The organism is Gracilibacillus suaedae (assembly GCF_017599345.1).
Lineage (GTDB): Bacteria > Bacillota > Bacilli > Bacillales > Amphibacillaceae > Gracilibacillus > Gracilibacillus suaedae.
In genome coordinates this window covers 1-57,671 of the sequence record NZ_JAGFVL010000064.1, presented here as the reverse complement: position 1 = coordinate 57,671, position 57,671 = coordinate 1, and the positions used below count along the sequence as shown (strand labels likewise).

General features: G+C 36.0%; 58 protein-coding genes (1 of these 58 running past the window's edge). All 58 read right to left on the bottom strand.

Annotated features, from left to right (window positions below; translation table 11 throughout):
• A protein-coding gene (nusA, locus tag J5J03_RS21620; protein WP_208592563.1) for a transcription termination factor NusA crosses the window boundary here: on the bottom strand, nt 1–412 show its start. 737 nt of this gene lie to the left of the window's left edge; the window shows 412 of its 1,149 coding nt (coding positions 1–412); its start codon is at nt 410–412; its stop codon lies off the left edge, out of view.
• A 14-nt stretch (nt 413–426) separates the two neighbouring features.
• A complete protein-coding gene (gene rimP / locus J5J03_RS21615; RefSeq protein ID WP_208592561.1) occupies nt 427–900 on the bottom strand; it encodes a ribosome maturation factor RimP in 474 nt (157 codons plus the stop codon).
• A gap of 527 nt (nt 901–1,427) precedes the next feature.
• The gene (locus J5J03_RS21610) at nt 1,428–5,714 is read right to left on the bottom strand and encodes a PolC-type DNA polymerase III (RefSeq protein ID WP_208592559.1); all 4,287 of its coding nucleotides are present in this window, start codon (nt 5,712–5,714) and stop codon (nt 1,428–1,430) included.
• A 778-nt stretch (nt 5,715–6,492) separates the two neighbouring features.
• Nucleotides 6,493–8,193, bottom strand: coding sequence for a proline--tRNA ligase (locus J5J03_RS21605; protein ID WP_208592557.1), 1,701 nt, complete (start codon nt 8,191–8,193; stop codon nt 6,493–6,495).
• Between the two features lie 63 nt (nt 8,194–8,256).
• Nucleotides 8,257–9,513 (bottom strand): RIP metalloprotease RseP, encoded by a 1,257-nt coding sequence (gene rseP / locus J5J03_RS21600; protein ID WP_208592555.1) that lies wholly within the window; start codon nt 9,511–9,513, stop codon nt 8,257–8,259.
• Nucleotides 9,514–9,543: 30 nt separating this feature from the next.
• Nucleotides 9,544–10,686 (bottom strand): 1-deoxy-D-xylulose-5-phosphate reductoisomerase, encoded by a 1,143-nt coding sequence (dxr, locus tag J5J03_RS21595; RefSeq protein ID WP_208592553.1) that lies wholly within the window; start codon nt 10,684–10,686, stop codon nt 9,544–9,546.
• 25 nt (nt 10,687–10,711) lie between these two features.
• On the bottom strand, nt 10,712–11,494 hold the full coding sequence (locus tag J5J03_RS21590) for a phosphatidate cytidylyltransferase (RefSeq protein ID WP_208592551.1): 783 nt from the start codon (nt 11,492–11,494) through the stop codon (nt 10,712–10,714).
• 14 nt (nt 11,495–11,508) lie between these two features.
• A complete protein-coding gene (locus J5J03_RS21585; protein WP_208592549.1) occupies nt 11,509–12,276 on the bottom strand; it encodes an isoprenyl transferase in 768 nt (255 codons plus the stop codon).
• A 133-nt stretch (nt 12,277–12,409) separates the two neighbouring features.
• On the bottom strand, nt 12,410–12,967 hold the full coding sequence (frr, locus tag J5J03_RS21580) for a ribosome recycling factor (protein ID WP_208592547.1): 558 nt from the start codon (nt 12,965–12,967) through the stop codon (nt 12,410–12,412).
• Nucleotides 12,968–12,969: 2 nt separating this feature from the next.
• The gene (gene pyrH, locus J5J03_RS21575; RefSeq protein ID WP_018932642.1) at nt 12,970–13,692 is read right to left on the bottom strand and encodes a UMP kinase; all 723 of its coding nucleotides are present in this window, start codon (nt 13,690–13,692) and stop codon (nt 12,970–12,972) included.
• Nucleotides 13,693–13,843: 151 nt separating this feature from the next.
• Nucleotides 13,844–14,731, bottom strand: coding sequence for a translation elongation factor Ts (gene tsf, locus J5J03_RS21570; RefSeq protein ID WP_208592545.1), 888 nt, complete (start codon nt 14,729–14,731; stop codon nt 13,844–13,846).
• A gap of 79 nt (nt 14,732–14,810) precedes the next feature.
• Nucleotides 14,811–15,563: a 30S ribosomal protein S2 gene (gene rpsB / locus J5J03_RS21565; RefSeq protein ID WP_208592543.1), complete on the bottom strand. Its 753-nt coding sequence runs from the start codon at nt 15,561–15,563 to the stop codon at nt 14,811–14,813.
• Nucleotides 15,564–15,718: 155 nt separating this feature from the next.
• A complete protein-coding gene (locus J5J03_RS21560; RefSeq protein ID WP_208592541.1) occupies nt 15,719–16,195 on the bottom strand; it encodes a DUF6115 domain-containing protein in 477 nt (158 codons plus the stop codon).
• A gap of 10 nt (nt 16,196–16,205) precedes the next feature.
• Nucleotides 16,206–16,511, bottom strand: coding sequence for a hypothetical protein (locus J5J03_RS21555; protein WP_208592538.1), 306 nt, complete (start codon nt 16,509–16,511; stop codon nt 16,206–16,208).
• Between the two features lie 64 nt (nt 16,512–16,575).
• The gene (locus tag J5J03_RS21550; RefSeq protein ID WP_208592536.1) at nt 16,576–17,943 is read right to left on the bottom strand and encodes a DUF342 domain-containing protein; all 1,368 of its coding nucleotides are present in this window, start codon (nt 17,941–17,943) and stop codon (nt 16,576–16,578) included.
• Nucleotides 17,944–17,964: 21 nt separating this feature from the next.
• Nucleotides 17,965–18,729, bottom strand: coding sequence for a FliA/WhiG family RNA polymerase sigma factor (locus J5J03_RS21545; protein ID WP_208592534.1), 765 nt, complete (start codon nt 18,727–18,729; stop codon nt 17,965–17,967).
• A gap of 34 nt (nt 18,730–18,763) precedes the next feature.
• Complete coding sequence (locus J5J03_RS21540) at nt 18,764–19,255, bottom strand: chemotaxis protein CheD (protein ID WP_208592532.1); 492 nt, start codon at nt 19,253–19,255, stop codon at nt 18,764–18,766.
• Entirely contained in the window at nt 19,252–19,878 is a 627-nt protein-coding gene (locus tag J5J03_RS21535) for a chemotaxis protein CheC (RefSeq protein ID WP_208592530.1), read from the bottom strand. Before J5J03_RS21535 ends, J5J03_RS21540 begins: the two co-directional genes overlap by 4 nt.
• Nucleotides 19,879–19,882: 4 nt before the next feature.
• Nucleotides 19,883–20,353 (bottom strand): chemotaxis protein CheW, encoded by a 471-nt coding sequence (locus tag J5J03_RS21530; RefSeq protein ID WP_208592528.1) that lies wholly within the window; start codon nt 20,351–20,353, stop codon nt 19,883–19,885.
• Nucleotides 20,354–20,363: 10 nt separating this feature from the next.
• The gene (locus J5J03_RS21525; RefSeq protein ID WP_208592526.1) at nt 20,364–22,409 is read right to left on the bottom strand and encodes a chemotaxis protein CheA; all 2,046 of its coding nucleotides are present in this window, start codon (nt 22,407–22,409) and stop codon (nt 20,364–20,366) included.
• A 7-nt stretch (nt 22,410–22,416) separates the two neighbouring features.
• Entirely contained in the window at nt 22,417–23,466 is a 1,050-nt protein-coding gene (locus J5J03_RS21520) for a protein-glutamate methylesterase/protein-glutamine glutaminase (RefSeq protein ID WP_208592524.1), read from the bottom strand.
• Between the two features lie 6 nt (nt 23,467–23,472).
• Complete coding sequence (locus tag J5J03_RS21515) at nt 23,473–24,327, bottom strand: MinD/ParA family protein (protein ID WP_208592522.1); 855 nt, start codon at nt 24,325–24,327, stop codon at nt 23,473–23,475.
• Between the two features lies 1 nt (nt 24,328).
• Complete coding sequence (gene flhF, locus J5J03_RS21510) at nt 24,329–25,438, bottom strand: flagellar biosynthesis protein FlhF (protein ID WP_208592520.1); 1,110 nt, start codon at nt 25,436–25,438, stop codon at nt 24,329–24,331.
• Nucleotides 25,435–27,468, bottom strand: coding sequence for a flagellar biosynthesis protein FlhA (gene flhA / locus J5J03_RS21505; RefSeq protein ID WP_208592518.1), 2,034 nt, complete (start codon nt 27,466–27,468; stop codon nt 25,435–25,437). Before flhA ends, flhF begins: the two co-directional genes overlap by 4 nt.
• Before the next feature lie 38 nt (nt 27,469–27,506).
• Nucleotides 27,507–28,586, bottom strand: coding sequence for a flagellar biosynthesis protein FlhB (gene flhB / locus J5J03_RS21500; RefSeq protein ID WP_208592517.1), 1,080 nt, complete (start codon nt 28,584–28,586; stop codon nt 27,507–27,509).
• A 3-nt stretch (nt 28,587–28,589) separates the two neighbouring features.
• Nucleotides 28,590–29,360, bottom strand: coding sequence for a flagellar biosynthetic protein FliR (gene fliR, locus J5J03_RS21495; RefSeq protein ID WP_208592515.1), 771 nt, complete (start codon nt 29,358–29,360; stop codon nt 28,590–28,592).
• 3 nt (nt 29,361–29,363) lie between these two features.
• Nucleotides 29,364–29,633, bottom strand: a complete 270-nt coding sequence (fliQ, locus tag J5J03_RS21490; protein WP_208592513.1) for a flagellar biosynthesis protein FliQ — start codon at nt 29,631–29,633, stop codon at nt 29,364–29,366.
• 25 nt (nt 29,634–29,658) lie between these two features.
• Entirely contained in the window at nt 29,659–30,333 is a 675-nt protein-coding gene (gene fliP, locus J5J03_RS21485) for a flagellar type III secretion system pore protein FliP (RefSeq protein ID WP_208592656.1), read from the bottom strand.
• The gene (locus tag J5J03_RS21480) at nt 30,317–30,892 is read right to left on the bottom strand and encodes a flagellar biosynthetic protein FliO (protein WP_208592511.1); all 576 of its coding nucleotides are present in this window, start codon (nt 30,890–30,892) and stop codon (nt 30,317–30,319) included. The genes fliP and J5J03_RS21480 overlap by 17 nt, the downstream gene beginning before the upstream one ends.
• A gap of 91 nt (nt 30,893–30,983) precedes the next feature.
• A complete protein-coding gene (locus J5J03_RS21475; RefSeq protein WP_018932662.1) occupies nt 30,984–31,346 on the bottom strand; it encodes a response regulator in 363 nt (120 codons plus the stop codon).
• A 23-nt stretch (nt 31,347–31,369) separates the two neighbouring features.
• Nucleotides 31,370–32,548, bottom strand: a complete 1,179-nt coding sequence (gene fliY, locus J5J03_RS21470; protein WP_208592509.1) for a flagellar motor switch phosphatase FliY — start codon at nt 32,546–32,548, stop codon at nt 31,370–31,372.
• Nucleotides 32,538–33,539, bottom strand: coding sequence for a flagellar motor switch protein FliM (fliM, locus tag J5J03_RS21465; protein WP_208592507.1), 1,002 nt, complete (start codon nt 33,537–33,539; stop codon nt 32,538–32,540). Before fliM ends, fliY begins: the two co-directional genes overlap by 11 nt.
• A 25-nt stretch (nt 33,540–33,564) precedes the next feature.
• Complete coding sequence (locus tag J5J03_RS21460; protein WP_208592505.1) at nt 33,565–33,981, bottom strand: flagellar basal body-associated FliL family protein; 417 nt, start codon at nt 33,979–33,981, stop codon at nt 33,565–33,567.
• Nucleotides 33,971–34,195, bottom strand: coding sequence for a flagellar FlbD family protein (locus tag J5J03_RS21455; protein WP_208592503.1), 225 nt, complete (start codon nt 34,193–34,195; stop codon nt 33,971–33,973). Before J5J03_RS21455 ends, J5J03_RS21460 begins: the two co-directional genes overlap by 11 nt.
• 46 nt (nt 34,196–34,241) lie before the next feature.
• Nucleotides 34,242–35,099, bottom strand: a complete 858-nt coding sequence (gene flgG, locus J5J03_RS21450; RefSeq protein WP_208592501.1) for a flagellar basal body rod protein FlgG — start codon at nt 35,097–35,099, stop codon at nt 34,242–34,244.
• 77 nt (nt 35,100–35,176) lie between these two features.
• Nucleotides 35,177–35,536, bottom strand: a complete 360-nt coding sequence (locus J5J03_RS21445; RefSeq protein WP_208592499.1) for a TIGR02530 family flagellar biosynthesis protein — start codon at nt 35,534–35,536, stop codon at nt 35,177–35,179.
• 15 nt (nt 35,537–35,551) lie between these two features.
• Nucleotides 35,552–36,004 carry a flagellar hook assembly protein FlgD gene (gene flgD, locus J5J03_RS21440; RefSeq protein WP_208592497.1) on the bottom strand — a complete coding sequence of 151 codons (453 nt, stop codon included), beginning with the start codon at nt 36,002–36,004 and terminating at the stop codon, nt 35,552–35,554.
• 10 nt (nt 36,005–36,014) lie between these two features.
• Nucleotides 36,015–37,391 (bottom strand): flagellar hook-length control protein FliK, encoded by a 1,377-nt coding sequence (locus J5J03_RS21435; RefSeq protein ID WP_208592495.1) that lies wholly within the window; start codon nt 37,389–37,391, stop codon nt 36,015–36,017.
• A gap of 27 nt (nt 37,392–37,418) precedes the next feature.
• Nucleotides 37,419–38,003, bottom strand: coding sequence for a MotE family protein (locus J5J03_RS21430; RefSeq protein ID WP_208592494.1), 585 nt, complete (start codon nt 38,001–38,003; stop codon nt 37,419–37,421).
• A 14-nt stretch (nt 38,004–38,017) separates the two neighbouring features.
• Nucleotides 38,018–38,458 carry a flagellar export protein FliJ gene (gene fliJ / locus J5J03_RS21425; RefSeq protein WP_208592491.1) on the bottom strand — a complete coding sequence of 147 codons (441 nt, stop codon included), beginning with the start codon at nt 38,456–38,458 and terminating at the stop codon, nt 38,018–38,020.
• Complete coding sequence (gene fliI / locus J5J03_RS21420) at nt 38,458–39,774, bottom strand: flagellar protein export ATPase FliI (RefSeq protein WP_208592489.1); 1,317 nt, start codon at nt 39,772–39,774, stop codon at nt 38,458–38,460. The genes fliJ and fliI overlap by 1 nt, the downstream gene beginning before the upstream one ends.
• A complete protein-coding gene (gene fliH / locus J5J03_RS21415) occupies nt 39,749–40,516 on the bottom strand; it encodes a flagellar assembly protein FliH (RefSeq protein WP_208592487.1) in 768 nt (255 codons plus the stop codon). The genes fliI and fliH overlap by 26 nt, the downstream gene beginning before the upstream one ends.
• Nucleotides 40,509–41,519 carry a flagellar motor switch protein FliG gene (gene fliG, locus J5J03_RS21410; protein WP_208592485.1) on the bottom strand — a complete coding sequence of 337 codons (1,011 nt, stop codon included), beginning with the start codon at nt 41,517–41,519 and terminating at the stop codon, nt 40,509–40,511. The genes fliH and fliG overlap by 8 nt, the downstream gene beginning before the upstream one ends.
• Before the next feature lie 15 nt (nt 41,520–41,534).
• Nucleotides 41,535–43,133, bottom strand: coding sequence for a flagellar basal-body MS-ring/collar protein FliF (fliF, locus tag J5J03_RS21405; protein WP_208592483.1), 1,599 nt, complete (start codon nt 43,131–43,133; stop codon nt 41,535–41,537).
• 44 nt (nt 43,134–43,177) lie between these two features.
• A complete protein-coding gene (fliE, locus tag J5J03_RS21400; protein WP_208592481.1) occupies nt 43,178–43,477 on the bottom strand; it encodes a flagellar hook-basal body complex protein FliE in 300 nt (99 codons plus the stop codon).
• 23 nt (nt 43,478–43,500) lie between these two features.
• Nucleotides 43,501–43,956 (bottom strand): flagellar basal body rod protein FlgC, encoded by a 456-nt coding sequence (flgC, locus tag J5J03_RS21395; protein ID WP_208592479.1) that lies wholly within the window; start codon nt 43,954–43,956, stop codon nt 43,501–43,503.
• Between the two features lie 2 nt (nt 43,957–43,958).
• Entirely contained in the window at nt 43,959–44,351 is a 393-nt protein-coding gene (flgB, locus tag J5J03_RS21390; protein WP_208592477.1) for a flagellar basal body rod protein FlgB, read from the bottom strand.
• 522 nt (nt 44,352–44,873) lie between these two features.
• Entirely contained in the window at nt 44,874–45,650 is a 777-nt protein-coding gene (gene codY / locus J5J03_RS21385; protein WP_208592475.1) for a GTP-sensing pleiotropic transcriptional regulator CodY, read from the bottom strand.
• 17 nt (nt 45,651–45,667) lie between these two features.
• Entirely contained in the window at nt 45,668–47,077 is a 1,410-nt protein-coding gene (hslU, locus tag J5J03_RS21380; protein WP_231710876.1) for an HslU--HslV peptidase ATPase subunit, read from the bottom strand.
• Nucleotides 47,078–47,087: 10 nt separating this feature from the next.
• Nucleotides 47,088–47,630, bottom strand: a complete 543-nt coding sequence (gene hslV, locus J5J03_RS21375; protein ID WP_208592471.1) for an ATP-dependent protease subunit HslV — start codon at nt 47,628–47,630, stop codon at nt 47,088–47,090.
• Nucleotides 47,631–47,641: 11 nt separating this feature from the next.
• The gene (gene xerC / locus J5J03_RS21370) at nt 47,642–48,547 is read right to left on the bottom strand and encodes a tyrosine recombinase XerC (RefSeq protein WP_208592469.1); all 906 of its coding nucleotides are present in this window, start codon (nt 48,545–48,547) and stop codon (nt 47,642–47,644) included.
• A gap of 243 nt (nt 48,548–48,790) precedes the next feature.
• On the bottom strand, nt 48,791–50,869 hold the full coding sequence (gene topA / locus J5J03_RS21365; RefSeq protein WP_208592467.1) for a type I DNA topoisomerase: 2,079 nt from the start codon (nt 50,867–50,869) through the stop codon (nt 48,791–48,793).
• A 303-nt stretch (nt 50,870–51,172) separates the two neighbouring features.
• The gene (dprA, locus tag J5J03_RS21360) at nt 51,173–52,057 is read right to left on the bottom strand and encodes a DNA-processing protein DprA (protein ID WP_208592465.1); all 885 of its coding nucleotides are present in this window, start codon (nt 52,055–52,057) and stop codon (nt 51,173–51,175) included.
• Between the two features lie 64 nt (nt 52,058–52,121).
• A complete protein-coding gene (sucD, locus tag J5J03_RS21355; RefSeq protein ID WP_208592462.1) occupies nt 52,122–53,024 on the bottom strand; it encodes a succinate--CoA ligase subunit alpha in 903 nt (300 codons plus the stop codon).
• A 35-nt stretch (nt 53,025–53,059) separates the two neighbouring features.
• Nucleotides 53,060–54,226 (bottom strand): ADP-forming succinate--CoA ligase subunit beta, encoded by a 1,167-nt coding sequence (sucC, locus tag J5J03_RS21350; RefSeq protein WP_208592460.1) that lies wholly within the window; start codon nt 54,224–54,226, stop codon nt 53,060–53,062.
• A gap of 114 nt (nt 54,227–54,340) precedes the next feature.
• Complete coding sequence (locus tag J5J03_RS21345; protein ID WP_208592458.1) at nt 54,341–54,622, bottom strand: EscU/YscU/HrcU family type III secretion system export apparatus switch protein; 282 nt, start codon at nt 54,620–54,622, stop codon at nt 54,341–54,343.
• The gene (locus tag J5J03_RS21340; protein ID WP_208592456.1) at nt 54,619–56,688 is read right to left on the bottom strand and encodes a hypothetical protein; all 2,070 of its coding nucleotides are present in this window, start codon (nt 56,686–56,688) and stop codon (nt 54,619–54,621) included. The genes J5J03_RS21345 and J5J03_RS21340 overlap by 4 nt, the downstream gene beginning before the upstream one ends.
• Nucleotides 56,689–56,703: 15 nt before the next feature.
• Nucleotides 56,704–57,462, bottom strand: a complete 759-nt coding sequence (locus J5J03_RS21335; protein ID WP_208592454.1) for a ribonuclease HII — start codon at nt 57,460–57,462, stop codon at nt 56,704–56,706.
• Nucleotides 57,463–57,671: the final 209 nt, after the last annotated feature.

Genomic DNA, 57,671 nt, shown 5'->3' with positions numbered 1-57,671 from the left:
TGATGTCTTCTTCACGGTCAATATATTCACTGTAGATAATCCCTCGTTCTGCTTCTCGAACCCGCTGTGTTACCACCTGTTTGGCGGCTTGAGCTGCTATTCGACCAAAATCTCTTGGTGTTACTTCAATTTCTACTACATCACCAATCTCATATGCAGGATTAATGCTATGTGCTTCTTCAAGCGAGATCTGCTGATTATGATCTTCTACCTCTTCTACGATTTCTTTTTGAGCAAAAACACCCATCGTTCCCGCTTCCTCATTTAAATCCACTCTAACATTAGTTGCTGATTTAAAGTTCTTTTTATAAGCAGAAATTAAGGCAGCTTCTAAAGCTTCCATCAGAATCTCTTTGTTGATTCCTTTTTCCTTTTCTAAATAATTCATCGCATCGAACAATTCTCTGTTCACAAATGTCTCCCCCTTTAATCAAAAGTTACAGCTAGACGAGCTTTCGCAATTTTGGCAAATGGAATCTCCGCTTCTTTTTGCATCGTTTTTTCTTTATATTGAATAGTTGCGTAACCATCCTTGAAATCAATCAAATCTCCTGTAAACTCCTTCTCACCCGCAATCGGCTCATACAGCTTTACATATACATGTTTTCCGATATGCTGTTCAAAATCAGCCTCTTTTTTTAATGGGCGTTCTACACCTGGTGAAGAAACTTCTAGGAAATATGCTTCTGTGATAGGGTCTTTCTCATCTAACTCGCTACTTAGCCTTTCCGAAACTTTACCACACTCTTCAATATCTACACCGCCATCTTTATCGATATATACTCGTAAAAACCAATTTGGTCCTTCTTTTTCATAGACAATATCTACGAGTTCTAAAGAAAGCTCATCTAATATGGGTTGAACTAGTTCTTCTGTTTGCTGCACTATCTTGTTTGCCATTCTGATACCTCCTCTTCTGCGATTATGTTCTTTAAGATATATTTCCCATATTTATGAAACGATACACGCATAAAGTGAGACTTCCCTTGGTGAGGTCCGTTGTCCCTATCTGTGGATTAGCTCTCCTACTCACCATTTTAGGTTTCTTTGATTTGCTCAAACCTGGAAGTGGGATTTTTACGGACGATTAGCACCATGATAAATTTGGTACTAAGTTAATTGCTAGGTGTATTCTATTTTTTATTCATTTTCAAAATTCCAAGTTGATAAATAATTTATGTAACCCAACAAGTTTCATGGAACCCTTCACATTTAGCGAAGTCGGAATGATAAATCCCTTGCCAATAATGGCAAGGGATTTATCAAAACCCTATATCGCTCTTTGTTGATGGCTAAGAAGAAAGAGTGGGATGGCCCACTCTTTTCTGTCCGCATCAAATGAAATCTGTATAAAATATAGCATGAATGTTGGAATAATGCAAGGGGTTTACTGGAATTATCCAACAGAAGTTCTTTTACCCATCTTATTAAAACAGGGATAATTGATTTTTCTCTGCCATCCCATCTAAACAACCATGTTGATCCAAGTATTCCAATACAGTTTTAGAAATACGGCTACGTTCTCTTAAATCTTCTTTTGATAAGAATTCTCCGTCTTCTCGTGCTTTTTCAATATTGATTGCGGCGTTTGTTCCTAATCCATCCACAGCATTAAATGGAGGGATCAGGCTGTCACCATCTACTAAAAACTCCGTCGCGGAAGAACGATAAAGGTCTACTTTTTGAAAATGGAAGCCTCGTTCACTCATTTCCAATGCTAATTCTAAAACGGTAAGTAAACTTTTTTCTTTAGGTGGCGCATCATTACCTTTGTCCAGTATTTCTTTGATCCGTTTACGCATTGCTTCTGAACCTTTGATCATCGTATCTAATTCAAAGTCATCGGCTCTTACAGTAAAGTATGCTGCATAGAAATAAATCGGATGATGAACTTTAAAATAAGCTATTCGAATCGCCATTAGTACATACGCAGCAGCGTGTGCTTTCGGGAACATATATTTTATCTTTTTACAAGAGTCGATATACCAATCTGGTACATCATGTTTCTTCATTTCTTCGATCCATTCTGACTCTAGACCCTTCCCTTTACGCACAAACTCCATAATCTTAAAGGCAAGTGACGCATCTAAACCTTTATGCATTAAATACACCATGATATCGTCACGACATCCAATAACATCTGGCAATCCACAAATACCATTATTTATAAGTTCTTGCGCATTACCTAACCATACATCTGTGCCGTGACTTAGACCTGAGATGATAACTAACTCCGCAAAGGTTTTGGGCTTGGTATCTTCGAGCATTTGCCGAACGAATCTTGTACCGAATTCTGGTACGCCCAATGTTCCGGTCTTACACATAATTTGGTCTGGTGTCACACCTAACACTTCAGGACCGGAAAATATCTTCATTACCTCATCGTCATCAGTCGGTATTGTTTGTGGATCTATACCACTTAAATCTTGAAGCATGCGAATCATGGTCGGATCATCGTGTCCAAGGATATCAAGTTTCAACAAGTTATCATGGATCGAATGGAAATCAAAGTGGGTTGTCCGCCATTCCGAATTTCGATCATCTGCAGGGTATTGAATTGGGGTAAAATCATAAATTTCTTTGTCATCTGGTACAACAATGATACCTCCAGGGTGTTGTCCCGTTGTCCGTTTAGCACCGGTGCACCCTTTTACCAATCGGTCTACTTCTGCTTGTTTTAGTGTAAGTTCTTTGTCACTTGCATACCCTTTAACATATCCATAAGCTGTTTTTTCGGCTACCGTACCTATTGTTCCTGCTCGGTATACATTATCTTCGCCAAAAAGCACTTTCGTATAATTGTGGGCACGTGGCTGGTATTCACCGGAAAAGTTCAAGTCAATATCTGGAACCTTGTCCCCTTTGAAGCCCAAGAAAGTTTCAAACGGAATATCTTGTCCATCTTTCTTCAATTCTGCATTACATTTTGGACATTTCTTATCAGGCAAATCGAATCCACTACCAACTGACCCATCATTAAAAAATTCACTATACTTACATTCTGGACATACATAATGAGGTGGTAATGGATTAACTTCTGTAATCTCAGTAAAAGTCGCGATTAATGATGAACCGACAGATCCACGTGATCCTACTAAATAGCCATCATCTAATGATTTTTTTACTAGCTTTTGTGAAATTAAGTAAATAACCGCAAATCCATGACCAATAATACTTTTCAGTTCCTTTTCCACCCGTTTCTCCACAATTTCCGGAATTGGTTCACCATAGACTGATTTAGCAAAGTTATAACTTAATTCACGAATTTCTTCCTCTGCACCATCGATATTTGGTGTATAAAGATCTTCTTTTACTGGTTTGACCTCATCAATTTGATCGACAAGTGCGTTTGGATTGGTAATAACAATTTCTTTTGCTTTTTCTTGTCCCAAAAACGAAAATGCATCCATCATCTCGTTCGTTGTGCGAAAATACGTATTCGGTAATGTTTGTCTATTTAATGGATTACCACTTTGAGAAGCAATCAGTATTTGCCGGTAAACCATATCATTCTTTTCTAAATGATGGACATTTCCTGTAGCAACGCAAGGCTTATCTAGTTCTTGAGCAAGCTGAACAATATTGCGAATAATATCGAATAACTGTGCCTCGTTCTGAACTAATTCTCGATCATAAAGATGCACAAAATTCTCAGGAGGTTGAACCTCGATAAAATCATAGAACTGTGCAACTTTCTCAGCTTGTTCTTTTGATTTTTGCATCATCGTTTCGAATACTTCACCTTGGTCACAAGCCGTGCCTACTAAAATACCTTCGCGATATTGTTGTAATTTAGATCGAGGTATACGTGGAACACGGTAGAAATAATCAATATGGGCTAGTGAAACCAATTTATAAATATTTTTCAACCCTTCTTGATCAACAGCTAATAATGTAGCATGGAACGGACGAGAACGTTGATAAGCGTTTCCTTCTCCCATATGCTGATTAAATTGGTTATGATTCACAATACCTCGCTCAATTGATAGTTTAACAAACTTCCATAATAAATATCCCGTTGCTTCTGCATCATAAATCGCACGGTGGTGCTGGGTAAGCTCGATATCAAGCTTCTTACACAGCGTATTCAAACGGTGATTCTTTAATTCAGGGAACAGTAAACGAGCTAATTCCAATGTATCAATGACAGGATTATTTGCTTCTTCATAACCAATACGCTTAAACCCAGTATTCAAAAAGCCCATATCAAAATCAGCATTATGTGCTACTAAAATAGCATCTCCCATCCATTCATGAAATTCTTTTAATACTTCTTCTACTTCTGGCGCGTCTTTTACCATGTCATCTGTTATGCCAGTCAGGTTAGTAGTTGTTTCAGATAATGGGTGATGTGGGTTGGCAAAAGATTCATAACGATCAATTATTTCTCCATTATGAACTTTAACGGCAGCGAGCTCGATAATGGTATCATATATTGCCGACAATCCTGTCGTCTCGACGTCAAATACAACATACGTATCGTCTGCTAATATACGGTTTGATTCATTATAGGCAATCGGCACTCCGTCATCGACAATATTTGCTTCCACACCATAAACAACCTTCACACCGTGTTTTTGTCCAGCAGCATATGCTTCAGGATAAGCTTGAGCTACGGCATGATCTGTAATGGCAATTGCTTTATGTCCCCATTTACCAGCTTGTTCAATCAATTTCGAAGCGGACACAACGGAATCCATTTGGCTCATTAATGTATGTGCGTGCAATTCTACGCGTTTTTCGTCATCATAACCTTGATCTTCTCGTGTAATCGAAGCTACCTCTTGAATATCTTTGGCCATCATGGTTAATTCATTCGAGAAATTATCAGTCTGAACCATCCCTTTAGCTTTAATCCACATACCTTCTTTTAACTGTTTGAACTTCTCGGCATCTTGGTCACCTTTAGAGAACATCTTTATCTGAAAAGAGTCGGTGTAATCTGTTACTTTAAGTATTAATAAATGTCTACCAGAACGTAGTTCCCTAATTTCAGCATCAAAAACAAACCCTTGAAAGATAACGTTTTTTTCTTCTTCTACTACATCCTTCATGGGAATAGAATTTTCTTTGATAGGATAACCCAGTTGAACTGGACCTGATGGATTTTCTGGTTTCGCTTCTTTTGCACGCTTTTCTTGTTCTTTAAAAGCCTCTTCTACTTTCTTACGGTCTTCCATTGCCTTCGCCTGTTGGAATTTTTCAATTTCCTCTTGTTGTGCTGCTACTTCAAGTTGAATAAGTTGTTTCGGTAAACCAACTTTCATGCAGAACTGATCAAATTGTGATTGAATGGTTTTGTTCCACTGTGCTTCAATTTGATTACTCACAGTTAACATAATATTATTATCGTTAAATAGAGGTTTTTTATTTTCAAATGTACGATACTTGGGTGATTCTCTCATCAATTCTGATAAAAAGATTTGCCAATAACGGGATTGCTCCTGTTCGTCTAATGCATGTTGATCCACTCTAATCGTCCATGAAACTTTAGCAATGGATGAAAAAGCTTCGGTTAATTTCAAAATAAATGCTTGATATATATCAGCAGGGATCGTCTGTTCCAGATGAAAATAGAAGTGCCATAACGGATTGGACCGATAAACTTCCAGCTTTTCAATAGCACCATTTTGAAAGTATTTATTTTTCATATCATCAGCAATACCAATCTGTTTCATTAGTAGCTGAAATTTTTCCTGACTAGAGATACTCATCTTTGATCTCCTTTACCTATTAATCTTCCTATTATTTTATCATAAGACAAAACCACGCAAAACCAGTTCCATCTTCTCTCCTAAAAAACTTCGTAACAGATACAAACTGCGAAGTAGTGAAAATACTGTTTGTTCGTAACTAAATGTACAGTCACCTATGAAGTAATTTTGACATATATCGTGATGATAACAGCCACTTCGGCTGCCCACTTCCGTTCCGTGGGGTTTGCCCTTCAGCTAACTTTTTCGAGCAAAAACCGCTCGAAAAAGTGGATCTTCAGGTCAAACAGGTCCCACAGGAGTGGAAGTGGGCGGCCTTCGTTAAGATATGCCCTACAACACTAATCCGAAATCAACCAATCGATTTCTCCACCATATGTAGTTCCAGGAATGTCACATTTTTCCACAGCTTAGTATACTGTTCTGATCAAGTGACAAGAAATCCAAAGAGTTTAGTCCCATGAGTTCTTATCCTCTCTATAACCAGAGCACAACAATAGCGGAGGCAGAATACGGAGACTCCTGCGGGACTCACGAGAGCTGAAAATCCACTTTGCAAAGTGGTTTTCTTTGCAAAGTTAGCTAAAAACCGCCCACGGAAAGCGCAGTATTCTGCCGGAGCGTATGGCAGCACTCATCAAAATGCAGTATGGAAGAGAGCAAATCTATGTCCTCGTTACTGTGCAGTTTTTGTAAACTGTGACATGTTTATAGAATGGTTGTCTTTTTGTTAAATAGATAATTCCCTTGCCTGCGATGTTGAGACAAGGGAATGCGGTTATTTTAGTAATGAGTTGATTTTATCAATTAATTCTGACACGTGAAGATCTTCTTGCTCCCCGTTCTCTCTTAACTTGCACTCTACGTATCCTTCTGCAGCTTTTTTACCAACTGTTATTCTAACTGGCAATCCGATCAAATCACTATCAGCAAACTTAACTCCTGGTCGTTCTTTTCGATCATCAAATAATACGGAAATATTGTTTTCTTGCAGTTGTTGATAAATATTCTCTGCTAGATCCGTTTGCTCCTGATTTTTTGGGTTTACTGCAATGAGATGGACATGATATGGCGTAATTTCTTTTGGCCATTTAATACCATTATCATCATGATATTGTTCTACAATTGCAGCTAGAGTCCGAGACACTCCAATACCATAACAACCCATTGTCATCGTTTCTTGTTTACCTTGTTCGTTTAAATATTGTGCGCCTAATTTTTCTGCATAGAATTGCCCTAATTTGAATATATGGCCAACTTCAATTCCTTTAGCAAACTTAATCTTTCCTTGACCGTCTGGAGACGGATCCCCTTCTTGAATAAAACGAAGATCTTGATAAGAAGATACCTTAAAATCTCGAACTGGGTTTACATTTTGGTAATGCTTGTCATTCTTATTAGCACCGCAATAACCATTACGAATAACGGCAACGGCATGATCAGCCATAACTTCGATATCTTCAGGTACATCAACTGGTCCAATCGAGCCTACTTCTGCATTCAATAATTGTTTGGTTTCTTGCCCTGTTGCTAATTCTACATTCGTAGCCGCTAACGCATTCTTCAACTTAATATCATTGATTTCATGGTCACCACGGGATAAAACTAAAACAAATCGTTCATCTACTTTGAACAGTAAAGACTTGATTCCTTGTTCTAATGGTAGTCCTAAAAATTGAGAGACTTCCACCATAGTTTTATAGCCCGGTGTATCAACCATTTCTAAATCCAGTTCAGCTTCAACACTTTGTTCATATGTAACATGGACCGGTGCCATTTCAATATTAGCGGCAAAATCAGAAGTATCGGAATATGCGATCGTATCTTCACCGATCTCTGATAGTACCATAAATTCATGTGTATCTTTACCACCCATTGCACCAGAATCAGCAATAACTGCTCGGAAATTCAAGCCGCAACGAGTAAAAATGTTTGAATATGCTTGATACATTTTTCGATACGCTTCGTCAAGGCTCTCTTGATCAGTGTGGAACGTATAAGCATCTTTCATAATAAATTCTCGTCCTCTTAAAAGACCGAATCTAGGTCGTTTTTCGTCACGGAATTTCGTTTGAATTTGGTACACATATAGGGGTAGTTTTTTGTAACTTTTTACTTCATCACCAATAAGGCTTGTAACAACTTCCTCATGTGTCGCTCCAAGAGCAAACTCTCTTTCATGACGATCGTTTAATCGCATCAATTCTGGGCCCATCGTATACCATCTTCCTGTTTCTTTCCACAGATCAGATAGTTGCAGAGCGGGCATTAACATCTCGACAGCTCCTGCTTTTTCCATTTCTTCACGTACAATTTTTTCGACATTTTTTAATACTTTATTGCCCATTGGTAAAAAGCTGTATACACCTGAAGCTGTTTGTCTAATAAATCCTGCACGCACTAACAACTGATGACTTTTAATCTCAGCATCTGCAGGTGTTTCCTTTAATGTAGGAATTAAAGTTTGACTTTGTCTCATCTTCTCAACTCACCTCGATAATATCGATATTTCTCGCATTTTATGAATACATATTTCGCTTTTTTATAAAAATAGTCTCTGGATGTCATTCCATGTAACGATGATCATCAGTAACATCAATAATGCGAAGCCAATAAAATGAACGACACCCTCTTTTTGCGGATCGATCGGTTTACCTCGAACTGCTTCTAGCCCAACAAACAAGAGCCTTCCTCCATCTAATGCGGGTAACGGCAATAAATTAATAATTCCTAAATTAACACTTAATGCTGCTGTCCACATTAAAAAGTTTAAAAAGCCCGTTTTAATGACCTGATCTGTAGCATCATAAATTCCCACTGGTCCAGATAATACATCTATAGAAAATTGCCCAGTTATCAATTTTCCTAAATTGGTTAAGATCATCGTCGACCAACGATATGTTTCTTCTAAACTATAAGGAATGCTTCGTACAAACGATTTCTCTGTCGCTTGAATTACACCTACTTGTCCAAAATCTCCCTCAGGTGATTCGATTAATGCCGGAGTGACTTCAAGTGGAACTTGTTGTTCGCCACGTAAAACAATCATTTCCAACGTTTCATTCGGACTTTCTTGGACAATTTCTTGAAATTCTTCCCATTTGCTAATGCTTTGACCCTCAATCTCAATTACTTTATCATCAGCTTGAAAACCAGCTTCTTGGGCAGGGCTGTTATCTGCGACAGATCCAACTTGCATTTCTTTTACTGGAACACCCTGTAAATTGGCTAACACCAGAAAGATCACTATAGAAAGTACAAAGTTCATAAATGGCCCAGCAAACAATTGCAATCCTCTTTGACCAACTGTTTTGGAAGCAAATTGGCGATCGTAAGGAGCTATTTGAGTTGCCTTTTCATCCATAATAAAGGATGCTTTTCTATTGACACGGAAGGAATACTTTTCATCTCCATTAATTTCATAGCCTTGTATGGTTAAAGCATGATCTAAATCAATATGTTCTACTTCTATCACAAAAGCATCGGGATGTTTTTCTTTGTTGTTTACAATAATTTCTTTTACTTCACCATCATTATTAAAAGTTAACCCGATATGTTGACCGGGTTTAATATCAATGATTTCTGGGTCTTCTCCAGCAACTCGTACATATCCACCCATTGGTAATAATCTAATGGTATATAACGTTTCATTTTTTACAGTAGAGAATACTTTAGGTCCAAAACCAATTGCAAACTCTCGTACAAGCATCCCGGTCTTTTTAGCAACATAAAAGTGACCAAACTCATGAACGAATACAAGCAGTCCAAACATTAAAATAAAGGCAATAACAGTTGTCACTCTGAAGCACTCCTTCCCACTAACACTTCCTTAGTATTTTTCGTACGTTTTATTTCTTATTTCCTGATCGATCGCATTGATTGTTTCTAAATCAGGCTGTTCAATAAAACTATGATTCTCCATTGCATTCTCAATTACATCTTCAATCTCTAGAAATGTAATCTTTTCACGCAAAAATAAATCTACTGCAGCTTCATTTGCCGCATTTAACACAGTAGGCAATGAACCACCTTTATTGCCTGCATGATAAGCAAAAGCTAAACACGGAAATCGTTCCATGTCCATTATCGAAAAATGAAGTGCACTAATTTCTACAAAATCAAGGCTTTTAGATGATGACAGCGGCAACCTATCTGGATACGTGAGAGCATACTGAATAGGTCCACGCATGTCTGGTGTTCCCAATTGAGCGATAATACTTTTATCAGCATATTCAACCATTGAATGGATAATACTTTCTTTGTGCTGAATAACTTCTATTTTGTCATAAGGTACGTCAAATAGCCAATGCGCCTCAATGACTTCTAGTCCTTTGTTCATCATCGTAGCAGAATCGATTGTGATTTTAGCGCCCATACTCCAATTAGGGTGATTAAGAGCATCTGATACGGTGACACCTTTAAGCTGTTCCCTGGTTTTATCACGGAAACTACCACCTGATGCTGTTAATATGATTTTATTAATGTCTTGATATGATTCTCCATTTAACGCTTGGAAAATAGCAGAATGCTCACTATCTACAGGTAATAGGTCAACACCATATTTTTTCGCTTCTTCCATAACTAGATGACCAGCTGTCACTAATGTTTCTTTATTGGCTATCGCAATTTGCTTGTTGTGTTTGATCGCAGTTAAAGTTGCCCCTAGTCCAACACTACCCATTACAGCATTCACTAATACATCTGTTTCTGGATCAGCACTAACTTCTTCCATCCCTTCGCTACCAACTAATATCGTGATTTGATCAGTATTAACTAACAGCTCGTTGCGGATTTTTTCATCTTGAACTACAACTTTTTCAGGTTTGAATTCCGCTATAATTTCTTTAGCCTTGTCTACATTTTGACCAAAAGCGATCCCATATAACCGAAATTGATGAGGATGCTCCCTCACAACATCTAATGTTTGTAAACCTATAGAACCTGTTGCTCCTAATAAAGTGATGTTTTTCATAACTGATACTCCTATTAATAAATATCTATGATATAAAATGAATAAAATGTAATAAAGGAAAAACAAATAACCAACTATCGAAGCGGTCTAGTATCCCGCCATGACCAGGCAGTATTTTTCCAGAGTCCTTCACATCATAATGCCTTTTGATAGCAGACTCGACTAGATCACCTATCTGAGCAAATATAGAAGCGATAATTGTAACAATAACAACTAACAACATCGATTCATGCACTTGGAAAAAGTATTGAAAAATAATGGCTACTATACAAGCTACAAATATGCCACCAAGTGCTCCTTCGACTGTTTTCTTTGGACTAATTTGCGGCCAAAGTTTGTGCTTGCCGAATGCTCTTCCAAAGAAATAAGCTCCTGTATCAGTTGACAATATTACTAGAATAGCATAAAAAATATAAACTAGTCCATCTTCTACTTCCCTAGTTTGGATGAAATAGTGAAAGCCCAAACCGACGTAGATCGAAGCTAAAATTAAAAAACCGGCATCTTCAAAAGTGAATTTATTTTTAACTAACACTGTATACCCTAGTAAAACTAATACAAAAAACATGAGCAACTCTAAACGTGTAGAAAAAAATAAATATTCATCTTGAAATAACAAAGACCATAATAAAATAACACTTAGAACAGTGGGGATTGGATACTTTATCATCCTTCTCATATGTAAAAGTTCCAGAAAACCTATTGTGGCAATGATATACATGATTATTTGAAAGGGTAAACCACTTAAAAATATAAATGGGAAGAAAAGCAAAATTGCAATAATCGCAGTAATAATTCTTGTTTTCATATTATTTTCACACCTTATATTCCACCATAACGACGTTTTCGTTTCTGAAAATCGTTGATAGCTTTTTCAAATTCTGCTGTACTAAAATCAGGCCACAATGTATCTGTAAACCACAATTCTGTATAAGCGGATTGCCAAAGTAAAAAATTACTAAGTCTTAATTCACCACTCGTGCGGATTAATAGATCAGGATCTTTAATATGAGAAGTATATAAATGGCCACTTAACGTAGCTTCTGTAATCTCTTCAATTCCATACTTACCTTCTTGTACTTCTTGGCAAATCTCTTTGATCGAACGAATCATTTCAAACCTACTACCATAATTAATAGCAATATTTAATATTAATCCATTATTATCAGAGGTTTGATCTTTAGCTTTCTGAATCGCTGCTTTTGTATTTTTTGGTAAGTCATCGAATTCACCGATTGTTTGAATCCGAACATTTTCTTCAACTAATTCAGGTAAATAATGCTGTAAGAAATCGATAGGCAACTTCATAATATATTCTACCTCAGTTGATGGTCGTTTCCAATTCTCAGTTGAAAACGCATATAATGTTAATATTTCAACTTGTAATTGATTGGCTGCTTTTACAATTCGCTTGACATTATCCATTCCTTCTCGATGACCTGCAACACGTGGCAATCCTCTTTTTTGTGCCCATCTGCCATTCCCATCCATGATGATAGCAATGTGCTTAGGTATATTTTCAGACACTGTTTGTGATACTTCTACAGTATTGTCTTTACTATTCTTAAAAGGAAGTTTAAACAAACGCATAATTATCCTCCATCATTAAAAAAACCGTTCTATTCAATACTCCATAATATATATGGCTGTCATGTAAAGTGGAAAAACCCTCTTCTTATTAAGAGGGCTTCTACACTCATCATATATTCTACCTTTTTTTTGCTTAGACTTCCATAATTTCTTGTTCTTTTTCTTTCGTTAATTCATCAATTTTTTGAATGTGTGTGTCTGTTATGGATTGTACATCATCTTGGAAACCTCTCAATTCATCTTCTGTAAGGTCACCATTCTTTTCATCTTTCTTCAACTGATCATTAGTGTCACGGCGAATATTACGGATTTGCACTTTTGATTCTTCCGCATACTTACCAACTACTTTCACTAAATCTTTACGACGTTCTTCAGTTAGTGGAGGAATACTGATTCGAACTACATTTCCGTCATTTGATGGTGATAAACCTAGATCAGCTTTTTGAATAGCCTTCTCGATATCAGAAACGGTAGATTTATCAAATGGTGTTATAACTAATAACCGAGCTTCCGGCACAGAAATAGATGCCAATTGGTTTAATGGTGTTAATGCACCATAATACTCCACTTGTACACTATCTAATAAAGCTGGGTTTGCTCTTCCAGCTCTTACTGTTGCTAGGTTTTTAGAATATGCTTTTACCGCTTGGTCCATTTTCTCGCGAGTTTCTTTCATTAACTGTTCAGACATTTTTAGCTCCCCCTTATAATAGTTCCAATATTTTCGCCAATTACAGCTTTCTTAATATTTCCTTCCTCTGAAATGGAGAATACAAGTAAAGGTATGTTGTTATCCATACACAATGATGATGCGGTTGAGTCCATAACACCTAATCCTTCATTTAAAATTTCTAAATAAGATAGCTCATCGTATTTTTTAGCTTCTTTATTAACTTTTGGATCAGCAGTGTATACACCATCTACGTTATTTTTCGCCATTAAAATAACATCAGCTTCCACTTCTGCTGCTCTTAAAGCCGCAGTTGTATCAGTTGAGAAATACGGATTACCGGTTCCGGCAGCAAAAATAACCACACGCTTTTTCTCTAGATGTCGAATTGCTTTACGGCGAATATATGGTTCTGCTACCTGACGCATTTCAATGGAAGTTTGGACTCGTGTTGGAATACCTACATTTTCAAGACTATCCTGAAGAGCTAAGGAATTCATGACAGTAGCCAACATTCCCATATAGTCAGCATTTGCACGATCCATGCCCATTTCGCTTCCTACTTTACCACGCCAAATATTGCCACCACCAACAACAATTGCAACTTCTACACCTAATTCAACTATATCTTTTACTTGTTTTGCCACTGATTGAATGATAGATGGCTCAAGACCAAATCCTTGTTCACCACTCAGAGCTTCTCCACTTAATTTAAGAACAATCCTTCTGTAGTTAGCAGTAGCCATAATTACCTCCATATATGTAAATATTATAAAGAAAACGAAGATTTTAGCCAAGTAAAAGGGTAAGAATCTCCAATTTCTAAAATATAAATTGGTTTATTATCGTTACTTTTCAAAGAAAAGGGACACCAAGTGCCCCTCTTTTTCATCACTGTTATTTTTTGTTTACTTGACTCATTACTTCTTCAGCAAAGTTATCTTCACGCTTTTCAATTCCTTCACCAACTTCATAGCGAACGAAAGATTTAACTGTTGCGTTGTGATTCTTTGCAACTTGTTTTACTTTTTGATCAGGATCTTTTACAAAACTTTGCTCTAATAAGCAAATTTCTTCAAAGAATTTATTAAGACGACCTTCTACCATTTTTTCAACAATATGTTCTGGTTTACCTTCGTTTAATGCTTGTGTTTTAAGTACTTCGCGTTCTTTTTCAACATCTTCTGCTGAAACAGCATCACGAGATAAATATTTAGGATTTACAGCTGCTACGTGCATTGCAATGTCTTTGGCTACTTGTTCATCAGTAGTTCCTTCAAGAACTGTAACTACACCAATATTACCACCCATGTGGATATATGCTCCAAACGCATCATTATCTGTTTTGTTAAATAATGTAAAACGACGCAAAGAAATTTTCTCGCCGATTTTAGCAATATTGGAGTTGATAAATTCTTCTAGTGTTTCACCATCGCCATTAAGCGGCTGTTTTAGAGCATCTTCAACAGTTTCTGGTTTTTGAGAAAGAATATGTTTAGCAAGATCCTGTGCTAAAGTCTTAAACTGGTCGTTTTTGGTAACAAAGTCTGTTTCGCAGTTTAATTCTAATAACACTGCTTCGTTTCCAGAAACTTCTACATGAGCAGAACCTTCTGCAGCAATACGGTCCGCTTTTTTCGCAGCTTTAGAGATACCTTTTTCACGTAGATAATCAATAGCTTGCTCGATGTCACCATCAGTTTCTTGAAGTGCTTTTTTACAATCCATCATGCCTGCACCAGTTTTTTCTCTTAGTTCTTTTACTAATTTTGCTGTAATTGCCATTAGAATTTCCTCCTTTAATATCATATATTGCTGAAAAAAAGGTGATAAAAGGTCTCCCTCTTATCACCAAAACCTTTCATTACTCTTCTACAGATTCAACTTCTGCTTCTTCTGTAGCTTCTGCTTGCTCAGCAGCTTCTTCTGTTACTTCTCCTTGTTTCGCTTCTAAAATAGCATCTGCCATTTTACCTGTAAGAAGTTTCACAGCACGAATAGCATCATCATTCGCTGGGATTACGTAATCAATCTCATCTGGATCACAGTTTGTATCAACAATACCTACGATCGGAATGTTTAATTTATGTGCTTCTGCAACAGCAATACGCTCTTTCCTCGGATCAATAATAAATAAAGCATCAGGAATTTTATTCATTTCTTTAATACCACCTAAGAATTTCACTAGGCGTTCTTTTTCTTTAAGAAGACCTACAACTTCTTTCTTCGGTAATACATCGAAAGTTCCGTCTTCTTCCATTTTTTCGATATCTTTTAAGCGATTAATACGTTTGCGAATTGTTTCAAAGTTAGTTAATGTTCCACCTAACCAACGTTGGTTTACAAAGAACATTCCTGAACGGATTGCTTCTTCTTTTACGGATTCTTGTGCTTGTTTCTTTGTACCTACGAATAAAACAGTTCCATCATTTTCAGCGATTTCTTTTACGAAATTGTACGCTTCTTCTACCTTTTTCACTGTCTTTTGTAAGTCAATAATATAAATACCGTTACGCTCTGTGAAGATATATTTCTTCATCTTTGGGTTCCAACGGCGTGTTTGATGTCCAAAATGAACACCAGCTTCTAGTAGTTGTTTCATTGAAATAACTGCCATGAATTTTTTCCTCCTGTAAATTGGTTTTTATTCCTCCATTTGTTTCATACGATACAAGGACTAATAAAATAGCACCACTTGCACCTTCCACAAACGTGTGTATTTAACACCGAAAACAAATATACCATAATGTATAGTTGCAATCAAGCGATATTTCATTTTTTTTGTTGAAATTTCAATAATAGCTCAACTTCTGTTTTACCCTTGTCCAGTTCTTTTGCTATTTCATCTACTGTATAACCTTTTTCATTCAAATGTAACACAGAAGCTGTAGTTGAACGTTCAACAACATCTTCGACTTGTTCAACATGTGAAATGGCTTGATATTCTTTTGTTGTCTGTTTAGGTGTATTAACTTCTTCAACAGATTTTCTGACTTCATTTTGCATTTGATTATGACTATGCTGATCTGAGGTGTCACTATTAAACTGTCCCACTTGTTGTACAAATTTCTCGTTTTCTTCTTTTAATTCTATCAAATAAACAGCAAGAGTATCTTCAATATTTTTCACTTGCTGGTTAACATTATCTTCTACCCCAGCCAATGTATCTTGTTTTAATTTTAGTTGCCGGATGATAACAAAAGTTACAATATGAATAATAAAACTAAACAATAATAATATATATAACATAATCTACCTCTTAACCACTAAAATCCACTTTATTTCCTAAGTAAGGATGTTTGAATTGATGTTGGTGTTGTTTCTCTTTTTTCTTATCTTCTGATGCTTCTTTGAAGTTGTTATCCCTTTTTTGCTTGTTGTTCTTTAGTTGTTCACTTGCTTCTTGTTCTAAAACCTGTTTTCGTCTTCTCAAGTCTTCTTTAGCCATTGACTGTGCTAGTTGATTTTGATCAATCCTACCTTGTTGTTGCATCTGATCCTGAATTTTACCAGCATCTTGTGTTCTAGGTAACGCAACCTGCATTTCTACTGCTTTCCAACTCATGGGATACCTCCAATATATGAAATAAATATCCGCACTTTCATTTGTTTCCAGTATAACAGTTTAGCTATAAAGATTGAATCGTTATTTCTTTTTCTTCTAAAAAAGCTTGAAAGTATTGATGCTCTTGATATAAGACCCGTTTATATTTACCAAACATTAATTCAACATTTTCATGCGCTTTTCCTTTAACCATTAATTTCATACTAGCATAATTACCAATTTCTAATTGTAATTCACTTAATTCATCTTGAATTAACTGTAATTTTTCATTAATTTTATCAAACATATTACGCTGTTTTAATAACATAATTCTTTCTTTCGTTGGTAGCTCCCCTACAGCATCTTTCTTCTGCTTCAATTGGTCACCTAAAATTCGTAATTTCTGTTGGTTCTCTTTTAACTCTTTCTGGTTTCGTTTTAAATCGCTTACACGATCTAAGGTTTTTCTACTGATTCCAAACGCTAATTCCGTTTTTGAATTTGCCAAATTCCCTAAATTTTTTACTTCAATGATTTTTCCAGCCGAACAACTGCCTCCAATGATACTTCCGTTCGTACAGAAAATATTATGCTGCGCAACACAATTGGAATGCATAATCGATTTCTTTACCTTCAGATCTTTACCTGCAGTTACTTCTGCTTGATTGATATAACCTACTTCAATATCCGCACCAGCCATTACAATGGCTTTCTCCATACCTGCAATACCTTCTCTTATTAAGACATTACCACCTGCATGGATATATGAGGCTTCTACAATTCCATATACCGTTACATCACCGTTTGCTGTTACACTATAGCCAGTGGGAACATTACCTTTAATTGTTACAGAACCATTAAATTGTATATTACCAGTTTTAAGGGACAAGTCACCATTTACTTCATAGAGTGGATACACATTTATTACTTGATCACCAACGGATAATTGTCCATCTGAAGTAGCAATAAAAGTATATGTTGATTCATCAAAAGAAACATTTTCTCCCGACCTACACTTATAAGGCTTCCCCTTCTTTTGTTTAACCGGGTTATTATAGATATCAACCCCTTGTTCACCATCAGTTGGTGGTATTAATTGTGCTAAAATGTCATTTTTCTCAACCATTGGGATTCTAGTAATATCTCTAAAATTCGTTTTTTCTTCTTCGGCTAAAGAGCTGTCTGTCGATTGCTTTACTATTAATTTACCATCTGTACCGTTTTCCGGTTTTTTTCCTTCTGCGATGATAAATTCCTCATCCTCTATTAGTTTTTGTTTCCATTCTATCTCAGCTAGATTAATAACTCCAAATACGATGTCATAACTTTTGATTAACTCTTGAATATCTTCTTCTGTTATGTCTTCTGTTGCATCTGGATCTTTCACATACAGCGTTGCCACTAATCGATTTTTCGAGACATTAATATCAACTTTTTCCTTTATTTCATTCATGATCAAGCCCCGCCTATACTCTTATATTTTTTTATATAAATGACGAACTTTTACTATAGCTTGTTTATGAATTTGTGAGATCCTTGATGTTGTTAATCCTAATACTTTACCTATTTCTGTAAATGTTAATTCCTTATCGTAAAATAAACTTAATACCATTTGCTCATTTTCGTTTAATTGTTGGATGCATTTTGATAATTCTTGATAGTTTTCTTTTCGTACAATATTATCTTCAGGTAATGGTTCCCGATCATCTCGAATAAGATAGCCAATTCCTTCTTTTGATTCTTCAGTGTTGTTTTTACTTTTCTCCTCCATTGATAACAAGTTTGCAAAAAAACTATCCTTTAATGAATCCTCTACTTCTTCCACAGTCAAACCCAGATATTCAGCAACTTCTTCTGTTGTTACTTCTCGTTGAAGTGATTGTTCTAACGATTCCATTGCATGGTCTATTTTTTTTACTTTATCTCGTGTCGTTCGAGGTAGCCAATCTTCTTTTCTTAATCCGTCAATTATGGCTCCCTTGATCCGAAAAGAAGCATAGGTATCAAATTTTAAATCACGACTATTATCAAATTTTAATAATGCATCAAACAATCCAAATAACCCTAAACTTTTGATATCATCTTTGTTAACACTCTTAGGCAGATTAACAGCGATTCGTTGGACATGGTAATGTACAAGATACATATAGTTTTCTATTAATTCATTCGTATTTTCTTCACTTTTGTTGCTTAACCACTTATTCCACAGGCTTTTTTCCATTGACGTATCTTTGACCATCGAATCACCTCATCTCAAAAATAATGAACCGTAATTAAATTTGCATAATACCACTATTTACCTTTCTTACTTCGAGCATTCCTGTTTCGATATCGAATTCAATTGTTCTCCCTTTATTACCGCCAACATCCTGCGCAACCACCGGAATCTTATGTTCCTTTAATTTAGCAAGTACTGCTTCGACATTTCGTTCACCAATTTTCAACATATTGTTGTTTGACTGAAAAGAAAACATATGTGCTCCACCTGCTATTTTGGCTTTCAACCTAGATTTACTAACACCTTCCGTTAAGAGTTGCTCCAATAATAAATCAATCGATGTATCTGCATACTTCATTTCGTTTACTAGACTTTTCTTCGATGCAGTTGAATCTGGTAACATGACATGCGCGAGTCCTGCTATCTTCTGTTCATAGATGACAACACCTACACAAGATCCTAATCCAGATGTTTTTAAGGTGTTTGGTATTTGTGTTATTTTTAAATCTGCTATGCCAACTTTTACAACAGTTGTTATGATTGTCATTCCTGTTCGACCCCTAGTGCTTTGAAAATTTCATCAAATGAGTCAGGGTCTGGTAATAAAAAGAAATGGCCTTTCACCGACTCGTTTGACTGTTCTTCTTCCTCTATCATCGTATCAATGATGATGGCATAATCACTCTCTTGCGAAATCTCAAGAAGCCCTTGCATCAAAATAGCCGCTGCCATATCAATCGTTAAATTAGGTACGGTTGGTTGCATATTAATAGATGTAAAATCTGATAATGCAGATAAGTAAGATCCAGAAAGAATATTGCCAATTTCAGAAATAGCTGAAATCGCAAGATCATTTTCTTCAATATTATCCCCTGATGAACCTGTCAATTGTTCCACTAATGAACTTGACTCTTCTGGTGACAGTACAAAAAACATACTCCCAGGTGCTTCACCTTGTATTCTTAAAAATACACTTACAATGACTTGTTCTGGCCCACCCACATAATCCATTAATTCATTAAAATCAACAATCTTAATTGATGGAATAGACATTTCTATCTTTTTCCCTAATAAGCTCGAGAGTGCTGTAGCAGCGTTCCCGGCACCAATATTGCCTACTTCCTTTAATACGTCTAAATGATGTTGAGATAAATTTTCCATCTGAACCATGTATCTAACCTTCTTGTCCCAAAAATGCTGCCTGGTATGATTCTTTGGATAATACTTTTTCCAATTCTAAAAGCATAATCAACCTTTTGTCGACTTTTGCTACTCCACCTATATAATCTGCGTCAACCGTTCCAATTACCTGTGGAGCAGGTTCAATTGCATCTTCAGGAATATATAATACATCATAAGCAGCATCTACAATAAAACCAACATCATAATTCTCCATATGAATAATAATGATTCTTGTACTTTCTGTATGCTCTGCCTTTTCCATTCCGAATCGCTCACGCAAATCGATAATTGGTGTAACTACACCACGAAGATTTATAACACCTTTTACGAAATTAGCTGTCTTTGGTACTCTTGTAATATGTTGCATCCGTTCGATAGCTCCGACGACTTCTACAGGAATCGCATATTCTTCTTTATCCAATTCAATAATAATCGATTGATGATTGCTTGTAACTTCTTCCATGCTACCCCTCCTAGTTTATTAATGTGTTCGTATCAACAATTAACGCTACTTGTCCATCACCTAAAATAGTCGCACCTGATATTGCAAATACATCTCCTAAATAGTCCCCTAATGATTTTAAAACGATCTCCTGTTGACCAATGAATGTATCCACAACTAGACCTGCCATCTTGTCCCCTTTACGAATAATAACCACTGAATATAATTCATCGTCTTCTGTTTCAGATGGTACTTCGAATACATTTTTCAGGTCTATTAATGGGACTACTTTTCCTCGAAAATCTATTACTTCCTTGTTGTGAGCATTTAGAATGTCTGACCTGCTTATAATTGCTGTTTCAATAATAGATGATAACGGAATCGCGTATTTTTCTTTCTCTACTTCTACTAATAGAACAGATATAATAGATAGTGTTAATGGTAATTGAATAGAAAATAGCGAACCTTTTCCTTCTTCTGATTCAATCGTAATCGTTCCACCAAGTGACTCGATAGTATTTTTTACTACATCTAAACCTACACCACGACCTGAAACATCACTAATCTTATCAGCAGTAGAGAAGCCGCTAGACATAATCAGTTGGTATACTTCTTTATCTGTTAATTGTTTAGCTTCCTCTTCTGTAATAACGTGATTAGACACTGCTTTGTTTACCACTTTTTCTCTGTTAATTCCTGCTCCATCATCAGAGATTTCAATAAAGACATGATTTCCGCTATGATAAGCTTCTAATAATAAGTGTCCTTCTTCATTTTTTCCTGCTTCTTGTCGTTTCTCAGGTGTTTCAATTCCATGATCTAATGCATTGCGAATCAAGTGTACTAATGGATCACCAATTTCGTCGATAACTGTTCGGTCTAATTCCGTTTCTGCACCAACAATTTCAAGATTAATTTTTTTGCCTAAATCTTTTGAAAGCTGACGCACCATTCTTGGAAAACGATTAAACACTTGTTCAATTGGAACCATACGCATATTTAATATAATATTTTGTAAATCTCCCGAAATCCTCGACATGCGCTCTACAGTCTCTTGTAATTCTGCATGTTTAAGATTTGCTGAAATCTGCTCCAAGCGGCCTCTGTCGATTACTAATTCCTCAAACAAATTCATTAAGCCATCAAGACGATCGATATTAACCCTAATCGTCTTATTTGCAACACCTTTGCCAGCTTTTTTCTTGCTATCATCTGCAGTTTTATTCTTAGATGATTCCTTAACTTCATTTGATTGTTTTTCAACGTTGTCTTTCTCATCATTCTCTTCCTGTACGTTCTCACCCTGTTCAAATGTTGATACAATTACTTCCTCTATCTCAGACACTTTAAGAATTTTTTGTTTTACATCTTCAGCGCTATCTTTCGTTACTAGTAACACATGAAACTGCAGATCAAAATTTTCTTCTTCTAATTCTTGAACGGTCGGGTCGGCCTTAATTACTTCGCCAATTTGTTCTAAGACTTCGAACACCATATAAACGCGAGCAGCTTTTAATAAACAATTGTCATTTAATTTCACAGTAACTTCTAGGTTCTCGAAACCATTTTCTTTTGATTGATCTAATATTGCTAATTCAAATTGATCTAGTTGGTCAAAATGTGCTTGATCTCTTGTCACTACTTTTGTTACATTATCGGTTATCTTGGCAGTTGATTCATTTATCTTTTCAAAACCTTGATTACTTTCGATTGCTTGTAATGTATTCACAAGCTCTTGTACATCTGAGGAACCATCGCCACCTTCAGCGATATCTAAAACCATTCCCTCCAGTTGGTCAACCGCCTGAAATATCACATCAATGATCTCAGAAGTTATTTTCACTTGATCATTTCGGACTGCATCTAGGACATTTTCCATCTTATGGGTTAAATCTGCTAGGTCTTGAAAACCCATTGTCGCAGCCATACCTTTTAACGTGTGTGCAGACCGGAAGATTTCGCCTACTGTATCCATGTTTTCTGGTTCATTTTCTAAAATTAATAGTTGATCGTTCAAAGATTGAATATGTTCTTTACTTTCCTCAATAAATACTTCAAGATACTCGTTATTTTCCATCGGTATTTCACCTCTTCGTTTGGATTTTTTGCACTAATATGTCACTAATATTGTCCAAGTCTTCTACGTAATCTACTAAACTAGTTTTTACTGCTGCTTGAGGCATACCATATACTACACAGGTTTCTTCCGACTGAGATATAGCAATGGTTCTAGGATGTCTTTGTTTGAGGTGTAACAGGCCATTTGATCCATCATTCCCCATACCTGTCAGTATGACTGCAAGAGGGTGACAATTCTGTACATTGGCAATCGATTCAAACAGTACATCAACGGATGGCTGGTGTCCATTAACGGGCTGTTCTGTTTTAACTTCTGCATACACTCTGCTGTCGATTTCTTTTACTCTAAATTGCTTACCACCGGTCGCTAGATAAACTTTACCATTCTCTATTAAATCCCCATTTTCTACTTCTTTAACTGTGATATTGGATAATTTATTGAGACGCTCAGCCAATGATTTGGTAAATCCTTTTGGCATATGCTGAACAATAACAACTGGTGATGGAAAACCAGCTGGCAATTTGGTGATGACTTGTTGTAATGCTCTAGGTCCCCCTGTTGAAGAACCTATCGCGATAATTGGACGGTTACTTAAAATAGGTTTATAGCTTTTCTTTTTTATAGGGGAGGACGCATTTATGGGTAACTTGTAATTAGCACGTGACGCATGCTCTACTTTTTGCACTATTTCTGATTCAACGTCTTTAATATTTAAAGAAATTGACCCTGAAGGTTTTGCGATAAAGTCAACTGCCCCGTAAGACATTGCCTCTATTGTTTTATCTGCACCAGATTTTGTTAAACTGGAAAGCATAACAACAGGAGTAGGCATCTTTTTCATGATTTCTTTTAACGTTGATATACCGTCCATTAGTGGCATTTCTACATCTAAAGTAATAACATCAGGCTTTAATTCCATCACTTTCTTTAAAGCATCTTCACCATTTCTCGCTGTAGCAATCACTTCTAAATAGGCAGAGGAATGAATAATATCTGAAATCATTTTTCGCATAAATGCTGAATCATCAACGACTAATACAAGTTTTTTGTTCATAGATTTCTACCTTTCTGTAATTAATCTTCTGAGTTTGTTTAGAAATCCTGAGTCATCTGATTTTTCGGATGGTTCCCCTAGGTACTGATTAGTGACATGTTCGATTGCCACTGATACTTTTGATTTAGGGTTATGTATAAGAAAAGGTTGCTGTGCTAATACAGCGTCTGTAACAGCTGAATCATCAGGGATTGTTCCAAGCGGGATAACATCATGATGTAAGAAACGTTTCACAGCACTATTCATACGATTCATGATATCGATACCCTGCTTTTTATTTTTAGCTCGATTAATAATTAAATGAAACTTTATTGGTTGTTGTAATAACACATGCTTGATCATGGAATATGCATCTGTCATCGATGTTGGTTCTGGAGTTGTTACAAGAATACATTCATCAACAGCTAAAATATAATGGATCGTTTCTCGTGTAACACCTGCCCCCATATCAAAAATAATGTAGTCGTATTCTCTCATTAATAGTTCTAATTGCCCGATGAAATGTTGCAGTCTTTCCTCATCTAGATAGAAGATATGATCTTGTCCACTACCACCAGCAACATAAGACAGTGATTTTGGACCTATTTCTATAATATCATATATTGACAAATTATTCTCGAACAGATTTATAATAGAATAGTTAGAACTTTTCCCTAGTAATATGTCAATATTTCCCATACCCACATCCAGATCAAATAATAAAACTTTTTTTCCTTTATTAGCTAGAGATAAAGAAAAATTCAATGCAATATTTGACTTTCCTACTCCTCCTTTACCACTAACTATTGCTATCGTTTTTGCATGATAATGACTGTGTTCCCCTCTTAATTTTTGTCTTAGCTTTGCTGCTTGATCAGCCATTTTAATCACCAACTATTAATTTTGCAATTTGGTCTATCGAACTTTCTTCAATATCATCAGGTACATCCTGACCATTTGTTATATATGCAATACCAATTTGATATTTTAAGCATAAGTTTAATACAGGACCATAAGTGGTTGTTTCATCTTTCTTGGTTAAAATTAGTTGCTTCATTGGAATATTATTAAATTGTTGATATATCTCTTCTAGATCCTTTGCCCTAGTCGTTAATGAAAGGACTAAATAAGTATTAACCTCGTGGTTTAAATCCACTATTTTACCCAATTCTTTAATATATTTTTCATCTCTGAAATTTCTTCCAGCCGTATCAACGAAAACATAATCGTATTCTTGAAACTTTTGCTTCGCCTTTTGATAATCATCCAAATTATAAGCAATTTCTATTGGGACATCCAAAATTTTTGAATAAGTCTTTAGTTGCTCAATCGCTGCAATTCGATACGTATCTGTTGTTATAAATGCTACTTTTTTTTGGAGGTTTAACACACAATGTGCTGCTAATTTTGCGATAGTTGTCGTTTTTCCTACCCCTGTAGGTCCAACTAGATGAATGAATTGTTTATCAAATATTTCTCCACCAAAAGTCCCTTTGTTTGCGATACGGTGTTTTATCTCAAAAGATAACTGATCCCAAACTTTACTTTCTGCTACCTCCTCATTATCAAATCTTGTTTGAATAGATTCGATTAATTCGTAAGCGATTGTCTCATCTACTTCTTGCTTGATTAAATGATCGTAAACCACTTGATAAGGAAGCTTAAAGGTCATATCATTGGTAGCATTCTTCTGCATCCATTGTTTCATTTCCCGCAATTCTTTTAAAACCTCTTCTTGATTTGGACTTTTGACTGTAGGTTTAGCATCTAATTTAGGTTCTGCTGCATGTCTACTCACGTTATTCTTTCTGTTCGGCAGTTTTGTTTGATCCATTGCCGCTAAGACTTCGATTTTTCTCTTCTTGAAAAGCCCCAAAAATCCACCATCATATATCACCTTCGAATTTAAGATAACAGCATCTGACCCTAATTCTTTTCTGACGACTTGCATCACTTCTGGCATTGTTGCACCTTTAAATTTTTTTACTTTCATGCTACGTTCACCACCCCGATGCTCTGAATTTCTGCAGTTGGTTCAATTTCATTGTAAGACAGGACAATTACATGTGGATAAAAGCGATCCAATAATTGCTTGAAATACATCCGAATCGTCGGTGAACATAAGATGACTGGTGTCACCTCTTGTAAACTCATGTTCTCGACATTTTCCGACACAGAGTGAATTACTTGTTGCTGTGTATCAGGATCCATCGCTAAATAACTTCCATGCTCGGTTTGCTGTATATGCTCAGCAATTAGCTTTTCTACTTCTCCTGAAACAGTTATCACTTTTAATTGTTGCTTTCCTTGTACGATATCATTCGTGATTTGAACAGATAATGATTGTCTTACATATTCGGTCAATAAATCTGTATCAGTCGTCATTTTGGCAAAATCCGCTAATGTTTCAAAAATAACAGGTAAATTCTTAATAGAGACATTTTCACGTAACAACTTAGCTAATACTTTTTGAACATCCCCAACCGCTAATGGCTCTGGTGTTACTTCTTCTACCAAAATTGGATTGGACTCTTTTAAATGATCAATTAATTGTTGTGTTTCTTGACGACCAATTAATTGGTGTGCAAAACGTTTTATTAACTCTGTAATATGCGTAGAGACTACAGAAGGAGGATCTACAACGGTATAACCAGACATTTCTGCATCATCTTTAACATCTTCTGTAATCCATTTAGCAGGTAATCCAAATGCCGGTTCAACGGTATCAATTCCGTCTAATTCATCATCTTCAATACCTGGGCTCATCGCTAAATAATGATCAAGAAGTAGCTCTCCCCTAGCAATTTCATTACCTTTTATTTTAAGCCTATATTCATTAGGATTTAACTGAATATTGTCTCGAATTCTTACCACCGGAATAACTAAACCTAATTCAATTGCTAATTGCCGCCTAATCATCACAACACGATCTAATAAATCTCCACCTTGATTAGTATCGGCTAACGGAATTAGACCATACCCAAATTCGAATTCAATCGGATCCATATTAATCAGACCAACTACATTTTCTGGTGATTGCATTTCTGCCGACTCTGCCTCATCCACCTGTTCATCACTAGGTGCTTCATCAACTTGTGTTCTTCTTGATAACAGATAAGCACTAACAATTAATATTGCAGCGATCAACGTTGTCAGAAAAAAATTGATCGGTGTTAGACCTAAAAAGAAAATCGTACCACCCGCAACATAAAGCAGGATAGGATATCTCAGTAGCTGCTTGCTAACATCCGCACTCAGGTTACCATCTGAGGCAACTCTAGTAACAACGATACCGGTAGCTGTCGATATTAGTAAAGCTGGGATCTGACTAACTAATCCATCACCAACCGTTAAACGCATATATGTATCAATTGCTTCATTAAAACTTAATCCAAGCTGTGCTATACCAATTATTAACCCAAAGATAATATTAATAAGTACAATGATGATACCTGCAATTGCATCACCTTTTACGAATTTACTGGCACCATCCATTGCGCCATAAAAATCAGCTTCGTGCTCAATTTTTTCTCGTCGCTCTTTTGCTTGCTGTTCATTAATCATTCCTGCATTTAAATCAGCATCGATACTCATTTGCTTACCTGGCATTGCATCTAATGTAAAGCGAGCTGCTACTTCTGATACACGCTCACTACCCTTGGTAATAACTAAAAATTGAATAATAACTAAAATAACGAACACAACAAAACCTACCAAAGGATTATCACCGATAACGAAAGTACCAAATGTTTCCACTACGCCACCTGCATCTGCCTCTGATAAAATAGATCGGGTAGTAGATACATTCAAACCTAACCGAAATAATGTCAGTAGCAATAGTAAAGAAGGGAAAACAGAGAACTGCAAAGCCTCTGTTGTATTCATGGAGACTAAAATCACGATTAATGCTAGAGATATATTGGTTAAAATTAATATACTTAATAACCACCCTGGAAGAGGAATAACTAACATAATAATAATAGATATAACACCAAATAAAACGGAAAAATCTCTAGCTTTCATCTTCTTACAACTCCTTTACGTAAAACACACAAACGTTCTTAAATCTTCTTTTGAATTCGATAAACATAAGCTAAAATTTCTGCTACAGCTTGGAAGAATTCTTCACTTATGATTTCATCAATCTCGACTTGATCGTATAATGCTCTTGCTAAAGGTCGATTTTCTACCATCACCACATCATGATTTCGAGCAATATCTTTGATTCGCATCGCAACAAAATCGACACCTTTGGCAACAACATATGGCGCATCTGCCTTTCGTTCATCATATTTAATCGCAATTGCATAATGAGTTGGATTAGTGATCACAACATCTGCATTAGGTACTTCACTCATCATCCTTTGCATCGCCATCTGTCTTTGCTTTTCTTTTATTTTTGATCTGATCAATGGATCTCCTTCAATATTTTTATGCTCATCTTTAACATCATTTTTAGACATTCTGTTTTGTTTTTCAAAATCATATTTTTGATAAGCATAATCAATCACCGAAATAATTAGCAGGCCGATTGCTGCTGCAACTCCCATTTGAATCGTCATCTGTCCAAAGAAAGCTAATGCACCATGAACCTCTTTATCCGCTAACATCATCATTTCATCTCGATTGATCCATATGATAGAGAATGTAATCACACCTACAACGACAATTTTTAGTAAAGATTTTACTAACTCCACTAGTGCTCTGGCGGAAAATATCCTCTTCGCACCTTGAATGGGATCAATTTTATTTAACTTCATTTTCAACGGTTCAGTTGTAAACAAAAAGCCTATTTGCATAAAATTCGAAGCAAGCCCAGCAACAATTGCTATAAGCATAATGGGTGCGATAGCTATACTTATTTGGGACAAAACATCTAAGAACATGCTGAATAGTTCTTCTTCTGTTACATCATGATGGATATATTCCGTGAATGATTTGCTAAACATGTCTGACATCGTGCTTTTCAGGTTATCACCTGTCACTAACAAAATAATAAACACAAAAAATAGTAAAATCGCTGTATTTACATCTTGACTCTTGGCAACTTGGCCTTTTTTACGAGCGTCTTGTCTTTTCTTCGGAGTGGCTTTTTCTGTTTTTTCGCCTGCAAAAAATTGAAGATCAAGCCGTAATTCCATCTATTAAGCACCTCCGAACATTTGAATAAGACTTTGCATCGTTTCTAAAGTATATTGAAAAAGTTGCTGCACAATCATCATAAAAAAAGGTACAAACATAAATAGTACAGCAAAAGAAACAAGAATTTTCAATGGGAGTCCCACGACAAAAACATTGAGCTGTGGCACGGTTCTGGCAATAATACCTAATGCTACGTCCACTAAAAATAAACAACCAACTATTGGAAGAGCTAATTGAAATGCCATTAAAAACATTTGACTGAACGTTTGTAGAATCAAATCTAGATTATTAAATTGAAATAACTGATCTAACGGCAATTCTTCAAAACTATACATCATCCCATTAAGCAACAGGTGATGACCATCAACCGATAGCAAAAATAGTATAGCGATTGTATAAAAGTATTGTCCTATTAACGGACTTTGAGCTCCTGTTTGTGGGTCAACAACATTTGCAATCGCAAAACCCATTTGAAAATCGATGAAGCCACCTGCAATCTGAATAGCTGATAAAATTACATAAGCAATTAATCCTAATAACAATCCGATGACTGCCTCTTTCATAATGAGTAAGATATACATGCCATCAAATGCAAGCTCTGGAATCTCCAGTGTATAAAACATAATCCATGCTATAAAAACACCAATACCAATTTTTAATTGTGTTGGTATATTACGATAAGAAAAGATCGGTACGGTGGCAAAAAATGATATTACTCTGACTAAAATTAAAATAAATGCTGGAAAACGATTAATATCAATTAACTCAAACATAATCTATCTCACAAACTGATTCATATTCTGAAATAAATTTGTTGCATATTCTACCATTGTCGCTAACATCCATGGGCCAAAGATAACAATACCTAATAAAACAGCAACAATCTTCGGTATAAATGCAAGTGTTTGTTCTTGAATTTGGGTAGTAGCCTGAAAAATACTTACTAATAAACCTACTACTAGCGCCAATATAAGGATTGGCCCTGCCACTATTAAAATGGTAAATATCCCCTGTTCGGCTAATGAAACAACAAATTCTCCACTCACTATCAGTATCTCCTCTCAAACTATGTCAAAGTGGTAAGAAACCATCTAATAATGAATGTGTAATTAAATACCACCCATCTACTAGAACAAACAATAATATTTTAAATGGTAATGAAATCATCACCGGCGGTAACATCATCATTCCCATAGACATTAAGACACTTGCTACTGCCATATCAATCACTAGAAATGGAACAAATATCATAAAGCCCATTTGAAAAGCTGTTTTTAATTCACTAATTGCAAAAGCTGGAACTAATGTTGTCAATGGAATATCTTGAACAGTTTCCGGCCTGTCTATTTCTGCATAATTCATAAATAACGCTAAATCTTTTTCCCTTGTATGCTTGGACATAAACTCTTTAATCGGAATAGTTGCATTATCATATGCTTCTTCTAACGGTATCTCTTCCTCGAATAACGGCTGTAATGCTTCCTCGTTTACCTCTTGAAATGTAGGTGCCATAATAAAAAATGTCATAAATAAAGCGAGACCGATCAATACTTGGTTTGGTGGCATTTGCTGTGTCGCCAGAGACGTCCGCACAAATGATAAAACAATCAAAATTCTAGTAAAGCTAGTCATTAATATCAATATACTAGGAGCCAATGAAAGAACAGTTAATAATAAAAGTAAACGGACAGATGTAGATATACTCTCAGGATCAGTACCGGAGAAAACATCAATGAGATGAATCATCATTTTTTTGACTACTTTCCTTTAGTTTTTGATATACTTTTTTTCTTCCTTCTTTCATTGTATTAAGCTCCTTATTAAATAGCGAAGTAAAGTTTTGATTGCTACTTTTCGTTGACTCCGATGGTTGTTTTGTCAGTTTCGCCTTGAGTTTATCTAAAGAATCACTTGTTTCTTCTTGTTTGATTAACTGTTCGATTGTAACAGGGTCCGTTATTTCCATTAATAATTCAATGTTCTCTGCAACACCAATGACATAAAAACGATCCCCTATCTTTATCGTTTGAATCGATTTATTCGATCCAACGGTTATACCACCATAATTCTCAATTACTTGATGCTTTTTGAGAAACCCGTTTTTTTTGCGCAAATACTTTGAGATCAGTACAATCAAACCAATCACAATAGCTAAGGCGAGAATGAGTTTAATGAAACTACCAATAAAAGTAGGGGACTCAACAGTAAGCTGATCATCTGTTTCTGTGACTCCTTCACTATCATTCACTTCATTCTCTTCTTCTAGTTGTATTTCTTCTTGATTATCCAATATTTCATTTACCATTCTTGCCTCTAGATTAATAGGTGAAAGCCATACTAGAAGCGATATAAATAATATACTTATACATAATTTCAGGTTAATGCTAATCACCTCATTAACCTAAAACTTTTGAAATGGCTTCGATTACCCTGTCAGCTTGAAATGGTTTTACAATAAAGTCTTTGGCACCTGCTTGGATTGCATCAATTACCATCGCTTGTTGTCCCATAGCAGAACACATAATAACCTTAGCATCTCCATTGATACTTTGAATTTCTTTTAAAGCAGCAATTCCATCCATTTCTGGCATGGTAATGTCCATTGTTACTAGGTCAGGTTGCAATTCTTTATATTTTTCAACAGCTTCTTGTCCATCCTGCGCTTCACCTACTACGTCATACCCATTCTTTGTTAAAATATCCTTGATCATCATTCTCATAAAAGCAGCGTCATCTACGATTAATACTGTTTTAGCCATGTTTTATCCATCCTTTCGATAACCTATTTTAGTTGCTTTAATCTATCTTCTTTACTTACGATATCTGTTACCCGCACACCAAAGTTTTCATCGATGACTACTACTTCCCCTTTGGCTATTAGTTTTTGGTTGACTAATATATCAACTGGCTCACCTGCGAGCTTGTCTAATTCTACAATGGAACCTGAGGATAGTTCTAAAATCTCTTTTACCGTTCGTTGCGTTCTTCCTAATTCGACGGTAACTTGTAATGGAATATCCATTAATAAGTCTAGATTTCGCTTTTCGCTTTGTTGTATAGGTACATCCTCAAAACTAGAGAATGCAGCCGCTTGTACCTCTTGATTTGTTCCCGCTGATTGAGTTCCTAATTGTTTTGGCTGGTGTTGCCCGGTATTGCTATGTGCTTGTTGCTGTATGGTTTGTGAATTAGGAACTGATACTGTCGTTTCATTTTTTTGATTGATTTCAGCTTCATCTGTCGTTTCATTATCTAATCTATCTGTTTCCTCTGATGAATTCAGCAATTGATCTACTAAATCTTTAGCGAATGTTACAGGTAATAACTGCATAATCTTTGAATCTATTAATGTTCCAATTTTTAATTGAAACGAAACCTTGATTAAGACATCATCATCTGGCGTTAAGAATTGTGTTTCTTCTTCTGTTACATCCATAATAGATGTTGTCGGTGGAGAAATATCTACCTTCTTATTAAAAACAGTAGACATACTAGTGGCTGCAGTTCCCATCATTTGATTCATTGCTTCTTGAACAGCACTTAAATGGATATCATTTAATTCCTGTGTTTCAGGATTACCATCTCCACCAAGCATGAGGTCAGCAATAATCGCTGCATCTTTTGATTCTAGTATAAATAAGTTAGCTCCACTAAAGCCTTCTGTATATTTCACTTCAATCCCTACATACGGTACCGGAAATTCTTCCTCTAATTCACCTTTGTGAAGAACACTGATGATAGGTGTTGTAATCTCTACTTTTTGATTTAATAAAGTAGAAAGAGTAGTTGCCGAACTTCCAAATGATATATTCCCAATTTCCCCCAAAGCATCTTCTTCGATAGATGATAGGCAATCATCTGTGGAAGGAGCCTCATTTGCATTCACATCTTCATCGGTATCATCAGAACCATTTAATAGTGCATCTATTTCATCTTGGGATAACATTCCATCATTCATCATCGTGATCCCCTCCCTTAATTTCGTCTATTACTTGCACTGCAATCTTCTGTTTTTTCTTTCCCGGTTGTACAAGAAACTTAGGCTCTTGACCAACCTGTAATGTTAAAGCTTGATCGATATTCTTATCCAATACAATGGTATCGTCTATACCTAAAAATAAAAATTCTTCTAATGTAATCGATGTTTCACCTAATACAGCGGTCATGTCCAATGTCGTTTGTTTGATGTTATGTGAAATAGATTCATATTCTTCTGGCTTTCTTTCCTTAGAATTTTCATTTTGCATCCAATAATGAACAGATAATTTGGGTATAATCGGTTCAAGTACTACATGAGGAATACAAATGTTAATCATACCGCTACTATCACCAATTGTAGTATCTAGAGAAACTACAACAACCGTTTCGTTAGGAGAAACTAGTTGTAGAAATTGTGGATTTACTTCAAAGTCCTCCAACATTGGATCAATATTAACTACTGAACTCCAAGCTTCCTGAAGATTGTCTAAAGCTTTTTCAAACAGTTGTGACATAAGTGATGTTTCAATTTCGGTTAAATTATCAATCTTATTAACACTGCTTCCTTTTCCACCTAGCATACGGTCTAGCATAGCATAAGCTATATTCGGGTTGAATTCAAAAATAATTCTACCATCTAATGGTTCAACACTGTAGACATTTAAAATCGTTTGGCTTGGAATCGATCGAATAAATTCTTCATAAGGAATTTGATCTACAGAAGCAACAGCAATATGCACATAGGTTCTTAACTGTGCTGAAAAATACGTTGATAACAATCTGGCAAAGTTATCATGGATTCTGGAAATACTTCTAATTTGATCTTTAGAAAATCTTAATGCTCTTTTAAAATCATATACTTTTACCTTTTTATCTTTTTCTTCTTCTTTTAATTGATTGGCATCCATTTCACCAGATGATAAAGCTGATAATAAGGCGTCAATCTCATTTTGCGAAAGAACTTCATCTGCCATTTTTCCACCTCCATTCGGAGTATACTTACTGGATAACTTTACTTATAATTAAGACATCGACGATTTGACCTTCCGTCATATGTTTATTCATAGCTGTTTTCATATCACTTTCTAACTCCGATAAATTGTCTTGAAAATCTTTTGCTGTCAGATCAACTGATAATTTTATAAATTCATTTTTCACTTGGAATTCTCTCTTTTCAATTTCATCTAAAGCATCATTACTATTCGTAATAAATTGAAATTGTATGAGAACGTAATTACCATCATTTAAATCTGTTCTTATTTCTTCAGTTGTATAAGAGTTTTTCACCATATCATCTATTGACATAGCCTCTCCTTCATTAGAGGTACTGTTTAATAGAAAATATAATGTTACAGCTCCTGCTATCGTAATAGTTAATAAAACGACAACTAGGATTTTGATTAACTTAGGATTCATTACCTTGTTCACCTACTTCTCTTTGAAGTTGAAAGAGACCAATTTCCTTATAAAACTCTCTCACCATTTCCTTCACTGCTTCTTCTGACTCTTTCACAAATATTTTTTTCTGATTAGTCATAGTGATAGTTGTATCGGGAAAAGATTCAATACGTTCTATGTATATCGCATTAATAGTAATCGTGTCGCCTTTTAATTTTGTTAATGTAATCATAGATTTAGAGAGTTAAGGGACAGAGCCTTAACCCTCTTCCTCCTTCTTATCGTTTTAAGTTCACTAGTTCCTGTAATATTTCGTCAGATGTTGTAATAATTCTTGTATTTGCTTGAAAACCACGTTGAGCTGTAATCATTTCAGTAAATTCTTCTGAAAGATCTACGTTAGACATTTCTAATGCACCAGCAACAATAGAAGCAGTTCCGCCTTCTTCTGGTTGGAAATAAATCGAGTCATTTTCTCCAGTATCAAACTGACCGTCATTAACAGTAGTTTGATACATATTCGCTCCTACCTTTTCTAAGCCGCCTTCATTAGCAAATTTACTTAAAGCAATTTGGCCCGCAACTCTCGTTTCACCATCTTCCACATAATTAACCACTCCATTCCCTTCAATACTGAAACTTGATGCAGTATCAGGGATATTAATAACTCCAACTTGCGTATGGTCAATATCATCAAGTGACGAAGGTTCAGCACCTTGTGGTTGAAAACCCATTAAATATTGACCATTAGCATTTACGATATTACCATCATCATCAAGGTACATATTACCTGCACGTGAATACTGTAATTCATCACCTTCTTGAAAAACAAACATGCCGTCCCCTTCTAATTGAAGATCTAATGGGCGTTCTGTCGTTTGGCGATTTCCTTGTGTATGAACATTGTCAATCGATCCTAACTGAGAGCCTGTCCCCACTTGGGCAGGATTGATCCCCCCACGATTAGCAGTTGGAGCACTTGCGCCAGAGACAGTTTGACTCATCATATCTTGAAAAGTTGCACGGCCTTTTTTAAAGCCTGCTGTATTTACGTTGGCTATATTGTTACCTACCACATCTAATTTTGTTTGAAAACTCTTCATACCTGAAATACCAGCATACATTGAACGTAACATTTATAAACTTCCTTTCCGTTATTTATTAAGCTATCGCTGTCGGTTGATAGCTTGTAAGCCTCCCTTGTGGGTCCAGCCTAATCCATTACGATCGTTCCATTAATATTGGTAAAGATTTTACTGCTTAACTCACTTTTATCCAATGCAGTTATCACTTTCTTACTTTCTGCATTCACAATAAATGCTGCATCACCCATTATCACTAATGACTCTTTTACACCTTTGTCCTTAGCTTGATTCAATTTCTCGTTCATCTTGTTCCAATCTGTATCACTCAAATGAATATCTCGCTGAGTCATTCTGTCACTAGCATGTTTACTTATTTCAATTTCCTGTTGCTCTTTTAAGACTTTAGCAAAATCACTAGATTTATTTTGTTGAACTTTTAAGTTTTTTGGAACAAGTGGATGATGATAAGCATGGATCCGATTATCCATAGTATCCCTCCTCTTTTATTCCGCGGAAGGATCATTGATTCTGAGTACCTCATCGGTGTATATTTTCGTTTCGTTATCTAATTCTATTACGGCATAACCTCCATTTTGTGAGATTGCCTTCACTTCACTTGTAGCAATCTCTTTCGGTTCTGCTACTTCACCAGTTTCTTCATCTATACGATAATAACTAACTTCTTTTCCGATTAAATGGCTATATTGTATAACAGGAGAAACGGTTTGGTTTTGTACTAGCGTATCAATAGAATTAGACATGTTCATCATTTGCTCTAATGATGAAAAAGTTGTCATTTGTGAGATAAACTCTTTATCCTCCATCGGGTTTAATGGATCCTGATTTTGCAATTGTGTCATTAAAATTTTTAAAAACTCATCTTTCCCTAAACTATTATTAACCTCTCTTGATTGATTTTGGTTAGATAAATAATAGGATGGATCAATAGAAGTCATTGTTTATCACCTACACTTTCGCATCCATCAACATATCATGGAAACTTAAATTTTGGTTATCAGAATAGGATTCCTCCTCTTTCTGATCGTCCTGCTGTTGTTGCTTTTCTTCTTCTTGAGAATTCAAGTTGTCATCCGTTAATTCTTCTTGGTTAATCTGAGTAAAGTTTTCTTGTTTTTCAATGATTACTTGTTGTGGCGAGAACATATGACGAAGCTGCTTCAGGTTCCCCTCTAACAATTCTTTAGCACCTTGTGTACTAGCAATCATTTTAACTGTCATTTCACCATTGATTTGGGTCAATTTAACGGTAACATCCCCTAAGTGTTTCGGTTGAAGTCGTATCATCAGTTGGTTAGCTCCGCTTGATAGCTTCATAAAATTACTTTTTTGCATGACTTGCTGAAATTGATCAATAAGTTGTTTCTGAGCTAACTGTTGATCACTATTTGTTTGGGACAGGTGAATCACATATTGTTGTATTTTCGATTGAACTTGTTGACTTCCGGTATCATTTCTAACGACCTGCGATTGCTCCTGCTTACTTATAGGTTCTATTCTTTCCATTGCACTTTCAATCCAACGCTTTACATCTTGTTGCGTAACCTTTTGCGTACTTCCATAATGCTGCTGCATAGACCTGCGATTTTGAAAATTTGCTAACAACTTCGACCATATTTCACTACTTTTCTCATTGGTAGCTTCTGATAGAAGATTCTGTGCTGCTTGCAATGTCTGATGATTCATTTGTGACCATTGCTTTAACAATTGTAAAATTTGTTTGTAATCACGATTATTAATAGTTTGGTTTTGAATTTGTTGTACTATTTTTTCTGTTTGTTCGACTAGTGTTGTTGTTTTTTCACCTAAAACAACTTCTGTATTTTGGCTTTGTTGGACTATACTATTTTGCACGAGATAGGCATCCTTAAAATAAAGATTAGTGTCTTGCCCTCCTGTACTCTTACCTATGTGATCGACTTCTAGCAATTTCTTGATCAAGTCAGCTAATACTTCAAGTTGTCCTTCTAATAATTCTATTTGATCATCATTTAGGTTCTCCTTGATAAATGTCATTAATTCCTCTTGTGATAAACCTTCATTGTCAGTATGCTCCGAATTATTGTTGATCATGTTGATTAATTCTGTTAGTCCATTCAATTGTTCTTCCGATAAACTTCCTAAGGTATCTCGTAACGATTCTGTATCAATTAGCTTTACTGTGTTTGTGTCACCATCAGGTTCTGTTAGACTTGCTTGTTGTCTATTGCTTGCCATATTGGCTGACATAAGATCAGAAAAACCTTTTCCTTCTACTTTATCTCTTATAGTTTTAAGTGTAGGCACGGCTGAGCCATTCGCAAACCATTCAGGTGCTACAATCATTTTTTCACCTCCTTTCAAATTGCCTCATCATTCATTCACTAATAAATCTGAATATTCAGCTGCTATTTCCGGGTCCATCCCACCTAAGATTTCTCCTCTAACTTCTGAATCTAATTGACGTAATAATGGTACAGCGATATCAGCCTCCATCGTTTCCAATATAGGTGCTGCCGTTTTCGGTTTCATCGCAGTAAAAGAAGCAGCAAGCTCATCAATTGAGTCTGAATTTTCTGTATCGTTCTCCTGAGCATCTTCCAATTCTACAATTTGTGAAGACAAATCTGATATTTCTTCTTCCAGTTCAGAAATAGTTCCGTCTTTTGTTTGAACTTCATATTGTAATGCGTCAAGCTCTTCTTGAAGCTTATCAATTTGTTGATCTTTCTCCTCTAACTGATTAGCGTGTAATTCTTCTTGGTCCGTTGTCACTTGCTCGTCTATAAATGGAACCTTATTTAATGTTTCCTTTGTATATTTACCAACATCCACGCCCATCACGTATAGGATTAATACCGTTATCAGCAATGCAAAAATTAACGATACAAGTATTACTATTAACCATTGAAAAACACTCGGTTTTTTTTCATTATTTTTCTTTGGATTGGTTGCCATTTCTTCACCTATCCTTACTTTTCTAGATACTTGCGAATGGAAACTTCATCCATCAGCATTAAGTCTTTTTTATCTTCCAATTGTTTATACTGCTGCTCTTTGTTGTCGATTATTTTCTCTATTTTTTTCACTTCGATATAATGATCAGTTACATACTCTTGTACTTGGTCCATATACTTTCTCGCCGCATCCACTTTTTTTTGAACATTGATGATGCTGGGCATAAGAAAATCTAAATATTGATGATAGGATTTAATCGTTTCAATTTGGGATTTGTCTGACAATGATTGCTTATAGCTTTCTTCTATCTTCTCTTTCTTTTTGAGCAAATCATATAAGTGACTGGCATGCTTTTCAAATTCCGCTGTGGCTTCTTGAAATTTAAGTTGGGCGTCATTTTTTTCATTCTCTCTTATCATTCTGATTTTTTCATACCCGTGTAATTGATTCATCATCAGGAACTACTCCTTTTTGCCAGTTCTTGTAATTGTTGTAGCGCCGTATTTTCATCTGCGTTTTCATTCATATCTTGCTTTAAGACGTTTAGAATTCCTGGTTGAAGTTGAATCGCCTGGTCAACGAATTTATTAGACCCTCTTTTGTAAGCACCTATTTGAATTAACTCCTGATTATCATCATAAGTAGAAAGAATTGAACGAATCTTCTGTGTTAATTCCAGCCTTTCTTTTGAAACAATCTCAGGCATTACCCTGCTTACAGACTGCAAAACATTGATCGCTGGGAATTGTCCTTTTTCTGCTAGTTTGCGATCCAAAATATAGTGACCATCCAATATACCTCTTGTTGTATCAGCTATCGGTTCATTAAAGTCATCTCCATCAACCAGAACAGTGTAAAAAGCTGTTATGGAACCATTTTTGCTTGTACCTGTTCTTTCTAGTAGAGAAGGTAGCATTGCAAACACTGACGGTGTATATCCTTTTGTTGTCGGTGGTTCTCCAATGGCAAGCCCTATTTCTCGTTGTGCCATTGCAACCCTTGTTACAGAATCCATCATTAAATTCACATCATAACCTAGATCACGAAAGTATTCGCTAATTGCAGTTGCTGTATAAGCACCTTTAATTCGCATTAATGCAGACTGATCAGAGGTAGCCACCACTACAATTGACTTCTGTAAACCTTCAGTACCTAGCTCGCGTTCAATAAATTCTTTTACTTCTCGTCCACGCTCCCCAATCAGAGCAATTACATTAATATCAGCATTACTATTGCGAGCTATCATACCTAACAAGGTACTTTTCCCTACGCCACTTCCTGCGAAAATCCCAATTCTTTGACCTTTTCCAACCGTTAGCATCGTATCAATTGCTTTTACACCAATCTGAATTGGTTCTTTTATTCTAGGTCTCTCGATCGGATTAGGTGGAGCTTGCTCTGTTGGATATTCTTTTAATCCTTTGGGTAAATGAGAACCATCTAGTAAATTACCAGTTGAATCGATTACCTTTCCTATTAATGCTCTACCTACTTTTACTTGTAAAGCATTCTTGCTCGCCTCTACTAAACAACCTGCTGCAATATTATGCACTGTTGAATAAGGCATTAAAAGGACCTTTCTTTCATAAAAACCAATTACCTCTGCCATTATTTTTTCGTTCTTTTTTTTCGTGTGGATGTAGCACACTTCACCGATGCGTGCTTCGGGTCCCCTTGCTTCAATTAATAAACCAATCACACGGTCTACTTTTCCATATCGTTTATAAGCATCTACATCATATATTTCATTCAATATCATTTGTGTTTTCACGTGTGATCTCCTCCACTACATGAAAAAGTCTTGTTCTAATTTCTTCTAATTGGCTATCAACAGAAGCATCAATTCTACCAGATGGTGTTTCTATCATAATTTGTTCTCCTTGCAGTTCAACCGATGGGTATATCCTAAATTCGATATCATCATGGATCATCGAACTTAACTCATCCTTATTTTCTATTAGGAAAGGATAATAATTACTAGAGACAAATAATTTAATACTTGATTGGTCTTTCACCTGTTCTATCAAAGATTGCGCAATTCCAACAAATTTCGCATGCTCTTGTTGGATTGACTGTTTCAAAACCTTCTCCGCTACGGCCATCGCAATTTGTAAAACTGTTTCATCACTCTCTGCAATAATTCTGTGATATTCTTGATTAGCTGTTTTCAGTACATCTCTAGCTTCTTCCACTATCTTCTGAAATTGTTGGATACTATCTTCTTGTCCTTGCTTAAAACCTTGTTGATACCCTTCTTGCTGGGCCTGCTCAATATAGTTTGCTTTTTCTTGCTCCCACTCTTGACGCCATTGATTGATTTCTGCTTGTACTTCTTCTTTCCTTTGTTCTGTTTTGTTTAATGTTTCTTTATATTTCCGCTCTGCATTCTCTATTTGCTGATAGATATTATGTAATGTTTCTTTATTATCTCGTTCAGATGAGTTTTGCTTTGTTTTCGGTGCTTCTATTTTTCTTAATTGGATTTGCCTAGGTGGTAAGGAACGATTAGACAATAATATCATCTCCTCCACCTCTAGCTATGACAATCTCGCCAACTTCTTCTAATCTTCTTATAACAGATACAATACGTGATTGTGCTTCTTCTACATCACGTAATCGAACTGGCCCCATAAATTCCATTTCTTCTTTAAATGTTTCTGCCATTCGAGTAGACATATTATTAAAGACAATTTCTTTCACTTCATCACTCGCAACTTTTAAGGATAAGCGTAAATCATCATTTTCAACTTCACGAATAACGCGTTGGATAGCTCGATTATCCAGAGTAACAATATCTTCAAATACAAACATTCTTTTCTTGATCTCTTCTGCTAATTCTGGATCATCAATCTCAAGCGTATCTAAAATAGTTCGCTCCGTACTTCGATCCACACCATTTAACACTTCAACAACTGCTTGGATACCACCAGTTTGAGTATAATCTTGTGAAACAGTAGTAGATAACTTTCGTTCAAGAATTTGCTCTACCTCAGAAATGATTTCCGGTGATGTAGAATCCATAACTGCTATTCGTCTTGCGATATCAGCTTGCATTTCTTGTGGTAATTCTGACAAGATTTGAGCAGATTGTTCAGAATCTAAATAAGATAAAACAAGTGCAATTGTCTGAGGATGTTCATTTTGAATAAAATTTATAATTTGACTAGGCTCAGCTTTCCTTGCAAAATCAAATGGTTTTACTTGTAAGGAGGAAGTCAATCTGTTTAGGATATCACCTGCTTTCTCCTCTCCTAATGCTTTTTCAAGAACGGTCTTGGCGTAACTGATACCACCTTGAGAAATATAATCCTGAGCCATCGCAATTTCATGGAATTGCTCCAAAATCTCATCTTTTTGAGTTCCATCTACTTTCTTAACAGATGAAATTTCTAATGTTAGTTTTTCAATCTCTTCTGGCGTTAAATGCTTATACACTTGGGCAGAAACATCAGGACCTAGAGAGATTAATAAAATAGCAGCTTTTTGTTTTCCTGTCAGTCGTTGTCTTTTAGCCATGTCTATTAACCTCCTTTAATCCTCTGTAATCCAGCTTCTTAATAATTTCGCAAATTCTTCTGGTTTTTCCTGAGCGTATTTCTCTAGTTGTTTTCTTCTCATAGATGAATCTGAGTCATCCGTATCTGTGATTGGCGGAACTTCCTGTTCTCGAATCTCCGAGGTTTCTACCTCTTCAATCACTTTTTCTTCTGCTGAACGTTTTCTTCTTAACATCCATATCAAAACAATAATAGCTAATAGCAACAAGCCTCCAACTATGTATACCCATGCAGGAATAGTTGGACTTACCGTAGGGTTCGCTATCGTGTCCGTTCCTTCAAATGGCTGGAATACAATTGATACTTTTTCCTCTGGTGCAACTTCACCATATGACTTGTCGATAGAAGTAGATATTATAGAATTCAAAATAGAAGCTACACTTTCCTCTACATCTGTTTGCTCTTGTGCAGTCAATTCTTCAACTTCTCCATCTTCTACCACTCTCGTATTATCAATCGCTACTTGGATACCTAGGTCTCTGATTTTATACGGACTTTCTACAATCTCTCTTTGAATTCGATTGAATTCATTATTCACAGATTCTTTGACAAGCTCGTAGTCTCCTACGTTGCCTTCTAAACCTGCCGGATAGTTAGCAATTTCCCCTTCTTCAACTCCAACTGCACCGTCTTCTGGTTGTGCACCTGTAAATGATTCAGTAATCGTTTCAACGCTGACTGGTAACGTGTCATTTTCTTCATCAACCGGTTCTACCAGTTCTTCCACTCGCTGTTCTTGAGTGAAATCAACATCAGCAGTCGCTGAAATAGCTACTTTATTCATTCCTATCATGGAACCTAACATTTTTTGAACATTTCTCTCGATATCTTTCTCAATATCGCTTTTAATTTGTTGTTGTGAAGTAAAAGTATTACCATCTCCGGAAGCATGTTGATTATCTAAGTCGAAATACTCGAAGTTTTGATTCATAATTACAATGTCTTCTGTCGAAAGGTTAGGAACTGATTTAGAAACAAGGTTATATAAAGCATTCACATTACTTGCTTCAAACTGATATCCAGGTGCTGTTTCAATGACAATAGACGCTGTGGATGGTTGTTGTTGATCACTAATAAAAACAGGTTCCTCTGGTATATTTAGATTTACTTCTGCTCCATTAATCCCATCTATTTGCGTAATTAAATTTGCTAATTCCGTTTGCATTGCATCTAGTTTCATTACTTCAAATTCGTTGTCAGTTACTCCCCAGGAACTGTTCTCAGCAAAAAAAGAATAGTCAACACTTCCGCTATCTGGTATTCCTTGTGCAGCAAGATCTACTAACAGCGAATCTGCAGCTGTTTCCGGTACTTTTACACCTGAGCCAGCATCCGTAATTTCATATGTTACGCCACGGGCATCAAGTTCCTCTTTAATTTGACCTACTTCTTGTACGGAAAGGTCATTATACAGTGCTACCATATCACTTTTAGCAGATGTCATTACTGTGACGAGAACGATGATAGCTATAAGTGCTGCAATTCCACCGAAAAGTAACCCTTTTTGCTTTTTTGACATCGATGTATAATAGCTAGATACTTTTTCCTTGTATTGTTTGAATTTCTCGTTCATTTTGTGCCCCCAAAAATCATTACTTGCTTACAACAATCAATGTATTAAACTTGCATCCTCATTACTTCGTTGTATGCATCCACCATTTTTTTCTGAACTTGTACACCAGTTTGTAGCATAACACTTGCTTTTTGTGCTGTGATCATAACATCGTGTAAGTCATCGATTTCACCTTTGGCAAGTGCTTGTGTTTTTTGATCTGACTCATGCTGTGCTTTATTAATATTGTCGATAGCTTGCTTAAAGCTATCAGCAAATTGTTGTTGTGACTCTCCTACGGTTTGCTTTTTATTTATAGTTTCAGCCGTATTTGGCTGTATGTTTTCTAATGAGTAAATATTCATTTTATGTATTCACATCCTTCTTACTATTTGCCAATTTCCAGTGCTTTCATCAACATTGTTTTTGAAGCATTTAAAGAGGTGACGTTTGCTTCGTAGGACCTTGTAGCACTCATCATGTCAACCATTTCTTTTAATGGATCGACATTAGGCATTTCTACATAACCATCTTCATTTGCATCAGGATGATTAGGGTTATACACTTGTTTGAATGGTTCTTCATCATCCACAATTTGAGATACTTTCACTCCATCCCCAGCGCTTTCTCCTCTTTGAGTAGTCCGGTTGAGAATGGATGAAAAACTTTGATCTTTAGGACTGAACACTGTCATTTTTCTTCGATAGGGTTCATATTCTCCATCTGCATTTACTGTCGCTCTTGTTGTGTCTGCATTCGCAATGTTGGAAGAGATCGTATCCATTCTTAGACGTTGAGCGGTTAAACCACTTCCGCTTGTATTAATCGCATTAAATATGGACATTATTAGTTACCTCCCCTAATGACACTTTGTAAGCTATTAAACTTGCCATTGATTCGATCTACTAATCCCTGATAGTAGATTTGGTTTTTGGCTAATTCTGTCATTTCTTTATCGATATCTACGTTGTTTCCATTGTGGTTATACATTGTGCTACGATCTGTTGTTATATGTATATTCGATTTATTAGAAGAAAAAGGAATATGTCGTTCATTCGTTCTTGTTGCTTGAAATTGTTCTGATAATTCATTTTTCAATACATCATTAAATTGAACTCGTTTCGCTTTGAAGTTGGCTGTGTCTGCATTCGATATATTATGTGCTATCGTTTTATTCTTTACTGAAGCATAGTCAAGTGAATTTTCTAGGGTCTGAATAGTCCCACTAAATAAAGACATTAAAAAAATTCCTCTCTTTTTTATTTTTACCGCCATAAAAATCATTTATCTATCGAATATTGTAAAGTAAATGATCTACACTGTCTATGACTTATCGTCATATTCTGACTAAAGTAGGGTATTTTTTTTATTCGAACAGGACTTTAGTCTTACTTTCTCGTGGATGAAATTGTTATTTTATGTGTTTTTATGTCGGATTAAACCTAAAGACTTAATTCATAATTCATGCTAAATCGAGAAATAATACAAAAAACGACCTGCACCTATCCAAACTACGAATTAGTGAAATTCAGAATACTCGTTTTTTAGCAAACTTGGTAAAGCGAACCACTTGACGAAGCGGATCTTCAGCTCTTGAGAGTCCTCAGGAGCCTATGTATTCTGTCGTTAATTAGAATGTTCAAACATTTAAAAACCGTAAATATTTAGGAATTAAGTTCAGAGGGGGTGGTCTTTCAACAATCAGAAGACTGTGCAAAGCCTACAAAAAAAGATCTCCTCATTATTTAGAGGAGACCATTTTTAGATGTGATGATGTTTGAGTTCGTTTAAGAATTTGTTGTTTAAAACTTTGATATATGTTCCTTTCATTCCTAATGATCTGGATTCAATGACACCGGCACTTTCTAGTTTTCTAAGTGCATTGACAATGACAGAGCGAGTAATCCCAACACGATCAGCTATTTTACTAGCTACTAGTAATCCCTCATTACCATCCAATTCTTCGAAAATATGCTCAATTGCTTCCAATTCACTGTATGACAATGAGCTTATTGCCATTTGTACCACTGCTTTACTACGAGCTTCTTCTTCTATTTCTTCTGTTTTTTCATGTAATATTTCCATACCAACTACAGTTGCACCATACTCCGCCAGTACTAGATCACCATCATCAAAACTATTTGACAAACGACTTAATATAAGGGTCCCGAGTCGCTCACCGCCACCAATAATAGGTACAATGGTTGTTAAACCTTGCGCAAACAAATCACGATTTTCTACTGGGAAAGCCGTGTATTCACTATCGATATCAATATTTGTGGTTGTAGCTGAGATATTAAATAAATTATCGGTATACGTTTCAGGAAACTGTCTTTCTTCCAACATTTTTTTCATTCGCTCATTTTCAATCTGTTGATTAATCGCAAAACCTAATAGCTTTCCTTTTCGACTTACAATAAATATATTTGCTCCAATAACATCCCTTAACGTTTTCGACATATCTGAAAAATCAACTGATTTCCCTTTCGTTTTTTGGAGCATTGCATTAATTTCCCTTGTTTTTTCTAATAATTGCATATTTTTCACCATCCATATTATAAAATAAATTGACTTAAATCTTTGTTCGTTGCTATTGACTTTAATTTCTCATTAACATAGTTTTCTGTTATTTCAATATTTCCAATTCCAATTTCAGAAGCCTCATATGATAGTTCTTCCAATAGTTTTTCTAAAATAGTGTGTAATCTCCTTGCCCCAATATTGTCGGTTTCCTGATTTACCTCATAAGCAATTTCTGCTAAGCGATTGATTGCTTTCTCTGTATACGAAATAGTTATTCCTTCTGTTTCCAACAATGCTTTATATTGCTTCAATAGTGCGTTTGAAGGCTCTGAAAGAATTCGTTTAAAATCTGCCACCGTTAACTTGTCAAATTCAACACGTATCGGAAAACGTCCTTGCAACTCAGGAATGAGATCAGAAGGTTTTGCCATATGAAAAGCTCCGGCTGCAATAAATAACATGTGGTCTGTCTTAACCGGACCATATTTAGTAACAACCTGAGAACCTTCTACAATCGGTAGTATATCGCGCTGTACACCCTCACGTGATACATTTGCAGACTGTTCTTGTTTAACAGCAATTTTATCCATTTCATCGATAAAAATAATACCCGTTTGCTCTGCTTTTTCTATCGCTTTATGAGTCACATCATCGATATCAATTAACTTCTGTGCTTCCTGCTGGGTTAAAACTTTTCTTGCCTCTTTTACTGTTAAGCTTCGTTTCTTTTTCTTTTTAGGAAATAGTTGTCCTAATGCATCTTGCATATTCATTCCCATCTGTTCCATGCCAGAACCTTGTAACATATCAAACATATTTGATGCTTGTTCCTCTACTTCTATCGTTACTGTACGATCTTCTAATTCACCAAGGTCTAATAATTTTTTTGTTTGCTGTCTTTGCTGTTTAATATTTTCTTTTTCTTGTGAATCATTCGTATCTTCTGTATTGTTTTGCTGCTGATTCGGGTTCATAAAAATATCAAATGGATTTTTTGACGTAGTCGTTTTCTTTTTGGATGGTACAAGGATTTCTACTAGCCGTTTATTTGCTAACTGTTCAGCTTTTTCTTTTACTTCTTCCATTGCATCTTCTTTTACCATTCGAACAGATGTTTCAACTAGGTCACGAACCATTGATTCTACATCACGACCGACATAGCCTACTTCCGTATACTTAGTAGCTTCAATTTTAATAAACGGAGCCCCGACTAGTTTCGCTAACCTTCTAGCTACTTCTGTCTTACCGACACCAGTTGGTCCTATCATTAATATATTTTTAGGAACAATCTCATTTTTTAGTTCTTCAGGTAATTGCATTCTTCGGTACCGATTTCTTAAAGCAACTGCGACTGCTTTTTTGGCATCTTGTTGTCCAATGATGTACTCATTTAATTTTTCAACAATTTGCTTTGGTGTTAAATTGATAGACACGATAGTCATCCATCCTTTCTTATTCCAATTCTTCTAACACAAGTTGGTTATTTGTAAAAACACAAATTTCTCCTGCAATTTCAAGTGAGGCTTTTGCAATTTCATTTGCTTCCATATCCGAAGCATGCTTTTTCAACGCTCTTCCTGCACTTAAAGCATAATGACCACCTGAACCAATTGCAAGAATACCATCATCAGGCTCTATTACTTCACCAGTACCTGACACTAATAGTATTTCCTGTTTATTCATTACGATTAACATCGCTTCCAATTTTCGTAAATATTTATCATTTCGCCAATCTTTTGCCAGCTCAACAGCAGCCCTTGATAAGTTGCCATCAAACGTTTCAAGTTTTGTTTCAAAACTTTCAAAGAGGGTAAATGCATCTGCTACTGAGCCTGCAAAACCTGCTAAAACCTGATCTCGAAATAACCTTCTTACTTTTTTTGCAGTATGCTTCATCACTACTTGATTTCCAAATGTCACCTGCCCATCACCACACATCGCAGATTTTCCATTGTGTTGGATAGCAAATATCGTGGTTGCATGAAATGAGTCCATTCTGATTCCTCCTACCGTTTCGCTCTCGGATGAGCTGTTTTGTATACATTACTTAATCGATCTTTTGAAACATGTGTGTAAATTTGAGTGGATGATAAATGAGAATGCCCTAATAGCTCTTGCACTGCTCTTAAATCTGCTCCATTATCAAGCAAATGCGTAGCAAAGCTATGTCGTAATTTATGCGGATGAATATGTAACGTTATTGCTGCTTCTTCCACCAATTTATTAATAATTAACCTTATGCCTCTGGCTGTCAATGGATTTCCTCTTGCATTAAGAAATAAAATATTTTGCGGTTGGCTTTTTTCCGTTATTAATGATGGCCGGCTTTCCTTGATATAAGATTGTAAAGCCTGATTTGCATAATCCCCAAATGGAACATATCTTTCCTTGTTACCTTTGCCTGTTACTAAGATGGTTTGAAGATCAAAGTCGATTCTGTCTAATGTTAGTTGAACACATTCACTAACACGAATCCCGGTACCGTATAAAACTTCTAATATAGCAATATTTCGTTTGCCAAGCATAGTACTTTGATCGATCGATTCCATTAGTATTTTCATTTCCTCTTGGTAGACAAATTCAGGGATGGTATGAGCAGTTTTGGGTAAATGTAAATGAACAAAGGGATTCTCTAATACAATTTGTTCTCTCAGCAAAAACTTATAGAACGACCTTAACGTAGAAATACGGCGGTTAATCGACCTTTTAGATAAAGCATTATCATATAGAGTAGTTAAATATGTACGAATGATACTATACTCTACATCCTCTAATGACGAAATATTTTCAGAAGTCAAAAAATTAAAAAAATCAGCTATATCTTTTTCATACGCTTCAATGGTGAGTTTGGATGCATTTTTTTCGATTTGTAAGTAATCTAAATAAGCTAGCCAATTGTTAAAAAAGTTCATAAGTCACCTCTAAATGCGTTAAAATATTAACACAATAGATTCAAGTCTGCAATTAAATTTGCAAAATTGTCACTACTTTCTCCATTATTACATTGATTCCCTTTTATTAGATGCTTTAAACCAATACAAATGAAGCCTTTTAGTTATCAATACACTATATTATTTTTATAGTAACATTCTTAGAACTTTTAAAAAAAGGTGATTCCGGTTCGTTTGTCGGAATCACCTTTTTGCATGGCTTGCTTAGCTTTGTGCTTCTTCTTTATAGTCACATGATGCACATTGAACTTGTACTTTCTTCTTGGACTTCTTCTCGACTAGCATATTGTTACACTTCGGACAGTTTCTCCCGACTGGCTTATCCCAAGAAATGAACTCACAGTCAGGGTAATTGTCACAACCATAAAATGTTCTTCGTTTCTTTGTTTTTCTTTCTACAATATTTCCATCTTTACAGTTCGGACATTTTACTCCGATTTCTTTTAAGATTGGTTTCGTATTTCGACAGTCAGGAAAATTCGAACAAGCTAAAAATTTACCATAGCGGCCCATTTTATAAACCATTTCATGACCACATTTTTCACAATCAATGCCAGCGGGTTCATCACGAATTTCAACTTTCTCCATTTCCTTTTCTGCTTTTTGTAATTGTTGCTCAAACCCTGAGTAAAATTGATCAATAATTTTAACCCATTCTGTTTTTCCTTCTTCAATAGCGTCTAAATCACCTTCCATTTTTGCCGTGAATGTGACATCAATAATCTCAGGGAAAAATTCCTCTGTTAATTTGATCACAATTTCCCCTAGCTCCGTCGGGACAAACCGTCGATTGTCAAGAGCAACATAACCTCGTCTTTGAATCGTATCTAAGGTAGGAGCATATGTCGATGGTCTACCGATCCCTTTTTCCTCCATTGTTTTTACTAACCTTGCTTCTGTATACCTTGGAGGAGGCTGGGTAAAGTGTTGATTCGGTGTGATTTTTTCAGCTTTTACAGTTTCACCCTCTGTTAAATCAGGTAGCCATTTATCTTTTTGTTTTTGCTGATCATCAGAACCCTCGATATATACTTCCATAAAACCTTTAAACTTAATCTTAGAACCAGTTGCTCTAAACTCTACACCTTGATTTGTTAAATGGACAGTCATGGTATCCATAACAGCCGGTGCCATTTGGCTGGCAATAAATCGTTCCCAAATCAACTTATATAACCTGAATTGATCCCTGGACAAAACTGATTTTAGTGACTGTGGAGCTCTCAGGGCATTTGTTGGTCTAATCGCTTCATGAGCATCTTGTGCACCTTCAGCATTTTTAGATTTTTTTGTGAAACCGTTAAATTCTTTTCCGTATTTGTTTTCGATAAACTGTCTTGCTTGCGATTTAGCTGTATCTGATACCCTTGTTGAATCCGTACGCATATATGTTATGAGACCTGTAATACCGCCTTCGCGTTTACCTAAATCAATACCTTCATATAATTGTTGTGCTACCATCATCGTTTTTCTCGCTCGGAAATTAAGTTTTCTTGCTGCTTCTTGTTGTAATGAAGACGTTGTGAAAGCTGGAGATGGATTGCGTTTTCTTTCCCGCTTCGATACTTTTTCTACTAAGAAATCTTTTCCTTCTAAAGTAGATAAAATGCTATCTACATCATCTTTGGAATGAAGTGCTTTTTTCTTGCCATCTATCCCATAAAAAGCACCATCAAAAGATTGTTTCCCCTTTTTAAAGATCGACTCGATACTCCAATATTCTTCTGGTTTAAAATTTTTGATTTCATTTTCGCGATCAATAATCATTTTAACCGCAACAGATTGGACACGTCCGGCACTAAGACCTTTCTTTACTTTTTGCCATAGTAGTGGACTGATATTATAACCAACTAAGCGATCCAAAATTCTTCGCGCTTGTTGTGCGTCTACTAAATCCATATTGATCGTTCTTGGGTGTTTAAAAGAGTCCTTTACGGCATCTTTGGTAATCTCATTAAACACTACCCGACACTCAGAATCTAAATCAATATTTAGACTATGTGCCAAGTGCCATGCTATTGCTTCCCCTTCACGGTCAGGGTCAGCTGCGAGAAAGATTTTATCTGCTTTTTTAGCGGCGGTTTTCAATTCTTTTAATACAGGACCTTTTCCACGGATGGTTATATATTTGGGCTCGTAGCCATTTTCAACATCCACACCTGTTTGACTTTTTGGAAGATCCCTTACGTGCCCCATCGATGCTTTCACCTTATATTTTTTTCCTAAATATCTTTCAATAGTTTTGGCCTTTGCCGGTGATTCAACAATTACTAGATATTGTGCCATATTACTTACACCCTCCCAAGAGGCAAAATCAATTCGTATTCATTCATATTATAAGATAAGACTTCCATCACTAGGGTTATTTGTGACCATCATTGATGGCAAGCGAAACTTATCAGGATGTTAGCGTCCTTAACCCCACTTCTTGATTTAGTTGAATCTTGAAGTAGGGATTTTACGGACGGTTAGCACCGTAATAAATGTTTGCTATTAGATATGATAAATCTTCCCTATTATTAAATACTTTGTTAGTGTTTGTCAAACAAAGCAATAACAAAATTGCATAAAATTCATTTATCCTTCTTCTTAAATCCCCTGCTTTAGCTGGTATTCTTCTAAGATATCACGACTTGTTTGAACTAATTTTGCTCCATCTTTAATCAGTTGATTACACCCTGTACTTGTTTCTGCCAGCACTGATCCAGGAACTGCAAACACTTCTTTCCCTTGTTCTAAGGCTTGATCAACGGTAATAAGTGTACCACTTTTTTCTTTTGCTTCAATGACTAATGTTCCAAAACTTAATCCACTAATAATTCTATTTCTCTCAGGAAAATGATATTTTCTTGGAGGTTGATCTGGGGGATATTCCGATATAATTAAATCTTTTGCTGCTAATTGACTATATAAAGATAAATGCTGCTTTGGATAGATATGTTCGAAACCACTACCGAGTACAGCAATTGTTGGACTCCTATGTTGTAAGGCTAGCTGATGGGCAAATCCGTCGATACCGATAGCCATGCCACTCGTAATCAGAAAATCATTTTTGAATAAGGGGGTCAGAATATTAGCCATGATGGGCTTTGCGAATTTTGAAGGATATCTTGTTCCTACAACACTGAGGTTAGGTGAATGTGAAAGCAGCCTTTGATTTCCGTTGAGGTATAATACTAATGGAGGATCTGGAATGTCTCTTAGACTAACAGGGTACTCTTCACTAAATAGGGTTACTACATGGTATTCTTTTACGTAACGAACGATTTTTCGTTTTGATGAGTTATCCTGTAACTGTTCTACTAGGAAAGAGGCATTTTTGTCATTAATATGAAAAAATTCTTTCCATTGTTGTTTGTCCCATCGATAGATCTGTTCCATATCTGGATCCTTTTTCATTACATTCCATATCAGCTTACGATTCGTACCTATAATATAATGTAAATGAACTAATCGCCATTCTTTCTTTTTCATTCATAAATACACCTCTTTCAATATAAGAAATAAGCTGAGAAGATTCTCAGCTTATTTCAGTAAATTAGTGTGTCTTACATTTATCATATAGACCTTTATCTTTTAATACATTTATTAACGTCTCACCCATGACAGAAGGTGTTTCAGCTACTTGTATGCCACAAGCGTTCATAGTTTTAATTTTTTCGTCAGCTGTACCTTTACCACCTGAAATAATTGCTCCTGCATGACCCATACGTTTTCCAGGAGGTGCAGTCGCACCACCAATAAAGCCAACTACAGGCTTTGTCATGTTGGCTTTTACCCATTCCGCCGCTTCTTCTTCTGCTGTACCACCAATTTCACCGATCATCATTACTGCTTCTGTTTCAGGGTCTTCGTTAAATGCTTTAAGCGCATCAATAAAGTCAGTACCGTTAACAGGGTCACCACCAATACCTACAGCAGTGGATTGACCAAAGCCATTTTCTGATAGTTGATGTACTGCTTCATATGTTAAAGTACCAGAACGAGACACAACTCCGATATGACCTTTCTTATGAATATATCCTGGCATAATACCAATTTTACATTCTTCTGGTGTAATAACACCTGGACAGTTTGGTCCTACTAATCTAGTTTTCTTACCTTCCATGTATCGTTTTACTTTGACCATATCCATAACAGGAATATGCTCCGTAATACAAATAACCAAGTCAAGTTCAGCATCCACTGCTTCCATAATAGCATCTGCAGCAAATGGAGCTGGTACATAAATAACAGACGCATTAGCACCTGTTTCATTTACAGCGTCTGCAACTGTATTAAATACAGGTACACCTTCAACTTCTGTACCGCCTTTTTTTGGTGTTACCCCACCGACAATCTTTGTCCCATATTCTAACATTTGTTTGGTATGGAAAAGTGCTGTTGAACCGGTTATACCCTGAACAAGCACTTTGGTATCTTTATTGATAAAAACACTCATGTAAATGGCTCCTCCTTTTTCCCTTAGAGATAATTTTATGCTTCATTAACAAGTCCCACAATTTTTTCTGCACCGTCTGCCATTGACTCAGCTGGTGTAATATTCAAGCCGGAATCAGCTAATATCTTCTTACCAGCATCAACATTGGTACCCTCAAGACGTACTACTAAAGGAATAGTTAAACCAACTTCCTTCGTTGCTTGGACGACACCTTCTGCAATAACGTCACATTTCATAATTCCGCCGAAAATGTTTACAAAAATACCTTTTACATTGTCGTCCGACAGAATGATCTTGAACGCTTCTGTTACTTTCTCTGCAGTTGCTCCGCCTCCAACATCTAGGAAGTTAGCCGGATCTCCATTATAATGCTTGATAATATCCATGGTTGCCATTGCAAGACCAGCACCATTTACCATACATCCAATATTACCATCGAGTGCAATATAACTTAGGTCATACTTAGATGCTTCAATTTCTTTTTCGTCCTCTTCATCTAAATCTCGATACTCGACAATATCTTTTTGACGGAATAGGGCATTATCATCAAAGTTGAGCTTCGCATCTAATGCTAAAACGTCACCGTCACCAGTCGTAACAAGTGGGTTAATTTCCGCAATAGAGCAATCTTTTTCGACAAATACTTGATATAATCCCATCATAAATTTAACCGCTTTCGACAAGTATTCAGCTGGAATATTAATATTGAATGCAAGACGTCTCGCTTGATATGGTAATAGACCAGTAACTGGATCAATCACTTCTTTAAAGATTTTTTCAGGTGTTTTCTCTGCTACTTCTTCGATTTCTGTACCGCCTTCTTCAGATGCCATCATGGTCACTCGTGAAGTAGCACGATCCAAAACAAGGCCGACATAGTATTCTTTTTGAATGTCGCAGCCTTCCTCAATCAGTAAACGCTTTACTTCTTTGCCTTCTGGTCCTGTTTGATGTGTTACCAGCGTTTTTCCTAAAATTTCATCAGCATATGTACGGACTTCATCGATATTTTTAGCTACTTTCACACCGCCTGCTTTACCTCTTCCCCCAGCGTGAATTTGTGCTTTTACAACCGATACCGTTGAACCTAAATGTTCCGCAGCTTCCACAGCTTCATCTACTGTATAGGCTACTTTTCCGTTAGGTACGGCAACACCGTAACTGCGCAAAATCTCTTTGCCTTGATACTCGTGAATATTCATCTTTCATCCTCCCATCAATTAATCACTGCATTCTCATTGTATAAAAAAGTGCCTTCAATTGTCTAGAAAAGACTATGCATATTCTAGCTTTTTTCTTACAAATGATAGAGATGATTATTTTTTAGCTGCTTTTTGGTCTACTTGATATATATATGCAAACACTTCTGCCACTACTTGGTATAATTCCTCTGGTATCTGTTCATTGATATTTAATTCGGATAATAATTCTACAAGAGACGGGTCTGATTGAATCGGAATATTGTTCTTTTTTGCTCTATCCAAAATTTCCTCTGCCACATAACCTTTACCTGTAGCGGTTACTTTTGGTGCTACATCCATTTCCGCATCAAACTGTAAGGCTGCTGCTCGTTTACGGTATCTTTCCTGCTTCGTCATACCCGGTAATCAATCCCTTCTCTTTGCATAGGTTTATACGCTGTACGGTTACTATTTATTGCGTGCTGTTCTTTATCTGATAATGGTTTTTGTGTTACAGAAGATAATTGATAATTTAAACTGGATAGTTTCTCTTTTAATAATGGCGTGAAACTATCCATTAAAGGTTTTATTCCTTGTTGGTCATTGTAGACCGCAATATGCACGATTCTTTTTTGAATGGACATGGTAATCATTGTTTCGCCTAATGTATGCAAATGAAGATGAAACAATACACGGCAAAATTCCGGATCAATCTCTTCACTATCCTTGCGCTTTTTTCCTTCAAATTGCATACGAATATCCTTTGCTAAACCAAAGCGTTCACCAGGAATTTGAAAGCTTTGCTGAGTAATTGCTTGTTCATCTTGTAGCATATTTAATTGCATTCCTGTTAAACTTTGAATCAAGCGTTGCATCTGATTATTGGCTGTATCCGGATGCTGTTGATTTGCTAATAATAGATTTTGCTTTAAAGAATGTTCCATTTCTCTTGTTTGGATCGTTACTTCCGCCTGTTGAATTACTTGACGAACCAATTGCAAGAATTGTTCTTTGTTTATAACTTGATCACTTGCTTCTAATGATAACAGCAGCTGTCGAACTAGAGATTGCTCAGACTGAGGTATTTGTTGTAAATTGATTCGCTGTAACACTTCAGCTACCTGTTGATTTTGTGTCATGGTAGGTTGCGCTTGAGCAACCCACCGCTCCATTACTTGCCGATTTTGTGGTGACATTCCCGTCATCATGGATTGTAATAATTGACTAGCACTATGTGGCGTGCTATTGGAACGATTAGCTTGCGCTAGTTGTGCTTCATCTTGGATTCCGCTAGTTTGTACAAAGTGCTTCATTACATGCAAAAATTGATCTTTAACTTGTAGCGACTGTGGGTTTGAAGTACCTAGATGTAACAAAAGAGCTCGGACTATATTTTGCCCGGATTGTGGCAATTGTTGTGCATGTAGTTGTTGTAACACGGTGAGAACTTGCCGCTCTTGACTCACACTTGGCTGTGATGAAGATTGTAACCACTGTTGAAGCATTTGCCGGTCTTGGCTTGGGATTACTTGCATTACCTTTTGAAAAAAGCCTTGATGCTGCACAATACTTTTAAAGGTGTTAGTCACCGATCCTTGCTGCAACATTTGTTCAAAACGTTGTAAAAATAATTGAAAAGCTTGGCGCTCCCCCTTTTGAAATGGCAATTGTTGCTTTAATATTTGATTTAGTTGTTGTGTGAAATCCTGTGTTTGATTATTCGTTAAACGCTCGCCATTTGTTAACTGTTGTAAAGACGACAGTTGATCAGGTGTCGCCTTTGACAATACTTGTTCAAGTGCTGGCTGATTAGTATGCACAAACTGTTGTAACATCGACTGCTCTTGTGGCAGTGATGGAGCAGCAAACAATGAAAGTTGTTGTTGCAACTGTGATAATAAGGAATTACTTTGATTAAATGGTGCTAATTGCTGATAAAGTTGGTTAATTTGTGTACCTAATTGTGACGATTGAAATACTTGTAAACTTCGAAATACTTGTTCTGTTAACGGAAAGTTTTGCTTTGTCATTATTAAAAGTAACTCTCGATTGGCACTATTCCCACCAAATTGCTCTAGAAGTTTAGCTAATGCTTGGCCATCTTTATGGGTAAACGGTATGTTTTGACTAACGAGTTGTTGAATCAAATTTTTTAGTTGTTGATTATTATTTAATCCGAGTTGCTGCATTATTTGATCACTTACTGGCCTATTACTTTGCAAAGGTGAATCACTTATTTTTTTTAGCCTTATCACATCACCAATAGAAGTTACTTGAAAGAGATAATCCTGCTTGGAGGTTAATGCTGTTTCCAACTGGGCCACCACTTGTGAGCTACCTAACTGGATCGCTGCTCTTTGATTAGGATACAATTCGAGTACTTTTCCGGTTAGCATTTGCCCAGGTTTTAACGCATTTTGTGTCATTTTCAGTCGTGTATTTTCAGAACGCAATACGTTTGAAAATGAAGCAATACTTCTCATATGGCTACCTCCTCTCTACGAATAGGATTTCAGAAAACTTCTTCGGTGATATGGTGTTAAACCATGACTATTTATTGCACCTAAGTGCTGTTTCGTTCCATATCCACTGTTTTGGTCAAAAGCGTATACAGGATACTTCTGATGTAACTTTCCCATCATGTCATCACGTGTTACCTTGGCAATGATACTGGCAGCAGCAATCGAAATACTTTTTTGATCTCCTTTTATGATTGCGTCACTAGGTACTTCCAATTGCTCTAGGTTCACTGCATCTATCAGCACATAATCTATTTGTTTTAATTTATTTAACGCTTGATACATCGCTTTTTTAGATGCTTGTAAAATATTGATCTGGTCAATCTCATCTGCATCCACAATTCCTACAGCATAGTCAATCGCATGCTTGGTAATATATTGATAAAATAACTCTCGTTTATTCTTTGATAATTTTTTAGAATCATTTATCCCTAGTAATTTAAAATCACTTGGTAAAATCACAGCAGCTGCTACAACTGGTCCTGCTAATGGTCCTCTGCCGACTTCGTCCACACCTGCAATATATGTAATATCTTTATTCCATAACTTTTTCTCGTTTTGACACATCGTCTTAAATAGTTCCTGTTGAGCTTGGGCTTCTTGTTGTCTTTTTTCATATTGCTTTAGTAATGTTTGCACGCCTTTGCGTTGATCTTGGTACAGTACTTGTAACATTTCTTCAGTAGGTTCTTCTGTTAAATAATCTTTAATTTCATTAATCGTCCATTTTTTCTCCATCGCTAAAAACCTCGTTTCCTAATTTATCGGCACTTTTTCAAAAAAATAAAGAATAATAATTACTTCCTTCAATAAAGAAAAACGTCATCTGATTCGCAGTAGATATATACTGCGAAGTAGTGAAAACTCTGTTTAGTGAGCTTTCTTCCATTCTTCTGAAGTTGAGTGCTCATTTGTCGCTGCGGAAAAACACTCCCTTTCCGGGGGCA

Bases quoted from the DNA above. Each gene is read 5' to 3' on its own strand.
- rimP (WP_208592561.1), bottom strand. From the start codon at position 900: ATGGCAAACAAGATAGTGCAGCAAACAGAAGAACTAGTTCAACCCATA.
- J5J03_RS21610 (WP_208592559.1), bottom strand. From the start codon at position 5,714: ATGAGTATCTCTAGTCAGGAAAAATTTCAGCTACTAATGAAACAGATT.
- J5J03_RS21605 (WP_208592557.1), bottom strand. From the start codon at position 8,193: ATGAGACAAAGTCAAACTTTAATTCCTACATTAAAGGAAACACCTGCA.
- dxr (WP_208592553.1), bottom strand. From the start codon at position 10,686: ATGAAAAACATCACTTTATTAGGAGCAACAGGTTCTATAGGTTTACAA.
- J5J03_RS21590 (WP_208592551.1), bottom strand. From the start codon at position 11,494: ATGAAAACAAGAATTATTACTGCGATTATTGCAATTTTGCTTTTCTTC.
- J5J03_RS21585 (WP_208592549.1), bottom strand. From the start codon at position 12,276: ATGCGTTTGTTTAAACTTCCTTTTAAGAATAGTAAAGACAATACTGTA.
- frr (WP_208592547.1), bottom strand. From the start codon at position 12,967: ATGTCTGAACAGTTAATGAAAGAAACTCGCGAGAAAATGGACCAAGCG.
- pyrH (WP_018932642.1), bottom strand. From the start codon at position 13,692: ATGGCTACTGCTAACTACAGAAGGATTGTTCTTAAATTAAGTGGAGAA.
- tsf (WP_208592545.1), bottom strand. From the start codon at position 14,731: ATGGCAATTACAGCAAAATTAGTAAAAGAACTAAGAGAAAAAACTGGT.
- rpsB (WP_208592543.1), bottom strand. From the start codon at position 15,563: ATGGCAGTTATTTCAATGAAACAACTACTAGAAGCTGGTGTTCATTTT.
- J5J03_RS21560 (WP_208592541.1), bottom strand. From the start codon at position 16,195: ATGTTATATATATTATTATTGTTTAGTTTTATTATTCATATTGTAACT.
- J5J03_RS21555 (WP_208592538.1), bottom strand. From the start codon at position 16,511: ATGAGTTGGAAAGCAGTAGAAATGCAGGTTGCGTTACCTAGAACACAA.
- J5J03_RS21550 (WP_208592536.1), bottom strand. From the start codon at position 17,943: ATGAATGAAATAAAGGAAAAAGTTGATATTAATGTCTCGAAAAATCGA.
- J5J03_RS21545 (WP_208592534.1), bottom strand. From the start codon at position 18,729: ATGGTCAAAGATACGTCAATGGAAAAAAGCCTGTGGAATAAGTGGTTA.
- J5J03_RS21540 (WP_208592532.1), bottom strand. From the start codon at position 19,255: ATGACAATCATAACAACTGTTGTAAAAGTTGGCATAGCAGATTTAAAA.
- J5J03_RS21535 (WP_208592530.1), bottom strand. From the start codon at position 19,878: ATGGTTCAGATGGAAAATTTATCTCAACATCATTTAGACGTATTAAAG.
- J5J03_RS21530 (WP_208592528.1), bottom strand. From the start codon at position 20,353: ATGGAAGAAGTTACAAGCAATCATCAATCGATTATTATTGAATTGGAT.
- J5J03_RS21525 (WP_208592526.1), bottom strand. From the start codon at position 22,409: ATGGAAAATAACGAGTATCTTGAAGTATTTATTGAGGAAAGTAAAGAA.
- J5J03_RS21520 (WP_208592524.1), bottom strand. From the start codon at position 23,466: ATGAACAAAAAACTTGTATTAGTCGTTGATGATTCAGCATTTATGCGA.
- J5J03_RS21515 (WP_208592522.1), bottom strand. From the start codon at position 24,327: ATGGCTGATCAAGCAGCAAAGCTAAGACAAAAATTAAGAGGGGAACAC.
- flhF (WP_208592520.1), bottom strand. From the start codon at position 25,438: ATGAAAGTAAAAAAATTTAAAGGTGCAACAATGCCAGAAGTGATGCAA.
- flhA (WP_208592518.1), bottom strand. From the start codon at position 27,468: ATGAAAGCTAGAGATTTTTCCGTTTTATTTGGTGTTATATCTATTATT.
- flhB (WP_208592517.1), bottom strand. From the start codon at position 28,586: ATGGAATTACGGCTTGATCTTCAATTTTTTGCAGGCGAAAAAACAGAA.
- fliR (WP_208592515.1), bottom strand. From the start codon at position 29,360: ATGTTTGAGTTAATTGATATTAATCGTTTTCCAGCATTTATTTTAATT.
- fliP (WP_208592656.1), bottom strand. From the start codon at position 30,333: ATGATTCATCTCATTGATGTTTTCTCCGGTACTGATCCTGAGAGTATA.
- J5J03_RS21480 (WP_208592511.1), bottom strand. From the start codon at position 30,892: ATGGTAAATGAAATATTGGATAATCAAGAAGAAATACAACTAGAAGAA.
- J5J03_RS21475 (WP_018932662.1), bottom strand. From the start codon at position 31,346: ATGGCTAAAACAGTATTAATCGTAGATGACGCTGCTTTTATGAGAATG.
- fliY (WP_208592509.1), bottom strand. From the start codon at position 32,548: ATGATGAATGATGGAATGTTATCCCAAGATGAAATAGATGCACTATTA.
- fliM (WP_208592507.1), bottom strand. From the start codon at position 33,539: ATGGCAGATGAAGTTCTTTCGCAAAATGAGATTGACGCCTTATTATCA.
- J5J03_RS21460 (WP_208592505.1), bottom strand. From the start codon at position 33,981: ATGAATCCTAAGTTAATCAAAATCCTAGTTGTCGTTTTATTAACTATT.
- J5J03_RS21455 (WP_208592503.1), bottom strand. From the start codon at position 34,195: ATGATTACATTAACAAAATTAAAAGGCGACACGATTACTATTAATGCG.
- flgG (WP_208592501.1), bottom strand. From the start codon at position 35,099: ATGTTACGTTCAATGTATGCTGGTATTTCAGGTATGAAGAGTTTTCAA.
- J5J03_RS21445 (WP_208592499.1), bottom strand. From the start codon at position 35,536: ATGGATAATCGGATCCATGCTTATCATCATCCACTTGTTCCAAAAAAC.
- flgD (WP_208592497.1), bottom strand. From the start codon at position 36,004: ATGACTTCTATTGATCCATCCTATTATTTATCTAACCAAAATCAATCA.
- J5J03_RS21435 (WP_208592495.1), bottom strand. From the start codon at position 37,391: ATGATTGTAGCACCTGAATGGTTTGCGAATGGCTCAGCCGTGCCTACA.
- J5J03_RS21430 (WP_208592494.1), bottom strand. From the start codon at position 38,003: ATGGCAACCAATCCAAAGAAAAATAATGAAAAAAAACCGAGTGTTTTT.
- fliJ (WP_208592491.1), bottom strand. From the start codon at position 38,458: ATGATGAATCAATTACACGGGTATGAAAAAATCAGAATGATAAGAGAG.
- fliG (WP_208592485.1), bottom strand. From the start codon at position 41,519: ATGGCTAAAAGACAACGACTGACAGGAAAACAAAAAGCTGCTATTTTA.
- fliF (WP_208592483.1), bottom strand. From the start codon at position 43,133: ATGAACGAGAAATTCAAACAATACAAGGAAAAAGTATCTAGCTATTAT.
- fliE (WP_208592481.1), bottom strand. From the start codon at position 43,477: ATGAATATTTACTCATTAGAAAACATACAGCCAAATACGGCTGAAACT.
- flgC (WP_208592479.1), bottom strand. From the start codon at position 43,956: ATGTCCATATTTAATGCGATTAATACAAGCGGAAGTGGTTTAACCGCT.
- flgB (WP_208592477.1), bottom strand. From the start codon at position 44,351: ATGTCTTTATTTAGTGGGACTATTCAGACCCTAGAAAATTCACTTGAC.
- codY (WP_208592475.1), bottom strand. From the start codon at position 45,650: ATGCAATTATTAGAAAAAACAAGGGAAATTAATGCAATGCTCCAAAAA.
- hslU (WP_231710876.1), bottom strand. From the start codon at position 47,077: ATGACTATCGTGTCTATCAATTTAACACCAAAGCAAATTGTTGAAAAA.
- hslV (WP_208592471.1), bottom strand. From the start codon at position 47,630: ATGGACTCATTTCATGCAACCACGATATTTGCTATCCAACACAATGGA.
- xerC (WP_208592469.1), bottom strand. From the start codon at position 48,547: ATGAACTTTTTTAACAATTGGCTAGCTTATTTAGATTACTTACAAATC.
- topA (WP_208592467.1), bottom strand. From the start codon at position 50,869: ATGGCACAATATCTAGTAATTGTTGAATCACCGGCAAAGGCCAAAACT.
- dprA (WP_208592465.1), bottom strand. From the start codon at position 52,057: ATGAAAAAGAAAGAATGGCGATTAGTTCATTTACATTATATTATAGGT.
- sucD (WP_208592462.1), bottom strand. From the start codon at position 53,024: ATGAGTGTTTTTATCAATAAAGATACCAAAGTGCTTGTTCAGGGTATA.
- sucC (WP_208592460.1), bottom strand. From the start codon at position 54,226: ATGAATATTCACGAGTATCAAGGCAAAGAGATTTTGCGCAGTTACGGT.
- J5J03_RS21345 (WP_208592458.1), bottom strand. From the start codon at position 54,622: ATGACGAAGCAGGAAAGATACCGTAAACGAGCAGCAGCCTTACAGTTT.
- J5J03_RS21340 (WP_208592456.1), bottom strand. From the start codon at position 56,688: ATGAGAAGTATTGCTTCATTTTCAAACGTATTGCGTTCTGAAAATACA.
- J5J03_RS21335 (WP_208592454.1), bottom strand. From the start codon at position 57,462: ATGGAGAAAAAATGGACGATTAATGAAATTAAAGATTATTTAACAGAA.